The sequence below is a fragment of the Butyricimonas sp. Marseille-P3923 genome (assembly GCF_900184685.1).
Classification (GTDB): domain Bacteria; phylum Bacteroidota; class Bacteroidia; order Bacteroidales; family Marinifilaceae; genus Butyricimonas; species Butyricimonas muris.
Genome location: NZ_FXXL01000004.1, coordinates 115,343 through 173,013 on the forward strand (window position 1 = coordinate 115,343; position 57,671 = coordinate 173,013).

The 57,671-nt window shown below is 45.2% G+C and carries 39 protein-coding genes (2 of these 39 running past the window's edge); 22 read left to right on the plus strand and 17 right to left on the minus strand.

What is annotated here, in order from left to right; all coding sequences use genetic code 11:
- The 5 genes from CS948_RS02230 to CS948_RS02250 form a co-directional block, all read right to left on the minus strand.
- Positions 1 to 396, minus strand: the start of a protein-coding gene (locus CS948_RS02230) for a glycoside hydrolase family 10 protein (RefSeq protein WP_099290394.1). It extends 1,086 nt beyond the left edge of the window; only the first 396 of its 1,482 coding nucleotides appear in the window; the start codon lies at positions 394 to 396; its stop codon lies off the left edge, out of view.
- Between the two features lie 145 nt (positions 397 to 541).
- Positions 542 to 2,389 carry a hypothetical protein gene (locus CS948_RS02235; RefSeq protein WP_099290129.1) on the minus strand — a complete coding sequence of 616 codons (1,848 nt, stop codon included), beginning with the start codon at positions 2,387 to 2,389 and terminating at the stop codon, positions 542 to 544.
- The gene (locus tag CS948_RS02240) at positions 2,390 to 2,950 is read right to left on the minus strand and encodes a peroxiredoxin (RefSeq protein ID WP_099290130.1); all 561 of its coding nucleotides are present in this window, start codon (positions 2,948 to 2,950) and stop codon (positions 2,390 to 2,392) included.
- Positions 2,937 to 3,983 (minus strand): BF3164 family lipoprotein, encoded by a 1,047-nt coding sequence (locus CS948_RS02245; RefSeq protein ID WP_176554872.1) that lies wholly within the window; start codon positions 3,981 to 3,983, stop codon positions 2,937 to 2,939. The genes CS948_RS02240 and CS948_RS02245 overlap by 14 nt, the downstream gene beginning before the upstream one ends.
- An 11-nt stretch (positions 3,984 to 3,994) precedes the next feature.
- Positions 3,995 to 4,441 carry an NVEALA domain-containing protein gene (locus tag CS948_RS02250; protein ID WP_099290132.1) on the minus strand — a complete coding sequence of 149 codons (447 nt, stop codon included), beginning with the start codon at positions 4,439 to 4,441 and terminating at the stop codon, positions 3,995 to 3,997.
- A 313-nt stretch (positions 4,442 to 4,754) separates the two neighbouring features.
- Between CS948_RS02250 and CS948_RS02255 the strand changes: the two genes are divergently transcribed.
- The 3 genes from CS948_RS02255 (at position 4,755) to CS948_RS02265 (ending at position 8,118) form a co-directional block, all read left to right on the plus strand.
- Entirely contained in the window at positions 4,755 to 5,768 is a 1,014-nt protein-coding gene (locus CS948_RS02255) for a sensor histidine kinase KdpD (protein ID WP_176554873.1), read from the plus strand.
- A gap of 18 nt (positions 5,769 to 5,786) precedes the next feature.
- The gene (locus tag CS948_RS02260) at positions 5,787 to 6,473 is read left to right on the plus strand and encodes a response regulator transcription factor (protein ID WP_099290134.1); all 687 of its coding nucleotides are present in this window, start codon (positions 5,787 to 5,789) and stop codon (positions 6,471 to 6,473) included.
- An 88-nt stretch (positions 6,474 to 6,561) separates the two neighbouring features.
- Positions 6,562 to 8,118 (plus strand): ATP-binding protein, encoded by a 1,557-nt coding sequence (locus CS948_RS02265; RefSeq protein ID WP_099290135.1) that lies wholly within the window; start codon positions 6,562 to 6,564, stop codon positions 8,116 to 8,118.
- Positions 8,119 to 8,151: 33 nt separating this feature from the next.
- Here the strand turns inward: CS948_RS02265 and CS948_RS02270 are convergent, their stop codons facing one another.
- Positions 8,152 to 9,123 carry an N-acetylmuramoyl-L-alanine amidase gene (locus tag CS948_RS02270; RefSeq protein ID WP_099290136.1) on the minus strand — a complete coding sequence of 324 codons (972 nt, stop codon included), beginning with the start codon at positions 9,121 to 9,123 and terminating at the stop codon, positions 8,152 to 8,154.
- A gap of 155 nt (positions 9,124 to 9,278) precedes the next feature.
- Between CS948_RS02270 and CS948_RS02275 the strand changes: the two genes are divergently transcribed.
- Positions 9,279 to 10,145, plus strand: coding sequence for a NigD-like C-terminal domain-containing protein (locus tag CS948_RS02275; protein ID WP_176554874.1), 867 nt, complete (start codon positions 9,279 to 9,281; stop codon positions 10,143 to 10,145).
- Positions 10,146 to 10,209: 64 nt separating this feature from the next.
- Here CS948_RS02275 and CS948_RS02280 read toward each other — a convergent pair whose 3' ends face one another.
- The 4 genes from CS948_RS02280 to CS948_RS02295 all read right to left on the minus strand — a co-directional run bounded on the left by CS948_RS02280 (position 10,210) and on the right by CS948_RS02295 (position 20,126).
- Entirely contained in the window at positions 10,210 to 11,340 is a 1,131-nt protein-coding gene (locus tag CS948_RS02280; protein ID WP_099290138.1) for an ATP-binding protein, read from the minus strand.
- 192 nt (positions 11,341 to 11,532) lie between these two features.
- Positions 11,533 to 13,839: a TonB-dependent receptor gene (locus CS948_RS02285; protein WP_099290139.1), complete on the minus strand. Its 2,307-nt coding sequence runs from the start codon at positions 13,837 to 13,839 to the stop codon at positions 11,533 to 11,535.
- A gap of 164 nt (positions 13,840 to 14,003) precedes the next feature.
- On the minus strand, positions 14,004 to 14,366 hold the full coding sequence (locus CS948_RS02290) for a hypothetical protein (RefSeq protein WP_099290140.1): 363 nt from the start codon (positions 14,364 to 14,366) through the stop codon (positions 14,004 to 14,006).
- 288 nt (positions 14,367 to 14,654) lie between these two features.
- Complete coding sequence (locus CS948_RS02295) at positions 14,655 to 20,126, minus strand: alpha-2-macroglobulin (RefSeq protein WP_099290141.1); 5,472 nt, start codon at positions 20,124 to 20,126, stop codon at positions 14,655 to 14,657.
- Positions 20,127 to 20,250: 124 nt separating this feature from the next.
- On the opposite strand from CS948_RS02295, the gene CS948_RS02300 reads away from it, so the two are divergent.
- Together CS948_RS02300 and CS948_RS02305 are read left to right on the plus strand one after the other, a co-directional pair.
- Positions 20,251 to 21,573 carry a UDP-glucose/GDP-mannose dehydrogenase family protein gene (locus tag CS948_RS02300; protein WP_099290142.1) on the plus strand — a complete coding sequence of 441 codons (1,323 nt, stop codon included), beginning with the start codon at positions 20,251 to 20,253 and terminating at the stop codon, positions 21,571 to 21,573.
- Between the two features lie 91 nt (positions 21,574 to 21,664).
- Positions 21,665 to 22,573 (plus strand): diacylglycerol kinase family protein, encoded by a 909-nt coding sequence (locus CS948_RS02305; protein ID WP_099290143.1) that lies wholly within the window; start codon positions 21,665 to 21,667, stop codon positions 22,571 to 22,573.
- 30 nt (positions 22,574 to 22,603) lie between these two features.
- Here CS948_RS02305 and CS948_RS02310 read toward each other — a convergent pair whose 3' ends face one another.
- Both CS948_RS02310 and CS948_RS02315 read right to left on the minus strand, forming a co-directional pair.
- Positions 22,604 to 23,080, minus strand: a complete 477-nt coding sequence (locus CS948_RS02310) for an Lrp/AsnC family transcriptional regulator (protein ID WP_099290144.1) — start codon at positions 23,078 to 23,080, stop codon at positions 22,604 to 22,606.
- Between the two features lie 11 nt (positions 23,081 to 23,091).
- On the minus strand, positions 23,092 to 23,715 hold the full coding sequence (locus CS948_RS02315; RefSeq protein WP_099290145.1) for a hypothetical protein: 624 nt from the start codon (positions 23,713 to 23,715) through the stop codon (positions 23,092 to 23,094).
- Between the two features lie 134 nt (positions 23,716 to 23,849).
- Between CS948_RS02315 and CS948_RS02320 the strand changes: the two genes are divergently transcribed.
- The gene (locus CS948_RS02320) at positions 23,850 to 25,436 is read left to right on the plus strand and encodes an alkaline phosphatase family protein (RefSeq protein ID WP_099290146.1); all 1,587 of its coding nucleotides are present in this window, start codon (positions 23,850 to 23,852) and stop codon (positions 25,434 to 25,436) included.
- Positions 25,437 to 25,533: 97 nt separating this feature from the next.
- Here CS948_RS02320 and gldE read toward each other — a convergent pair whose 3' ends face one another.
- From gldE to CS948_RS02335, 3 genes are all read right to left on the minus strand, one after another.
- Positions 25,534 to 26,829: a gliding motility-associated protein GldE gene (gldE, locus tag CS948_RS02325; RefSeq protein WP_099290147.1), complete on the minus strand. Its 1,296-nt coding sequence runs from the start codon at positions 26,827 to 26,829 to the stop codon at positions 25,534 to 25,536.
- Between the two features lie 50 nt (positions 26,830 to 26,879).
- A complete protein-coding gene (locus CS948_RS02330) occupies positions 26,880 to 27,296 on the minus strand; it encodes a single-stranded DNA-binding protein (protein ID WP_099290148.1) in 417 nt (138 codons plus the stop codon).
- A gap of 330 nt (positions 27,297 to 27,626) precedes the next feature.
- Complete coding sequence (locus CS948_RS02335; RefSeq protein WP_141560863.1) at positions 27,627 to 28,340, minus strand: hypothetical protein; 714 nt, start codon at positions 28,338 to 28,340, stop codon at positions 27,627 to 27,629.
- A 239-nt stretch (positions 28,341 to 28,579) separates the two neighbouring features.
- On the opposite strand from CS948_RS02335, the gene CS948_RS02340 reads away from it, so the two are divergent.
- From CS948_RS02340 to CS948_RS02350, 3 genes are all read left to right on the plus strand, one after another.
- Positions 28,580 to 28,888: an HU family DNA-binding protein gene (locus CS948_RS02340; protein ID WP_176554875.1), complete on the plus strand. Its 309-nt coding sequence runs from the start codon at positions 28,580 to 28,582 to the stop codon at positions 28,886 to 28,888.
- Between the two features lie 189 nt (positions 28,889 to 29,077).
- The gene (locus CS948_RS02345) at positions 29,078 to 30,625 is read left to right on the plus strand and encodes an Rne/Rng family ribonuclease (RefSeq protein WP_099290151.1); all 1,548 of its coding nucleotides are present in this window, start codon (positions 29,078 to 29,080) and stop codon (positions 30,623 to 30,625) included.
- Between the two features lie 160 nt (positions 30,626 to 30,785).
- Entirely contained in the window at positions 30,786 to 32,807 is a 2,022-nt protein-coding gene (locus CS948_RS02350; protein ID WP_099290152.1) for a thioredoxin family protein, read from the plus strand.
- Between the two features lie 60 nt (positions 32,808 to 32,867).
- On the opposite strand, the gene CS948_RS02355 is transcribed toward CS948_RS02350, so the two are convergent.
- Entirely contained in the window at positions 32,868 to 34,103 is a 1,236-nt protein-coding gene (locus CS948_RS02355; RefSeq protein ID WP_099290153.1) for an MFS transporter, read from the minus strand.
- A 340-nt stretch (positions 34,104 to 34,443) separates the two neighbouring features.
- On the opposite strand from CS948_RS02355, the gene CS948_RS02360 reads away from it, so the two are divergent.
- Complete coding sequence (locus CS948_RS02360; protein ID WP_099290154.1) at positions 34,444 to 36,564, plus strand: HRDC domain-containing protein; 2,121 nt, start codon at positions 34,444 to 34,446, stop codon at positions 36,562 to 36,564.
- A 48-nt stretch (positions 36,565 to 36,612) separates the two neighbouring features.
- Here the strand turns inward: CS948_RS02360 and CS948_RS02365 are convergent, their stop codons facing one another.
- On the minus strand, positions 36,613 to 39,432 hold the full coding sequence (locus tag CS948_RS02365; RefSeq protein WP_099290155.1) for a pitrilysin family protein: 2,820 nt from the start codon (positions 39,430 to 39,432) through the stop codon (positions 36,613 to 36,615).
- 265 nt (positions 39,433 to 39,697) lie between these two features.
- Between CS948_RS02365 and CS948_RS02370 the strand changes: the two genes are divergently transcribed.
- From CS948_RS02370 to CS948_RS02415, 11 genes are all read left to right on the plus strand, one after another.
- Positions 39,698 to 40,921, plus strand: coding sequence for a mechanosensitive ion channel family protein (locus CS948_RS02370; RefSeq protein ID WP_099290156.1), 1,224 nt, complete (start codon positions 39,698 to 39,700; stop codon positions 40,919 to 40,921).
- Positions 40,922 to 41,507: 586 nt separating this feature from the next.
- Positions 41,508 to 45,368: a hypothetical protein gene (locus tag CS948_RS02375; protein WP_141560864.1), complete on the plus strand. Its 3,861-nt coding sequence runs from the start codon at positions 41,508 to 41,510 to the stop codon at positions 45,366 to 45,368.
- 20 nt (positions 45,369 to 45,388) lie between these two features.
- Positions 45,389 to 49,993 (plus strand): RHS repeat domain-containing protein, encoded by a 4,605-nt coding sequence (locus tag CS948_RS02380; protein WP_255301832.1) that lies wholly within the window; start codon positions 45,389 to 45,391, stop codon positions 49,991 to 49,993.
- Positions 49,977 to 50,681 carry a hypothetical protein gene (locus tag CS948_RS02385; RefSeq protein WP_099290159.1) on the plus strand — a complete coding sequence of 235 codons (705 nt, stop codon included), beginning with the start codon at positions 49,977 to 49,979 and terminating at the stop codon, positions 50,679 to 50,681. Before CS948_RS02380 ends, CS948_RS02385 begins: the two co-directional genes overlap by 17 nt.
- Before the next feature lie 346 nt (positions 50,682 to 51,027).
- Positions 51,028 to 51,204, plus strand: coding sequence for a hypothetical protein (locus CS948_RS21540; RefSeq protein ID WP_176554876.1), 177 nt, complete (start codon positions 51,028 to 51,030; stop codon positions 51,202 to 51,204).
- A 132-nt stretch (positions 51,205 to 51,336) separates the two neighbouring features.
- Positions 51,337 to 51,588 carry a hypothetical protein gene (locus CS948_RS02390; RefSeq protein ID WP_099290160.1) on the plus strand — a complete coding sequence of 84 codons (252 nt, stop codon included), beginning with the start codon at positions 51,337 to 51,339 and terminating at the stop codon, positions 51,586 to 51,588.
- Positions 51,589 to 51,683: 95 nt separating this feature from the next.
- Positions 51,684 to 52,550 (plus strand): M23 family metallopeptidase, encoded by an 867-nt coding sequence (locus tag CS948_RS02395; RefSeq protein ID WP_099290395.1) that lies wholly within the window; start codon positions 51,684 to 51,686, stop codon positions 52,548 to 52,550.
- Between the two features lie 25 nt (positions 52,551 to 52,575).
- Positions 52,576 to 53,748, plus strand: a complete 1,173-nt coding sequence (locus tag CS948_RS02400; protein ID WP_099290161.1) for a 1-deoxy-D-xylulose-5-phosphate reductoisomerase — start codon at positions 52,576 to 52,578, stop codon at positions 53,746 to 53,748.
- A gap of 94 nt (positions 53,749 to 53,842) precedes the next feature.
- Positions 53,843 to 55,183: an RIP metalloprotease RseP gene (rseP, locus tag CS948_RS02405; protein WP_099290162.1), complete on the plus strand. Its 1,341-nt coding sequence runs from the start codon at positions 53,843 to 53,845 to the stop codon at positions 55,181 to 55,183.
- A 7-nt stretch (positions 55,184 to 55,190) separates the two neighbouring features.
- Positions 55,191 to 55,544 carry a carboxymuconolactone decarboxylase family protein gene (locus CS948_RS02410; protein WP_099290163.1) on the plus strand — a complete coding sequence of 118 codons (354 nt, stop codon included), beginning with the start codon at positions 55,191 to 55,193 and terminating at the stop codon, positions 55,542 to 55,544.
- Positions 55,545 to 55,662: 118 nt separating this feature from the next.
- Positions 55,663 to 57,671 carry the 5' portion of an ATP-binding protein gene (locus CS948_RS02415; RefSeq protein WP_099290164.1) on the plus strand. 1,096 nt of this gene lie beyond the right edge of the window, so 2,009 of the gene's 3,105 nt are visible here — the first part of the coding sequence; the start codon lies at positions 55,663 to 55,665; its stop codon lies off the right edge, out of view.

Consider the following 57,671-nt stretch of genomic DNA (forward strand, 5'->3'; position numbering starts at 1 on the left):
CGACGTGCATGCCCGGAAGGGATTCAGCCAAGCGTGAAATTCCATGTTCCGTCGGTGGCATTCTTTGATGAGAAATGCCATCGGATCGAAGAACGGCTCCGGCGCTACACCTTGTTTGCCAGTGCAGAAACGGCTCCACGGTTCAATCTCGGAGTGATACCACGCGTCGGCTTCCGGTCGTACTTGAAAGACAATGGCGTTGATTCCGCATTCTTGCAGGTAATTCAGCTTGCGGATAAAGTCGACTTTCATCTCGTCCGGCGACATTTTGGCGTATTCACTCTGGAACACGGTTTGTATCCATGCCCCGCGAAATTCGCGCTTCGGGTAATCCTGCGCGGAGAGGAGCGTGATGCCGAGAATCGTGGTGAAAAGGAACGATAATATATATTTCATAGTTTGTGTCATTGATTTAGAATGTCGCGAATATACGGATTTATGGGTATAAAAAAGAAAGGGAGACTTAGAATGTCTCCCCAAAGTGATGGATTTAGATGTACTATGGTGTGAAATGGACCAGAACGGTCCGAGGATGGCTCTTTTAATGGATACTCTTGATGAGCGATTCCATTTGTGCTTTCATTTCTTGTGTTTCTTTTGATTCCTTTTTGGGTTTTTGAGTGATTACTTGTCGGGCGCATTGCAAGGTCTTGTCATGTAATCCCATTTCGTGGTAAAGATTTGCCAGCAAATAATTGGGATACACGAGGCTGGGTGTCATGTAATGGGCCTTCCGGAAGTTCTGTTCGGCGAGCTTGTACTCTCCCATGGCTTGATAGTTTTTCCCGATGATATTGTATATTACCGGAGCGGATACAGATTGTAATACTTCTCGGAGAACAGCAATGCTGTCTTCGTATCGGTCTGTTTGGGAGAGTGCTTGCCCGTATTCGATAAGAAATCCGGGATGTCTTAGATTCTTTGCCAACGGGGCGTATATATTAACCGCCGTCGCGTATATCTTCACGTTGTAATATAGTTTTCCTTCTGCCCATGCGCGATAGGAGTTGTATTTTCTCATTTCGGGGAAGGCGGTGAAAAACACCAAGCCTGCCAACGCGAGATAAATTACTTTGAAACTCAGTCCGGCTTTTTCTTGACGGGCTTCCCGGGGGGCGCACAAGGCGAGCAAGAGCATCAGGATGATGGCTAACGGTAATGATCTGATAGGGGAGGACATCAGCCCTGCCATAGAGAGCGAAATTAATGCACCTAGGGTAGCTAACTTCTCCGGGTATCGTTTTAAACTTCGGATACTTTTTATAAGAATCGTGGCGACAAACCCGAGGATAAGTAATAATCCCAGCAATCCGGTTTCCGCCGTGATACGGACAATATCACTGACCGGGTAACACGGCGTGTTGGCCAATGCCAGTTCTCTTTCTGTCCGGTTGCCGTGTTCGAAATAGTAAGACTGGGCATCCCCGTATGCTTTTTGGAAGTTCCCGATACCAATGCCGAATAACGGGTTTTCCGTCAGCACGTTCATGGATATTTTCCATGCCAGAAGGTTTTCGTCCACTGGATCTTTCCGGAATTTGTAATAGCCGCCCACGATACCGGTGCTGATAATCAGCACACTGAGCAAGAGGGTTATTCTTTGTTTTTGTGTCTGTAAGCGTTTGATGAAAGCGTGCATGTTGAATTTGAAATACAGAACAACACAGCATCCGCACGCCGCGGTGAGCCACGCGATGGCTTCCCCTGTAAAAGGCATGATAGATAGTATGCCCAACAAGGAAAGGGCTGATAGCACGAACAACATGATCTCGTCGATGATTTCCGGCTTTGCTTGCTCGGTATAAGACGGTGTCGAGAATTTGGCACTTAATCTTTGATATAGTGTGATTGTCCAGTAAAGCGCAATCGGGGTAATCGTGGCCAAGTATACGGCATAAGCGTATCGGGTGTTGAAGGACCCGGATAATTGAAATTTTGTTTGCATTTCCGGGATATAAGCGTACAATTGGCAGTATCCCCAAATGACTTCAAATAAAGCGAGCGCGATCAGAACGAATTGAAATGTCTTGATCGATTTTTTATTGTAAGAAAGATAGATATCGAAGAAAAAATAGGAAATGACTATTAGCAGAAATACTTCCGCGTTCATCATTTCCTGATTGGAGTTACGGGATATGCCAATAATCACTACAGTCAAAATCCCTATTATGATAGTTTTGATTTCATCGACTCTCGTGGTCGATTTCCTGTAAAAAGCCAGAATGATTGAAATGACTCCGGTTATACACATGAAAGTGTAGAACCAAAAACGTTTGGCAACAACGATCCCGTTCATGCTTTCCGAATCGATAACCAGCATCGTGGCAATCAATAGAAGGAAGCTCATGAAGGACAGGAAATTCACTGTGTTGTTAATCCATTGTGTCATTTAATTCTTTATACTAATTTGTTGTTTGTACAGTTTCCACAGCGAGTTGTTTCTCGCCGGGCTACCGATTAACACGACCTTTTGTTCCCGGTCGAGTAGGAATGTTTGAAATTCGGGGTCGTGCGGCAGGTTCGGATTCGCCTTCCACAGGGCATTGTCCGTGTCGTAAAATATCAAGTGATTGAATTTGTTCTTCACGGCAAATGCCGATACGGCCTCGAAATTCTTGGCGTGGACGATAAAGATAAAATTCACTTTATCTTGTTGTCCGGCTATATCTTTCATGCGTAAGTGCCAGTCATGTAATTTCATGTTACATTCCGTGCACCCGGTAGAATCAAAAAAAGTAAGAACGCTGTATTCTTTATCCAATAGTTCCGTGAGCGTGACGGTTGTATCTCTCCCGAGGATTTTAGCCGCCGGGGAGGTGGGAAACGTGATTGTTTTCCCGTACCATTCTTCAATTACTTTTCGGGCTTTGTAATCCTTGGAATGGCATCCCCCGAGGAGGATGAACATCCCAAGGTACAAAACTCTCACACGGAAATTAATCCAATGCATATTTAATCAACACTGAATTCGGATGGTTTGTCAAGCCATAAATGGCGTTTTCTTCTTTACAAAAGGAAATAGAGGTGAACGGATTCCCTAGTAAATAGGTGTGAACGTGATTGCCCTCCCAGTCGAACACTACAATCCGTTCACCATAGCCTATCTTCTCTTTGTATTTATTGTAACTTCTCCCAGAATAGAGGGCAAATATGTATTCATCAGATACTTCAATATCAACAAACCCGAAGAGATTGTCTGTGGAATACGCGACGGGCTTTCTCCTGGTACTCTTGACCGTGGCTTTTGGAGAATAGAGATTTTGCTCGGTGATGCGAGTGATGGTGTTGCAAGGTATGAGAGAGCATAAATCTATGATACCGCTTTGCATATTCGCACAGACAAATTTCGTTCCATCAGGTTTTATCTTTATGATATTACTTGCAAATAAGATGCTTTTCTGGGAATTGTCGGCGTTCCGGTAATTCGGGTAGGGAAGGAAGAAATTTTCTTGCCCGTTTTCCAGTAAAGCGTAACGCTGGTCGAACATACCCGTTGCCACGATTGTGGAACCCCATTTGGCAGCGCACAAGTGTTTCTTGTCCGTGGGCACGGGGGTAAAGGTAGGACCGAATCCGGCTTGTCCCAGTTGATTCATGTCGAACTCGACCATTCGGTTGTTCCCGAAGTCATAGGCTGATAAGATTCCTTTCTCGTCAAGATGCATCGTTAAGATGTACAAACCTTGGTTGCCGCCTAAGCCTGTCGGGAGGTAATTTCCCAACAATGTTCCGTCTTGTTTGTATATGGAAATCTTGTTCAACCCTTCCCGGTCAAGTACGATAAGTATAGAATCTTTCTTGATTACTTTTGTCGGGTTTATAATACCCAACTTTTGTAGATTGATTTTTGTATCCAATCTGTCTAGTGAGACAGCACGACTCATGCTAAACAAAGGATTCTGCTCTTTCGGCACAGTCCGAACTTCATCAGAACAACTGTAGGCGAAAGCAACGGCTAATAGTATAAATAATGCCTTTTTCATGTTCATGTTATTTATTCGAGAGCTAGTCCGGGGTAGAATACGGGATTAAAATCATCATCGTAAAACATACAGATATATCCTGAAACTTTACAAGGATTGTCTTCTCCACTTTCATCAGCGGCTAACGCTTCAATATTTTGAATTTTTATATCTATATTCGTGGCATCTTTCCTTAGAGTGATATTTATTAATGTTATTCCAAGGATTATAGATATAAACAATATACTAATAATAAATTTTTTCATATATTGAGAGTTTTGATGTGCTACAAAAATATAAGGAAGTTTTGAGATAAATTGTTCCTCATTTGTTCCTATTTTTCTTAATTTATTCTTAAAATTGTAGAGTGTTGGAAGTATATATAATAAGGTAATAATTTCAGTATTTTGATGGTCTAATAAAATAGAGTCTATGAATAGAAGAATCCATATAGCGTGGGGCGTTTCGATGTTTGCCATATTTTGTTTGTTGATTTTTCAAACATTTTGGTTGATACGTATGTTTCATTATAAAAAGGTAGAGTATCTGAATACAGCGAATAATGTTTTAGCAACAGCAATGGAAACTGGTTTTGAAGAGCATTTATTACAGAATCAGATTTTTAAAGATAGCCCTCCACGAATTAGTGTGGATAGAGAAAATGCTACGCTGAAGTTTGTGTGGAAAGGTGATACAACGTCGATTGCTTTTGAAGAAAAAGAAGGGTACTTAACTTTATTACGTAAAACTTTTTATGACTTCGTTAATCAGCGATCAACAGAAAATATTGTCATGTTGGATAGTATTTGTAAATCATATTTTGTTCGTAATGGTATAACGGGGAAATATATATTGGAATTAGTGGATACTGAAACTGGAAGGATTATAGCTACAACGGAGAATGGGTCTTCTAGGGTAAGTAAGAATATTGTTTCAAACATGATTGATTTAGGATTAACGAGTCATCATGGTCTAATTGCTTATTTTGACATGCCTTACAAGGTCTTCTTTTCTCAATTGACAGGAGTACTCATTAGTTCGTTCCTTTTAGTGATCTTCTTGGGTGTTTGTTTTATATATCAATGGAAGACAATTTCTTTCCAACGAAACGTGGCAAAAGTCCGAGAGGAATTTATGAGCAGTATGGTGCATGAATTGAAGTTCCCGCTGTCGATAATTAAGAAAAAGCTCCTTGCGCTAAAACAGGAGGGGGTTGATAATTTGAATGAAAGGCAATTGGATGCATTGAATGGAGGGTTTGATAGAGTGCTGCATTTGAATAATTTCGTGTTTAAATTATTAAATGCATGGAAACAAGGGTTCAAGGTTACGTGGGAAAAGTTATCTTTGCAGGATTCAATTGATGAACTTGTTCGACAGTTCAATTCCGTGTTCGAGAAAAGAGATGTTTCGATTAAAGTGGATTATCAATTGAGTAGGAACGTGATTGAAGCCGATCCGATTCACTTTCCGAACGCCATCAGTAACTTGATCGAGAACGCTATCAAGTATTCGGGTAGTTCGCCGAAAGTCGAGATATCGTGCAAGGACGAGGGGAATATGCTGATTATATCGGTAAAAGACCACGGATTTGGTATTCCGGAGAAACTGAGGGAGAAGATTTTCGAGCGTTATTTCAGGGTTGCTCGCGGTCGTTCTGCCGATGTACACGGTTTCGGAATCGGGTTGAGTTACGTGAAACAGGTAATAGAGGCTCATGGCGGAGTGATTCGGGTGGACAGTACCGAGGGCGTTGGAACCACGTTCACGGTCATGGTGCCTTTGGTAACAGACGAAAACGATTAATATTTTACAAACGGGAAAATGGCTAAGATTTTGTACGCTGAGGATTCGGCGGAGTATTACGAGGATTTCATAACTTACTTGAAAAAGAATGGGCACACGGTTTACCACGTTACCGACGGGGAGGAGGCGCTTGAGGTTTACCGTCAGAAGAAACCGGACTTGGCGTTGCTCGACGTGATGATGCCGAAAATGACAGGTTTGGAGGTCGCTAGAGTGATTCGGAAAGATGATTCTGTCATTCCTATTTTGTTTATCAGTAGTATTGGCAGTTCATCCGCCGCGGTAGCCGGATTTAAGAGCGGGGCAAATGATTATATCCGCAAGGATATGGATGAAGCTGAATTTAAAGCCCGTATCGAAGCCGCTTTAAGACAAATCGGATTTCGTGAGCGTAGCGAGAAAACGATAGATATTAGCGACGGGGTGTATCTTGACCTTGTGAACCGTGAACTTGTCGTGGACGGGGAAGTGATATTATTCAGTCCGTTGGAAATGAAGGTAATGAAAGTGTTGTGTGAGAACAAGAATTGCTACGTGACAAAAGATATTCTGGTGCAGGCGGGTTGGAGCAACACGTTTAAAGAATCGTATCGTTACTTGGATAAATGTCTTGTCGGGTTGAGAAAAATGTTACCGAAAGACGGCTCGATATCTATCGCTACCAAATGGGGTAAGGCGTTGGGATTAATGGTGAAAGAAAAATAGAGAAAGCCCTTGGGGAATAATCAAACGGAGATTTGATATTGTAAGCTTTATAGATTATCTTTGCTTATAGATTAAAAACGAGAGCATCATGGAAACGAGGAAACTTCCGATAGGCATACAGACATTTGAAAAAATACGTGTTGGCAACTATGTATACGTTGACAAAACGGCTTTCGTGTGGAAGCTGGTTTCCTCCAGTGCACCTTATTTTCTTAGTCGTCCAAGACGTTTTGGCAAGAGTTTGTTGCTCTCGACTTTCGAGTCTTATTTCGAGGGACGTAAGGATTTATTCGAGGGATTGACTATCGGGCAGTTGGAGAAAGAGTGGAACGTGCATCCCGTGTTACATCTTGATTTGAACGCCGAGAAGTATGATTCTCCCGAGGGATTGTACGCTATCCTCGACAGGTATTTGAAGATGTGGGAAGATCGTTGGGGACGGGGTGACGGCGAAAGTACCCCGGCAGGTCGTTTTTTTGATGTCATTCGTCGTGCTTGCGAGCAGACCGGATGCGGGGTCGTAGTGCTCGTGGACGAGTATGATAAACCGCTTCTGCAAGCATTGGGAAAGGATAACGCCTTACTCGAAGACTTCCGCGATACCTTGAAGGCTTTTTACGGGGTACTCAAGAGTGCCGACCGTTATTTGCGTTTCGTGTTTTTGACTGGGGTTACTAAATTTGCTCAAGTTAGTGTATTTAGTGATCTCAACCAGTTGAGTGACATTAGTATGTGGCCGGATTACGCTACTATCTGCGGGATAACGTTGGAAGAATTAAAGGATAATTTTCAACCGGAGATTGAACAATTGGCGGCAACTAACGCTATGGACGTCGGCGAAGTCGTGAAAAAGATGACGACACTTTACGATGGCTATCATTTTTATCAAAATGCCCCGGGGGTATTTAACCCGTTTAGCGTGTTGAGCGTATTCACGTCTAAAGTATTTGGTCGTTACTGGTTTCAGACGGGAACCCCGACTTTTCTTGTAGAGTTATTGAAACAGAGTGATTACGACCTTCGGGAATTACTTGACGGGGTAGAAGCTCCTGCTTCTTCTTTCACCGAGTACCGGGTAAATGTTGATAACCCGATTCCTTTGATTTATCAAAGTGGTTATCTGACGATTAAGGAATACGACAAGGAGTTCCAGAATTATCTGCTTGCTTTTCCGAATGATGAGGTAAGATATGGTTTTATGGATTTTTTAGTACCTTTTTATACCTCTTTGGCAGAAGATGAGCGAGGATTTTATATTGGAAAATTCGTACAGGAACTTCGTGTGGGGGATGTTGATGCCTTTATGAAGCGGTTACGAGCGTTTTTCGCGGACTTCCCTTACGAATTGAATACCCGGACGGAACGTCATTACCAAGTTGTATTTTATCTCGTGTTCAAGTTAATGGGACAATTTACGGGAGCTGAGGTACGTAGTGCCAAGGGAAGGGCTGATGCCGTGGTGAAAACACCGAAATACATTTATGTCTTCGAGTTTAAACTAGATGGTACAGCCGAGCAAGCTTTAAAGCAAATTGATGATAAGGGATATCTTTTGCCTTATTCGGTTGATAACAGAGAAGTGGTAAAGATTGGGGTGGAATTTGATGCTAATGAACGTAATATCGGGAAGTGGATCGTGGAATAATTTGATGATTATCTTTCTTTTTGGTAAACCGCTTTATTTTGAATAGTGGCGGAAGTCCTGTGTCAAGCCTTCGCAAATCCAATTAGCTAAAGCTTGGCGGTTGTCGTTTAGCAGGAAACGTTGTTGGTCACGGCTGTTTTGGATGTTACCCAATTCTAGGAAAACGGCCACGGGGAGCGTTTGTTTAATGACGTATAGGTCACGGGTGTTTACCGTTCCGGAGAATCCCCTGTTAGGTTGATGTTTGTCGTATTTCTTGTTAAACACGTCTTGTAGCGTGTTGGCGAGATGTTTGCCCTTGGCGCTACCCTCGTAATGGTAAAAGAAAACGTCAATCTGTTTGCTCTCGCTCCGGCTGTCAAGGTGGATAAAGATAGCCCGTCGATAGGCTTCCTTGTCTTTGCGGAATAGCGTGTTGATTTTGTCACAACGTTGTTTGAGGCGTTGTACTTGATTCAAAGGGATGGGATCGCCCATGCAGGTTTCCCTATCGCCGGTGGCAAGGAATTTATCATCCCGGATACCGTCCGCGGCGTCTTGGATGATGATGTGAACTTTGGCTCCTTTCGACATCAAGGTGCGTGCCAACCGGAGCATGATGTCGTAAGCGTATTCGTCCTCGTGCAGTTGGTGTCCCTGTAACACCCCGATAGCCCCGGGATCGGGACCGCCATGACCGGAAACCAGATAAAAGCAGGCACCCTTGAGTTCGTCGGACTCTATCGTGTATTTCGCCAGTTTCTCCCCGAATAGAGGTTCATTACCTTCCCGGTTCATTGGCGGTAAAGTGTATTTCACGCCTAACCGCAGGCCGTTATTTTTGTCCAGCTTACTCTTGTTGAGTTCCATGAATTGCGTGTAATGTTCCGGCTTCGTGCGTTCGAAGCGTTTCAGAAATTGGAGTATGCCTTCTCCTTTTCCCGGTGTTCCGGTTTCTTGCGTGAAGCCGTGGATGGGCAAAAAGATGAACAAAATGCTCGTGTATATGATGAATATATATTTCATGGTTTCAAAAATTCATCACAAATATAGTTCTTTTTGTTTGTCCTCGAAAATAATAAATTTAGACAAACGAAAATTAAAAAATACAATAATTCAAGCGTTTGACGCAACGGATGAGCTTTGTTGACATCTTATATATAAACGTTAAAAAAACAGCTATGAAAAAGAGAACATGGAAAATTGCATTAATGTTGTCATTATTTATTGCCGTATTCGCGGCGTGTGATGACGATGACGAGTATTATTACGTGGGAGGTGGAAGTTCGTGGATCAGTTACGGTAACCTCGAGAAGATAGATAACGGTACTCGTTCCAAGTATGCCATCCGTCGGGATGACGGTAGTCGTTTGATCGTGACCGAGGGATACGGGATAAATTCTTCGGATGCCGAGGAAGGATTGCGGGTATTCGCCAACTACTCGATTCTGGGAAGCGAGAGAGATGGAACCGGGTTGGAAGGTAGAATGAATTATTATATTCGTTTGTATCGTATTACTGACGTGTTGACAAAGGACCCGGTGAAACTTTCTTTCATCAAGGAAAACGAGGAAGTGCGACAGGATAGTATCGGTAACGATCCGATTAACGTGTCCGAAGCATGGTTCGGTGGCAAGTATCTGAACGTGGAGTTCAGAATACCCGTGAAATCCGGTTCTTCAACCAAGCATTTTATCAATCTGGTGGAAGATGATGTGGTGGCGCATAATGACACGGTATACGTGACTTTACGCCATAACGCTTACGGGGAAGCTCCTAAGGACGGGGATCGTGCAAATCACGTGTGGAGTCGCGGTATGGTATCTTTCGACCTGACTTCTATCGTGCCGGAAGGAAAACAATCCGTACCTGTTAAATTGCTTTGGACAGAATACAAGAATGGTTCAATCGAAACTGTTACCCGTGAAGATAGCGGAACTTACACGCTTTCCGGCAGTAATGAGGAAGAAGCAGACAGCGGACTGAACCAGAGTAATAACGAACGCAAACTGGTGAGCAGCGAAGATGTAGTCGGAGAAGTTAATTAAAGACATTTGATTCAAGTAATAAAACTCTAAGGGAAATGAAGACTGACCGGACGGTCAGTCTTTTTTATTTAATGTATTCCTTCTTGAACCAATATTCGAAAACAGGATCAAGAAAGAGAAAGCCTTGAGGTGTATTATCCAGAATATCTTTTTGTTGCAGTATCACTTTATTTTTCGTCACGTTCTGTGGCGTTCCCAGTTTGTATTTAGTCATAACCTTTGCCCCTGTAAGCGTTTGTTCATTATTCGCGATAGCGATCAGGATATTGAGCTGTGAAATAGATAAGGCTTCGCATTCTGCAACGTATAGGGGAAGATTGGTATCTACGATTTGTTGGAAAGCTTTGTCTATGATTTCAAGTGTTACCGTTTCTTTTGTAATGCTCCAGACAAAATGAGATAATTGTTGTACATACCACGAGTGAGAACTTACTTTCTCCACGATAATTCCCGCAAGTTCTTCCGTGATGTTTTTGCCCGTGTATTTGAAGGCGCTGACGATAAATGACACCCATTCCTGCTTGTCTATTTTTTCCAGAAACATGATTTGTCCGAACCTGTAAAAAGGTTTTGAGGATGAGTTAAATATCTCTATCATCATGTGGCGTTTACTCCCGTAAAGGCAATAGCTGACATGCTGGTGGTGCTGCCATGTGCTACGCATTTTGCCTTCCAAATGTTCATAGTCTTTTAATCCTGCCAGATTTTGAAATTCGTCTATGCAAACAATAATTTTTATTCCTTTTGCAACGGCAATTTTCTCCGGTAAATTCAAAAGTTCATGTTCATTTTCTTTAATTTGATGAATTTCAAAACCTATTGAAAAATCGGTCATCGGATCTGTCCCGATGGTAATTTTTGGAGAAAGAGCTTTCAAAAATTCTTTCGTATGGGTAATCCAAGTTTCCCAATTATTACTGGTGGCTTTAATTACAGCTTGTGCGAAAGTCTGGTAAAATTCCGCCTCGCTTCTTATCGTGAATACGTCTAAAAAGCATACTTTTACATCGTGGTGCTCTGCCATGAGTTCATGCATGGCTTCTTTGACGAGTGATGATTTGCCCCAACGACGAGGAGAAATCAACATCGTGTTAATACCCGAGTACAAGTTATTTTTGAGTATTTGTTTTTCGTGAACTCTATTCACGAAGGTTGCGCCCATGGCTAATTTCCCGTATTGAAAAGGTGAATCCATATCTTCTTTGTTTTCAACAAATGTATGATTTATTCAAGACATTTCCAATTATTGGTAAAAATATTTTATACCTTTTGGTATAAAATATTTTCTACTAAACGGTATTATACCTTTTGGTATAAAATGAGAATCCCGCGGAGTTCAGAACGGACTCCACGGGATATTTAAGGAAGGTAATCTTGATGTTTCTTGTTAGAATATACCGAATTTGATTCCAGCAAAATAGGTTCTCGGAAGACCGGGACCGTAGATGTAACCGGAATCACGGAACTCACCTTTGTCGAAGTCATTCTGGTAACTGTTGAACACGTTTTGCACGCCACCGTTGATTTGTACCGTGTATCCGCTACCGATTTTGATGTCATAAGCCAGTTTTACGGTACCGTCGAAGAAGGACTTGGTTTTCTTCAGCACGTCTTTCTCGATGTACCCGGCGAAGTGTCCCACGTACATGGGACCCGTGTAGGTTCCCGATAGGGCGGTGGAGAAGTTCTTGAACGGGAGTAAGTTCAGCGTGACATACCCGTATTGATCCGGGGAGCGGAGCAGCTTCCGGCAGGGGGCAACATCGGGGTCATTGCTCCATGCCACGGGAGCGGCGTATTTACTGCTTTGGAAAGTTGCGCCGAATTGTAGTTGAGTGGATTTATGCGGGGCAATTCTTCCCTCTATGTTGATTCCTTTTACTTTGGCATCCGAACCGTTGCGGCGTTCCAGTATTTTATTTTCTTCATCACCGGTGTCGACCTCTTCCAGCACGAAAGGATTTTTCAAGCGGGTGTAGAAGCCTTCCACGAGCAGGTTGATTTGCACGGTTCCCAGCGTGGTGTAGTAATCAACGGATGCACTGTAACTGCGTGATTTTTCTGTCTTCAGGTCTTCCGCGACTTGAATAAGAGTTACTTCTCCGCCCACGGCTGCCACGTGCAGGTCTTCGTCGTAGGTCTGTGGAGCCCGGAATCCTTCCGAGTAACTTGCCCGGAAACTGAGATCGGTGATAGGGTTGTAGCGGATATTCAACCGGGGACTGAATATGGGATCGTCTACATGGCTGTTTTTATCCAGACGCCCGCCCAGCAAGAAGCTGAAACGTGCCGTTTTCCATTCATTTTGCAGGTAGACGCTGTAAACGTTTACTTCTTGATTGATTTCCCGGTTGTAGCCGAGCATTTTGTCATTCAGTTTATTGTGCGAGAATTCTACCCCGGCGGTCAACATGGAGGGCATGAACAGGAACTTGTCGAAGTCATAGGAATATTGTGCCCCGCCCACGACGGTAAAGTCCTTGGTCTGCCCGTAGGCGTTCGTGTCGCGACCGGCACCGTAATAGGATTCCCGTGCGATGTTTTGTAACGAGGTGTAGGCGTTAAAACGGTGTTTGTAATCCTTGGATGAAAGGGTGTAGTTCAGCCCGCCGCCGTGTATGTTGTGGTCTGCTTGCTCTGCCACGTCAGCCTCGTGAGGGGGACGGTGAAGATTGTCGCCTCCCCGGCGAAATTCTTTGATATGGTGGTATTCCATGGATAACTTGCTGAAATGCGTGGGCTTGTAATAGGTACGGAAGCCCAGCGTGGTACTGTTGATCTCCCCTAGCTCGGAGAACCCGTCACCGTCATGGTCATAAGGCTGGCGGTCGCGCACCATCCCGAACAGGTGGATTCCGGTATTCCGTTGCTCGTTGACGATAGCCCCGTTGAAAGAGGTCACGTTGTCGAAACTCTCGCCGTCGATAGCGGAGAGGGTATGTCCTACTTGAAAATAGTTGTGTAACGGTTCTTTGGTGATGATGTTGATTGTCCCGGCGATAGCGTTGGCTCCGAACAATGCTGAGCCGCCACCCCGAAGAACTTCTACTCGGTCGATCATGTTAGCGGGGATTTGTTCCAGACCGTAAACTCCGGCAAGGGAACTGCACATGGGACGACTGTCAATCAGTATTTGAGAGTAAGGCCCGTCCAGCCCGTTGATACGTACTTGTTGGAAACCGCAGTTCTGGCAGTTGTTTTCCACTCGTAGTCCCGGTTGGAAGTTCAATCCTTGCGACAGGCATACCGAGTTGGTGTTTTCGAATATTTTGGGTGACAGGACATTGACGATAACGGGGGCTTCCCGGCGGTCGGTTTCGTTCCGGTTGGCGGTGACCACGGCTCCTTCAAGCATCACGACGTCATCCTCGATGACGAAATTGATCTCTTGCGTTTTGCCTTTCACGATCTCGATTTCTTTTTCTACGGTTTTATAGCCTACTCCTTGCACGCGCAGGGTGTATTTTCCCAAGGGGAGGTTTTTCATGAAATAGTGTCCGCTCTCGTCAGTAGCGGTTCCGATGTTCGTGCCTTTCAGTAATATCGTGAGGAACGGCAGGTGTTCTCCCGTTTCTTTATGGATAATGTGTCCGTTGACATTCGCGTCTGTCGTTTTTTTGACGCTTCCTTTCTCGTCTGCACGACAGAAAAGACCGAGAAGAAGGAATATAATAAGTGTAAGTAAGTTTTTCATAACCAATATTTTTCACGAGCGTGTCCGTATGGTATTGACACGACCTCGCGTCTTGTTTCAAAATAGAAATATCATTAATAGGTGAAAGCCTCGTGAAATAGCAGGGGTATTGCTTTATTACACGAGATTCTTACCGGAACTGTTGTTTCGGCAGAACAAACTATTTACACTGTAAAGGGGGGAGCCCGAAGGGGGCTTAAGGTGAATGTTTGTTTATCAGGTTCTTCCTCCTGTTTATGAATATAGTAATGTATTTTGTGGCTCAGGTGAGGAACACTAACGACAAGGGCAACGCTGACCAGTGTGATGAAATTGCTCAAATGGGCGATTAAGGTAAGCTCTTTTGCCGAGTGGGTGTGATTTGCACCGCCGTCCGAGCCGGTATCACCGTGGAAAAAGTGCGAGTGTACGATTGTTACCCCGTTGACCACGTGATAATGCGAGAAAAACGTGATACTCCCGTAATAGCTCAAAAATAGAGCTAACAAGAATAAATGAATGAATTTATTTACGTTTTTACTACGCATACCTTTTTGCTTTGCTTTGCAAATGTAGATTATTTCTAAATAATAAACATGAATCTCTGTCTTAAAAATATATTAAATTAACGAGTATATAGAGGTGTGTCAAAACACACCTCCAGTCTATAAAGTTCATAAAGTCGAGCCTTCGGCTCCTAAGGTTTATAAAGTATGTGATGCAGTATTGTATTGATATTCAGTGTGATTGTGTGCGTATTTGACCTTGTGGACTTTTTGACTTCATGGACGAGAGGGCGTGTTTTGACACGCCCTCATTATGTGCCGGGGAGAGAGTTATTCTCCCCGGGTGATCGTGATTTTGTTACCCGGTAGGGTTGCCGTGATGGAGTTATCGTACATCGCCGCGCAAGTGACTGCCGGAAGCAGGTAATTACCGGGGTAAGCTGCGTTAAAGCGTAGCTTGAAGGTTTTCGAATCGCCTTGCTGGAGCGAGAAGTAGAGATACACCCGATCGTCGCGGATGTCCGCGTTGTCGGCTCCCTTGAACGGGTTCTCGTTCGTGGTAAGGCGTTCGTTCAGAAATTCGAAGCCGGAGGGGAACATGAAAGTAAGTGCCAGTTCCTCGTATAACCCGATGTTTCCTGTGTTTTGTATCGTGATTTCAGCCACGATGTCTTCGCCTTGGCGATAATCCGTCCGGTTGTTGAGCACGCCGTTACGATAGTAGTTGACGGTCATTTTCAGCCCGGACATTTCGCTTTCGGTGATCACTCCCAATGGGGTTGAGCTATTGATCGTGCGCACGTGGAGTGTGCCGGAAGTGTTATTTTTCAAGGTTACTTCCGAACGGTTGTCTTTGACTGCCAATTCTTTTTGCAGTACGGTCTTCGTGGTTTTGAAGTTCTCTTTTCCGATTTGCACGTCAATGCCGTTGCCGTCCTTGAAGTAGCGTCCCGCGTAGTTGCCGATAGCGCAAAGCCCGAAGGCACTTTCCTGCGTGCTCAGCCATTCGTTGGAAGCAAATTTGCGAGCCATTTTCTGCAACAGTTTGTAGGCGTCGTCTTTCATGTTCATGTCTACCATGCTTTGCATGATAATCGCGTTATCCCGTAGATCGGAGCCGTAACACCTGCCCAGTTGGCGATAGAGTTTGGCTTCTGCCGGAAGGTTGGCTACCAGCGATTGGGCAATTTTGTCGTGTTTGCCGAGGGCATAGGCTCCCGCCAGTTGCCAACGGGCAATCGGGTTGTTGTAATTATCCTCTTTCATCCGGTTCATGGCCGCCATGTTGGGTTTACCTGCCAGTGCCAGCACGTAAAGACGGTAGGATTGTTCCAACTCGGAATAATAATCGTCCCGGCGCCAGCTATTCGCTTGTTTCGACAGGTAATCAAGAGCCGAAGCCTTCATGGATGCCGGGATGCGGTAACCGAGTTTCTCTGCCTGCGTCAGGAAGTCGGTGATATAGGTGGATACCCAGTCGGATACATAGTTGGAGTTCGTCCAGTAGCTGAATCCCCCGTTGCTTAACTGGTAGTTTCTCAGGCGATTGATAACGTCTTTCACGTGCAGTTCCACGGTTACTTTTTGTGCTTCGCTGAGATCCATCAGCCTGTCAAGCATCAGTTGCGGGAATACGGCAGAAGTGATTTGCTCGCCGCACCCGTGCGGGTAACGGATCAGGTATTGGATGCGTTCCTCCAGATTAAGGGGCGGGATAGAAGTGATTTCAAGGAACGAGGTCGGTTCCAGCCCTTCCATCGTGTTGTTGAAGGTGATAGACTCGCCGCTTGCCACTTCGCGGGCATCCACGCGGGTAATTCTCGGGTTCGGAATCCGGATGTCTACATCACAACTGAAATAAGCTTTCTCCGATCCGCTTTGAGCGGTGAAGGTAAGCGTGGATTTACCGGTATTTTCTTTAATCTTCGCTTTCAAGAACACGATCTGTTCACCCGTGCCGGAGAATTTGATTTCTTGGCTTGCCGGGGCGATAACTTCTATCTTGTCGTCCGTCTTGAGGTTCACGGTAACATCTTTGATATTGTCTTTCATGGCAAATACCGTGACCGGAATTTCGATGATGTCGCCCGGTGTGAACAAACGAGGCATGGTGACGTTGAGCATCAGCGGTTTGTTGACTTTCGTGTTACGGGATGCCGAACCGTAGCGACCGTTATCTTCGGCAACCACCATGGTACGGACTTCACCGATATACTCGGGCATGTTGAATGAATGGGTTTTCTTCTCTCCTTTCTTGATGGTGAAAGGACCTTTGAATATCACCACGGGGGTAAAACGGTCGCTCTTGCGGGTTTCTTCCGGGTCGAGGGCTTCGTCACCACCGACGGCAAAGGCTTTTTCCAAGCGTCCGCCAAAGGCTCCTACCACGTCGTCGTAGAAGTCCCATGTTTTCACGCCGAGGGCTTCCCGGGCGTAGAAAGCGGGGAAGGGGTTCGGCGTTTTGAACGAGGTAATGGCTAACAGTCCTTCATCGACAATAGCGATAGAGTAGGTCATCGGTTTGCCGTTGTTTTCACTTACCGTGACGGTGAAATTCTGTGACGGGCGAAGCTCTTCCGGCATGTCGATTTTTGGAGTGAGTCGTAATTCCGGGTCGTCGATGTCAATATTCAAAACCCCGTACAGGCGTATCGGTTTATCGTTGTTCCGGTTTTTATGAGGTTGTATGAGTGACACGTTGACATAGATATTGGGGCACATCTCGCTCGTGGCGGGAATCTCGAAAGAAGTCGTCCCTTCAGTTGTCGGAACCCGGAAAATGTCTTTCACGGTCTTTCCGTTCTCGACGCTCACGAGAGCCACGCTACCTGCCGAGGAGGGGAATGTAATCTTGATTTTTTCTCCGGCACGGTAGGATTTCTTGTCGCTGGTGAGCGTGAGCAGGGTTGCCATGCCGGGGATATTCATGTCGTTGCGCCAAGAACTGATGTAGAACGTGGAACCGGTGGAATGACCGGATTCTTTATCCCGTGCGATCACGTAGTAACGTCCCCACTGGTCGCAGGTCACGTCCACGTTGAATTTGCCGTTCTGGCTCTTGACCGTTTTGTTGAACACGGGGCGACGGTATGAGCGGTTGACGTATGAACCGATATAGTCATTCTCCGAATCCCACCACCAACGCCATTCCAAGGTGTAGACTTCCACCTCGATATCTCTGTTGTTGACAGGTTTGCCCTCGGGGGTAAGTACGGCACCGCTGATAGTCATCGGTTTGCCCGCCTTGTACCAATTATCGTCCGATTCCGGTAGTTTGATACCCACGTATTCCTTGTAGGGGGAGTATTTGAACCCGGAAGTGACGATACTGAAGTCTCCGCCCGGTTCGAACACCCGCATCGTGAGCAGGGCGTTGAGCATACCGGGTGCGTTCTCCGAGGTGATGTTGTTTGCCGACAGGTTAAAGTTTCCGTCAGAGTCCGTCGTGCCGTCGAAGAATGTTTCGGTTGTCGTGTTGAAATAACGGGAACGGTCGTCGAAGTTATACCCGTTGTACCCGGGGAAGGTGGTATTGCCTTTCGAGAGCCGTAGTTCGGTGATAACTTTCAAGTTACTGGTTTTCGCCCCGTGCATCCATCGGGTTTGAACGGGTATCGTGTTTTTCGTCACGCCTTCCCCGAGCACGTTGCCCGGCAAGTTGGCGATGATATTCAAACGATTCGGTTTGATGCTCTCGATACGGACGGTTTTTCTGAAAGAAACACCCCCGACACGTACAACAGCCTGCCAGTATCCGGTCACGGCCTGCTCGTCGGTGCTGAACGTGAAACAATACAAACCGTGTTCATCGCGTCCCGCTTTGCGGGTTTGAGTCACGTTACCGTTCGGGTCATAGAGTTCCGCTATAATGGGATGTCCGACGGGAATCACGTTCTCCTTGTCTTCCAGCATGAAAGAGAGATGAATGTCATTTCCCGGACGCCATACGCCCCGTTCGCCATAGATGAAGCCCTTGAGTCCTTGCTGCACGACTTCACCGCTCACGTCGAAATTACTGAGCGAGAGGGACGAGGCGTCGTTGACTTTCAAATAGGTTTTATCATTGCCCTTGGTCGCCACGATAACGAAAGGTTTGCCGGGAACCCGTAATGTCGCTATTCCAGTCGAATTGGTGACGGTAGAGTCTATTTTTTGGTTCTGGAAGTTATAAAAGAATATCCTGCAATTTTCCACGGGTGCCGCCGTGAGCAAGTCATTCACGGCAACCACGTATTTGCCGTCGGAACCCGCTTTGGCAATGACACCCAGAGATGTTACGATGAGATTCTTTTTCGGGAACCGGTCACTCACGTAATAGTAGGAATTGGAACAGGGATTGTCCCGCTCTTCCCACGAGTAATCGGAGGGATAGCTGTAATAATAGTCGTCATCGTCATAATAGTCATACTCGGAAGACGTTTCATCCCAGTTTTCTTCAGAGATAGCGTCTTGGGCTTCCTTGGCGCAATCGAGGGTAGTGTACGACTTTTGGAATCGGAGTTGTACCCGGTAAATCACGCCTTTTTCCAGTTGGATATGGTCTGCCAGATTGATTGTATAGTCCTGCCACTTGTTGTTGTCTTGTGGTACTCCCGGTTTCTCCAGCGAGATTTTCTTGTCGAGAATGATGCGTCCCACGCGGCGTAGCTGGTAGTCACTGCTATAGTTGTAATTTCCTTCCTGAAGGTAGAAGTTCATATTCTGGTTGAATACTTTTATTACCCGTAATTGCACGGCTTTCAAGGCGACCGCGGAGAAAGGAATAAGCACGTTGCCTTCTGCCGGGGTGAAAGTGCCTTCGCCGATGAATGTCACGGCGGGCTTGGCTGACTGGAAACTCACGTTGAAAGTGGCATCCGATTGGAGTTTTTCGCCCGTGGTATTTTTGATTCCCTTGAATATATTAACTTGAACCACGCCTTGCATCTTGTCCCGTTCGTTGGAATATACCCGGATGATGTTGCCTCGCGTGTTGAAGTTCAAGGTGCCGACCCCGTCGATCGTGATTAGCCCTTGAAAGTCCTGACTGATGTCCACGTTGTCGGACATCGTGATGTCAATCGTGCGGGAATTTTCTTCGCTCGCTTTTACTTCCAGCACGGAGAAGACTTTATTGCCGGGTATTTCAACGATTAGGTCGTTACCGTTCTTTATTTTTTTGTCGAAACTCAATTCAAGGGATTGGCTGTCGTTCGCGCGGGTGATGCCGGCTATCGTGAAATAATGAATATAAGGGGTGTGTTCCCATTCGAGTGTCTGGTTTTGCCCGTTGATTTTTGCTTTCACGAGTTGCTCCACCTCGTTGGGGGTAACGGCGTCCGAGTTGGTGACGGAGGCTCGATACGAGAATTTGTCGTTGTCCTTGGGGTCGACACTGAGGCTACCTTCTTGGAAAGCGTAAACGAGGGGCAGCACTTTCACGTTGAAGCGGAAAGTCGACAGGTCGGACGGCACGTTGCATATTTTGTCCAATGCCAGCGAAATCTCGTAGGTCTGCCCGTTCTTCATTGGAGTCGTCGGGGTAAATTCTATGGTATTACCGTCCCGGATAGTGACACTTCCCTCCACTTTCGGGCTGATTTTCATTAATTTTTCCGGTTGCACGAGAACGTCGTCGCCTGTTTTCATCGCTTTTCCTTCCAACCGGATGTAGATAGGGTCGGTGGATTTTATCATTCCTTGCGTGAAGCCTGAAATGTATTTGCTGTACTCCAGTTTACTTTGTTCCTTCGTTTTCTCTTTACACGAGAAGAAATTGATTGTCAGGAGCAAAATAGAAATGAGAAAAATAACCTTTTTCATGTTTACCAAATATTTGAATCTTATGTATTGTATTTACAAATATAGCACAAAAAAAGCGGTGTTGTTCATTTTTAATTCATATTTTTGCGAACAAGTAAAACAAGGCAAATAAAGAAAAAAATATATGAGAATAGCTGTTGTTGGAACCGGTTACGTGGGACTTGTGTCCGGGACATGTTTGGCAGAAACAGGAGTGACTGTTACTTGCGTCGATGTGAATAGTACGAAAATTGATTTATTGAACGACGGGGGTATGCCGATATACGAGCCGGGACTGGCGGAGTTAGTCGTCCGGAACCGGGAAGACGGGCGTCTTTTTTTCACCACTTCATTACGGGAGGGGTTGAAGGATGCGGATGCCGTGTTTATTGCCGTGGGTACGCCGCCCGACGAGGACGGGAGTGCCGATTTGCATTACGTGTTGGATGTTGCCCGGGAGGTAGGGGAGATTATCAACGATTATATCGTGGTGGTGACTAAATCTACCGTGCCTGTCGGAACGAATTATAAAGTGAAAGCCACGATTAAGGCGGCTTTGGAGAAACGGGGGGCGGATATCCCGTTTGATGTGGCTTCCAATCCCGAGTTCCTGAAAGAGGGGGACGCCGTGAATGACTTCATTTCCCCGGATAGGGTAGTGATAGGGGTGGAAAGCGATAGAGCCAAACACGTTATGGAGCGTTTGTATCACGCCTTCATATTGAACAATACGCCTATTCTTTTTATGGATATTCTGTCGGCGGAGATGACGAAATATGCAGCCAATTCGATGTTGGCAACCCGTATTTCTTTTATGAATGATATCGCTAACCTGTGCGAAATCGTGGGTGCGGACGTGGAGTCCGTGAAGAAAGGAATCGGCAGCGATACCCGTATCGGGAAGAAATTCCTGAATGCCGGTTGCGGTTACGGAGGTTCTTGTTTCCCGAAAGACGTGAAGGCGTTGATTCGCACGGGTGACGACCACGGGCATAGTCTTGAATTATTGAAGGCCGTGGAACGTGTGAACGAGAACCAGAAGAGCGTGTTGTTCCGGAAAATAACCTTGCGTTTTGGAAAAGAGCTGAAGGGAAGACGTTTCGCCATGTGGGGACTCGCTTTTAAACCCGGAACGGATGATATGCGGGAAGCTCCCTCGCTGGTGTTGATAGAGAAATTGCTGGAAGCGGGTGCAGTGGTACGTGCCTTCGATCCTGTTGCGGTCGAAGAGTGCAAGCGGCGGATTGGCAACCGGATAGAGTATGCAGATAATATGTACGATGCCTTGGAGGGTGCTGACGCCTTGATTGTCGTGACGGAATGGGCAGAATTCAAGATACCGAAGTTTACCTTTATCGAGAAAGCCTTGAAACACAAGATTATCTTTGACGGAAGAAACATCTACAACCCGGAACAGATGCAGGAATTTGGGTATGAGTATTACGGGATTGGAAGAAAAACGAAGTAATTTACGATTTATGATTTTGGATTTATGATTGCGTGCTAGTTGTTCGTGTTTTAAATCTTAAATCATAAATCTTAAATCATAAATTGAAAAGATGGATAAATATCGAATATTGTTTATCGTGAACCCGATTTCGGGATTTGGCTTGGGGTGGGAGATTCCATACCGTATCCGGCATATTGCCGCCTACAAGCATATCGAGTATAATATTCGATTCACGGAGTATGCCGGGCACGCGAAAGAGATCGTGGAGCAGGCGAAAAGTCAGAATTATACGCATATCGTGGCAGCAGGCGGGGACGGAACGGTGAACGAGATCGGTACGGCACTCATGGGGACGGGCATCGCTTTCGGGGTAATTTCCCTTGGAAGCGGTAACGGGTTTGCCCGCCACTTGGGTTTCTCCCAGATGATGACAAAAGCGCTGAAACAGATATTGAAGAGCGAAACGACGAATATAGACGTGATTGAAATTAACGGGCTCTACTCTTTGAACGTGAGCGGCTTCGGGTTTGATGCCGAGGTGGCTCATTTCTTCAGTACCATGAAAATAAGGGGAATATTCTCGTATATTTATTCAATCGTGCGGATGTGGTTCCGCTATCCCGGTAAACGTTATCGTTTTCACGTGAACGGCAAGACGTGGGAGGAGGAGTGCTTCGTGTTGAGCGTGGCGAATAGTTCGCAGTACGGCAATAACGCTTCTATCGCCCCGAAGGCTTCCTTGCGTGACGGGTTGGTGGATATATGTATATTGAAGCGTCCCAAGTATTACCAGATTCCCCGTTTCCTGTACTGTTTCATGAATTCAAAGATTGCCCGCTTGCCTTATTTCAGCGAGATTCAATGCACGGACGCGTTTATCGAAGGGGATTTGGCAAAAGCCCATATTGACGGAGATCCTTACACGTTGGAGCCGCCCGTTACCGTGAAAGTCCACCCGGGAGTGTTGAAAGTAATCGCCCCGAAATTGTCCCATAAAAAGGATGGCGGAAAGGTCTGATGGAGTTGCCTGCAACTCGCCGCAGGCGAACTATTGTTCGCTCGCGGTTAACATGATTTGCCGGTCAATCAGTTCATCCAATGAAATAAAAGTTTCCGTTTTGGCTATGCCCGGGATGTTTTGAAGGGTGTTGATTAAAATATCCATCAGGTGCTGGTGGTCATTGCATCTTAATTTCAACAGGAAGGTGAATCCTCCCGTGATGAAGTGGCATTCCATGACTTCCGGGATACTTTCTATTTCTTTCACGACGGTTTTGTACGTGTGGGCGTGATCGAGGACTACCCCGATGAAAGCGCACACACCAAACCCGAGGGCATCGGGTTTCACTATAAAACGTGAGCCTTCAATAATCCCCGCGTCTTCCATTTTTTTCACCCGCTGGTGTATCGCTGCCCCGGATATACCGCACTCCCGTGCTATCTCGAGAAAAGGAACCCTTGCATTCTCCGCCAAGTGGGACAAGATTTTCCGATCTATATCGTCTATTTGATATTTTACGCTCATGTTTTTTTATTTTACCTGTTAAAACTCAACACGCTGTACAGCTGTTTTCTTTGCTTGTAATATTGCCACCCCTCCTCGTTCGTGATCGTGCGGATCACGCCATCGATCAGGTTATTGAAAATCGTTCCGAAGTCAAATACTTCCGGGGGATATATCTCCCGGTTGTGAATGTCGTTGAGTTTGGCGATATACATGCGAGCGACCATTTCGCTGGATACATCATCTTTGTACATTCCCTGTTGCATCCCCTTCTCTATATTTATTTTTATCTTCTCGTAAATAAAATCGGAACGCCGTTGTTTATGGCTTTCAAAAATACCCGGGAATGTCTCGGCCAACTTGAACGAAACGGACGGTGACACGTTAAAGAAACGATCGTGAATTTCATTTCCTACCAGTAATAAAATATCTATTGCGTTCCAACCGTCAAAATCGTATTCTTCAAATATCTTCTCGAACGCTACGCGTTCCTGTTCGAAAATGCTGTTAGCTATATCCTCCATTCCCGAGAAGTTCTCGTTGATCTCTTCCAGGGAAGTTCCCATTTCTTTTAGTTTATCGTCCGAGAGTTCCGTTCCGTGACGATAAACGTAATTCCTCAATTTGTCCGTTAATAGACACTTCTTCTCAGTCATAATGGATGTGGTTGTTTATAGTTTCTTGGCGTAAAGATACGAAACAATTAAGAATTGAAAGAATTTTAGGTTGTAAATTATCATATTCTGATTATTTTTGCACGAATACTGAGAATCTGAAACTTCTGAATATTATGAGAATATTAGTCGTGAGAAAATTGATTTTGCTCGGTTTAGCGTTTCTAGCCGTGCAAAACGTGTTTGCCGAGGGAAATAAACCGAAATTGGTCGTGGGAATCGTGGTAAGCCATTTTTACCCGGAATGGTTGGATATGTACGGTGACAAGTTGTCCGAAAACGGGTTGAAACGATTGGTACAACAGGGCTTGCGGGTGAATGCCAATTACAATTACATGTACACGCAGACGGGGGTGGACCATGCTTCGATATACACGGGGATGCTCCCCGCGGAACACGGTATCGTGTCGAGAGCGTGGTATGATCGTTTGCGCCGGAAACGGCAGTTTGCAACAAATTCAGATCGTTACACGGAAATAGGTGAGCAACAAGCGGATAGTATCAAAAGTCTGGCACCGGATTATTTGCAGACGATGAGTCTGGGAAGCGCGATGAAGATGAATAATCCGATGTCCCGGGTGTACAGTGTGGCTATGAATGGCGATGAAGCCGTGTTGAGCGGCGGGTCTAGTGCGGATATGGCTATCTGGTTTAGCGAGAAGACCGGGAAGTGGGTATCGTCTACTTATTATCAACCGGTGTTACCCGATTGGTTAAGGGCTTATAACACGTGGGTGGAGAGCGACCATTTCGTGAACAAGGGATGGATGATGCTTTCCGATGAGGATAAATCGGCGGCACGTATCCGGTTGCGCAATCATTTCTATTACGATATAGCCCGGGCGAAAAGGGAATACAATACTTACCGGGTATTGAAGGCCACCCCTTACGGGAATACTCTTGTGCGAGTCTTGGCGGAAAAGTTGATTGACGCGGAACGTTTGGGGGAGGATAACGATCCCGATCTTCTGGCGGTGAATTTCTCCTGTCTGGATTACATGTATCGTGATTTTGCCATTGATTCGGAGGAAGAGAAAGATATGTTGATTCGTTTGGATATGGATGTTGCCGAACTGTTGAGAAAGTTGGATGCCAAGGTCGGGAAAGGAAACTACATGGTATTCATGACTTTTTCGGAAATGCGGGAATTGATGCCGGAGGATTTGCGGAAGATAAAAGTCAATTCCGATTATTTCAGTATTTTCCGGGCGGTGGCGTTACTGAAATCTTATCTGGCATTAATATACGGTCCCGGTGATTGGATAGCCGATTACGATCAGGGACAAATTTACTTGAACCGGGGGCTGATAGAAGAACGAAAGCTGGAAGTGAAGGAGGTACAGGACAAGGTGGCCGATTTCATGATCGAGTTCGAGGGCGTGGCGAAAGTGATGACCGCTTATTCATTGATTCATACCTCTTTCCCCGATGGTATGAACCGGTTGGTGCAAAATTCATTCTCGCACAAACGTAGCGGTGACGTGCTTTTCTGTATTCACCCGACGTGGGTTTCCGAGTTGAAGGAAATGGAGGATACTTATTCCCGTCACAGCAAACGTTCTATCGTGCCGCTATACCTGTACGGGGCGGGCGTGAAACCGGGGATAAAAGAAGATGCCATGATGTCCGATCTTTTACCCACGCTGTGTAAAATATTGGGCATACGTACCCCGTACACGGCGCACGGGAAATCGATGCAGTGAAGGAAGTTTATAAAGTTTGTAAAGTTATAAGGTTCATAAAGTTTTTAGTCCCCGCTGGTGCTTGGTTACCTTATGAACTTTATAAACTTTATGAACCTTATAAACTAGAATATTGTATTTTCTTGATGCGGCGGTTGTCAACTTCAAGGACTTTGAATTGATGTTCCTTGTAAGTGATTATTTCATTTTTTTGAGGTAATTCGCCTTTCAATTCAAGAATCAATCCGGCGAGCGTGTCCGCATCGCCTTCCACTTCCCGGAACGTGTCTTCATCAATATCCGTGATTTTGTAGAAGTCGTTCAAGAGGGTCGAAGCCTCGAACACGTAAGCCCCGTTTTTGTCCCGGGTATAGGCAATCTCTTGCTCGTCGTACTCGTCGTTGATATCGCCGACAATCTCTTCGATGATGTCTTCCATGGAAACAATACCGGAAGTACCGCCGTATTCATCCACGACGATAGCCAGATGGACTTTCTTTACTTGGAATTCTTCCAGCAAATCGTTGATTTTTTTGGTTTCGGGCACGAAGTATGCCGGACGTATCAACGTCTGCCATTTGAACTCGTCGGTTTCATCCAAGTGTTGCAATAAATCTTTGACGTAGAGGATACCGATGATATTATCCAGATTTTCCTCGTAAACAGGCATACGGGAGTAGCCGTGTTCCGATATGATTTCTTTCACTTGCCTGTATGTGGATTGCGAGTCGATGGCAATCACGTTGATGCGGGGACAGATGATATCTATCGCGTCAATATTGCCGAAACGGACAATTCCCTCGAGAATGTCCTTTTCCTCATTGATTGAAGTATCTTGTGTTAACTCGAGAGCCTTGGAAAGCTGGTCGATAGAGATTCCGTCTTTTTTATCCATGCGTTTCCGGATAATAGAGGTCGAACCTATCAACAAGGTGGATAGGGGACGGAACACGTGGGACAGGAATGTCAGCGGGCCTGCCATGAAAATGACCATGTTGAGGTGCGAACGGTTGGCGTATAGTTTCGGGATGATTTCCCCGACCAGCAAAATCACGAAGGTGACCACGATGACTTGAATGACGAAACCAAGTACCGGGTATGCCGAGAAGTCAAACAAGGAATTGACCAGATAGGTGGAAATCACCACGATAGCTACGTTGACGAAATTGTTGGATATTAATATCGTCGCGAGCAGTCTGTCCGCTTTCTCGTGCAATTTGAGTGCTTTGTGGTAGCCCTTGTCTTCCAGATATTTTAATTGCGAGGGGGAGAGCGAAAAGAACGCCACTTCCGACCCGGAAACCAGCGCGGAGCACAATAATAAGAACAATAATAAGATGCAAAAAACTAAATCAATAAGGGTGAAGGCACCCGTGAAAACCTGTCCCGCGAGGGGAATATAATCTGCGTCCAAAATTAGAATAATTGGTTAAACTTAAATCGCCGAAAGAATAGGCGTAAAAACTAAAACGGTAGATCGTCACTATCGTCACTTCCCGCGCTCAAATCCGGTGCCGGTGGCATGGGGGTGTCTTGCGAACGGTCGTTGCCGTCTTGCTTGCGAGATAACATCTGGAAGTTGTCACCGTAGATTTCCGTCGTGTAACGCTTCACGCCGTTCTGGTCGTCCCATGAACGGGTTCTGATGCGTCCCTCGATGTATAGCATCATGCCTTTTTTCACGTATTGTTCCGCGGTTTGGGCAAGTCTACGCCAAAGAACGATATTGTGCCATTCGGTTTGCGTCACGCGTTCCCCGTTTTTGTTATTGTACACCTCCGATGTGGCAAGGCTGAAACGAGCCACGGCGACACCTCCGTCAAGGTATCTTACTTCGGGATCTCCCCCGACATTTCCGATTAGAATGACTTTGTTTACCATATATCAATAAGTATGGGTTAAAATTCGTCACAAATTACGGAATATTTTCGGAGAAACAAAAATATATTTTGTAAATTATCTCTTGTGTCTTGCTTGCCCCTTTGTTAATGCTTGCATTACCGATGCTCGCCACCATGGACGTAGCATCTTCGAAGCATGGACGTAGCATGAACGTAAATCACCGTTGATGGTGTGTTTATGATTTAATTCTACTGTGTTTATGGAGGTGGGGAAAGGCTAAGTGGGGGTAGGGAAACGGTTCGAGAAAGGAATATCGTAATAAAAAGGTAAGGTTGATTTTTACCTTACCTTTTTCAAATTCGGTTGTATCTATTTTTCCAGATTCAACCCTATTTCCAGTTTCGTGGTTTTTTGCAAAACGGAGGGGATGCCTTGAAGCAATCCTTTGATCATTCCGCCCATGTTTCCCATCGTGGCGGGATCAACGTTATTGAGTCCGGCGAGAATGAGGGGGAATATTTTTTCAATGAAAGGTTTGTCGATAAATAATTTCGCCGTGTTGCCTTCCAGCTTGTAGTTTACCGGGATGCCGTTCTTTACCATTTCAACGGCCTCGTTCAGCGTGGCGTTGTTTCTCAAGCTGTCTGCCGGCAAGGAAGCCAGAAGATTGTCAACATTCGGGAAAAAGAGGATTTGATCGTCTTTTACCTTGTATGTAACCATTCCCGGTTTGGATTTTTCCCATTGGGGTTCTGTTCCCTCTTGGTTTGGAACCGCATAGGTCACAACAACATTACCGTCTTTCTGGAACGTGATGTCTTTTAATTGTTGAGCCAGCTTGCTGCTTCCCATGGGAACGACCATCGTGGGGATGCCTGTAACTTTGAAGAAGCCCAGCACGGCATCGTTGGATGCTTCCCATGTCATGAATAGAGGTCCGGACACGAACTTCGGTTTCCCTCCCGGGACTTCTTCCGTTTTGATTTGACTAAGTTTCCATGTTCTGACAATCCCGTCGTTGCAGGAAGAGAATAAATGTAATGCACAAAGCATCATGAACACGCATACAATAGATTTTCTCATACTTCTTTTAATTAAATTGTAAATTATACTATAAAAACGACGAGTTAGCTGTTATCGGGTACAAATATAGGAAAAAAGATGAGAAAATTGTTTTATTACGGGTACGATTATAGGGTTTATCCTTTGCTTGAATAACATAGACATCAAAAAATATTGACAAAAATGGCGAAGTTTGTTTCATTGTTTGTGGAAAAGATATATATTTGCAGACTGAAATCTAGGATAAATGAAATATATTATTGAATATTAAATACTTAAAGAAAATGACAAAGGCGGACATTGTGAATGAAATTTCCAGAACCACTGGTATTGAAAAAGTTGCAGTACAAACGACTGTTGAAGCTTTCATGGAAGCGATTAAAGGTTCTGTAATTGATGGAAAGAATGTGTATTTAAGAGGTTTTGGTAGCTTCGTCGTGAAGCAGAGAGCAGAGAAAACCGCTCGTAACATTTCCAAAAATGTAACAATCAAGATCCCGGCTCACAATATACCTTCGTTCAAGCCTTCGAAGAGTTTCGTGAATCAGGTTAAAGATCAAGTAAAATAAAGAAAGGAGTGAAATTATGCCAAGCGGAAAAAAGAGAAAAAGACATAAGATGGCCACTCACAAACGGAAGAAGAGACTTAGAAAGAATAGACATAAGAAGAAATAGTCATCGTTTGTGAGTAGAAAATATAAACCTAAGGGCTACAGTGCCTTTAGGTTTATTTTGATTAATAGATTAATTATCGGGTAGTGAATACTGAGTTAGTCATAGATGTAAAAGCGGAAGAAATTGTGATCGCTTTGTTAAAAGACAAGCGATTGGTAGAGTTGACGACGGAGAAGACTAGCGTAAAGTTTGCAGTAGGGGATATCTACTACGGGAAAGTCAAGAAGATTATGCCCGGGTTGAATGCTGCTTTCGTTAATGTGGGCTACGAGAAAGACGCCTTTTTACATTACCTTGATCTCAGTCCCCAGTTTTATTCTTTAGACAGTTATATCAAACAGTGTATCGCTCGGAAAGGGATGCCTGTCGCTAAATTGAAGCTGGAGCCGGAAATCAACAAGAATGGGAAAATCGGGGAAGTGCTTTCCGTGGGACAATACGTTGCCGTGCAGGTGGCGAAAGAACCTATATCTACGAAAGGACCGCGTTTGACGTCTGAGTTAAGTATCGCCGGTCGTCACCTTGTGTTGATGCCTTTTTCTGAAAAGGTATCGGTGTCACAAAAAATTAAGTCGGTCGAGGAACGGAAGCGTTTGAAGCGACTGATTGAAAGTATACGCCCCAAGAATTACGGGGTGATCGTCAGAACTGTCGCCGAGGGGAAGAATGCGGAGTTGTTTGACAGTGAATTAACAGAGCTTGTGGAGCGTTTTGAAATGGCTTTCAAGCATATTCGGGATATCGAACCTCCCAAATTGATACTGGGGGAGATAGACCGGACCAGTGTCATTCTCCGGGATATTTTGAATCCCTCGTTCGAGAATATATATGTCAATGATTTAGCCGTGAGTAAAGAAATTAAACGCTATATCAGTACAATAGCCCCGGAGAAAGAAGATATCGTGAAATATATATCTACCGATGTGCCGATTTTCGACCATTTTGGGGTAGATAAACAGATCAAGTCTTCGCTGGGACGTACCGTTTCGTTCAAGAACGGTGCTTATCTTATTATCGAGCATACCGAGGCTTTCCACGTGATCGACGTGAACAGCGGGAACCGCGTGAAGCTGGGAGATGATCAGGAATCCAACGCGTTGGAAGTGAATTTGGCTGCTGCCGACGAGGTTGCCCGCCAATTGCAACTGCGTGACATGGGAGGGATTATCGTGATCGACTTTATAGATATGCAGAGTGCGGAGAACCGCCAAAAATTGTTCGAGAAAATGCGCTCGGCGATGGAACTCGACCGTGCTAAACACACCATACTTCCTTTAAGTAAATTCGGATTGATGCAGATCACCCGCCAGCGGGTGCGTCCGGAAATGACCGTGACGACGACGGAAACTTGCCCCGTTTGTCACGGGAGCGGGAAAGCGGATGCCGCTATTCTGGTGATCGACAAGATTGAAGACCAACTGGAATACCTCGTGGAAGAGAAGAAAATTAAATATCTGGTGTTGAAGGTACATCCGTTTATCGAGGCGTATCTTAAAAAAGGTTTCTGGTCACTACGCAGGAAGTGGGCTTTTAAGCATCGTATACATTTGAAAGTGGTCGGGGTGCCTTCTTTTTATATTTACGAGTATAAGTTTTTTAATCGTTTTAATAGAGAAATAGAATCAGAATAGGTAGTTTTACTTACAATTTTGTTTTCTCGTATTAAATCGATGTTAAAATAGTACCATGGATTTGCGCTACTGCAAATTAATGGTACTTTTGTGTCCGCTGTGTGATAATGCATACGATTTCGAGAAGCATGCAATTTGATGTTTTATTAAATAATTTTTTATGAAAAAAAGACTATTGACGTTGATCTTTACGTTGTTCATGGGTGCCTTCTCGGCTTTTGCCCAGATCTCCGACCCGACCAGTTGGACGTTCTCGCAGGAGAAAACCGGGGATAACGAGTACACTTTGACCTTTAAAGCAACAATCCAACCCGGGTGGACGGTTTATTCAATCAATACCCCGGAAGGAGGACCGATGCCAACATCAATCTCGATCGAGGAAGTTGGTAAAGGTGTAGAATTGGTTGGGGCTCCGGTAGAGAGTGAACCGCACAAAAAACACGATGATGTCTTTAAGGTAGATGTGCTGTATTTCGCGGACACGTATACCGTAAAGCAAAAGATCAAGGTTACCGATCCGGGAGTAACTGCCGTGACCGGTAGTGTTGAATTTCAGGCTTGCCAAGAGGGTGCTTGCGTGCCGGGTTCAAAAGATTTTACCATTAAGTTAGAGGACAAAGGTGGTGCTAAAGCTACTGTTGCTGAGGCTTCCGCGGAGAAGGATGCAGAGCAGGACGATAACCTGTGGATATTCTTCTGGGTAGCATTCGGTAGTGGTTTGCTTGCTGTCGTGATGCCTTGCGTGTTCCCGATGATCCCGATGACGGTATCATTCTTTATGCACGGGGATGCCAATAAGGCTAAGGCAAAAGCTAAAGCTATATTCTTCGCTTTATCCATCGTCGGTATTTACACGGCGTTGGGATTGATTATCTCTTTCCTGTTAGGACCGGGATTTATCAACTGGTTGAGCACGAACTGGCTGCCTAATATTTGCTTCTTTATCATATTCATGGTTTTTGCCGCTTCCTTCTTCGGGGCGTTCGAAATCGTGTTGCCGGCTTGGTTGGTGAACAAATCAGATAAACAAGCGGATAAGGGCGGATATGTAGGTGCTTTCTTCATGGCATTCACGCTGGTACTGGTATCATTCTCTTGTACCGCACCGATCGTGGGAACCGTGTTGGTTGAGGCCGCTCGCGGATCCGTGTTACGTCCGATTATCGGTATGTTAGGATTCTCTATCGCCGTGGCTTTGCCTTTCGGGTTCTTCTCGTTCTTCCCCTCGAAATTGAGCAATCTTCCGAAGTCCGGAGGTTGGTTGAACGCCGTGAAAGTGGTATTAGGATTTATAGAGATCGCTTTAGGTCTTAAATTCTTGATGGTAGCCGACCAGACTTATCACTGGGGATTGTTAGACCGTGAGGTTTACATCGCTATCTGGGTAGCTGTATTCACTTTGCAGGCATTGTACTTGATGGGTAAAATCAAATTCGCTCACGATAGTGAATTAACTCATATAGGTGTTCCTCGTTTGGTGATGATTATTATCACGATGTCATTCGTGATCTATTTGATACCGGGTATGTTCGGTGCGCCGTTAAAAGCTCTTGCCGGATACTTCCCGCCACAAGAAACGATAGACTTCGATATTAACCGTATCGTTCGCGATAACGCCAAGGAGATCATGAAAAGTGGTGTCCGGGTGGGGAATCAATCTTCCAACGGTGTTTCCGATGAGCCGGTGAAATATTCCGACTTCTTGCACTTGCCTCATGGATTGGATGGATATTTCGATTACAATCAGGCTCTGAAAGCCGCACAGGCGCAAGATAAGCCCTTGTTTATCGATTTCACGGGTCACGGTTGCGTGAATTGCCGAGAGATGGAGCAGAGTGTATGGTCTGATCCTCGCGTGATGGAGATGTTGAAAAACGACTATGTTGTTGTGGCTCTCTACGTGGACGATAAGACCAAATTACCGGCAGAGGAAGTATATGTTTCCGACTATGATGGTAAGAAGAAAAACACGCTTGGAAAGAAAAACACTGATTTCCAGATCAAAATGTTTGAATCCAACGCTCAACCGAACTATATATTGCTGGATAGCCGTCATGGAAGTGACAAAGAGCTGAAACCACATGTATTGCAACCTGCCAGAGGTCATAATAAAGACCGGGATGCATTCGTGAAGTTTTTGCAAGACGGTTTGAAAGAGTATAAAGCTCGTGCCAACAAATAAGATTTGATTAATAATAAGAGAGAAGAGGGGTTTCCATTGCGGAAGCCCCTCTTTGCTTGCTCAAATATTTCGAGTCTTTCCTTCGATAGTTAATCGTCCAACCGCAAACAGGGAGGGGATAAAGAAGGAGATAATACCGATGGCACAGATCACGAGTCCGCCGATGGCGAAGGTGTTCGAGATGCCGATATTGTCGGCGATATATCCGGTTCCCATTAGCCCGATCATGGAGGGGAACATGCTGATGCTCATGAATATGGAAAATACACGACCGAGGACGGCGGGATTGACCTTTGTTTGTACCACGGCCATGAATGAGGCGTAGTAAACGGAGCCTGATACGCCCTCTATGGCTGTCAGTATCACGAACCACACGAATGCCGTGGGCGGTAAAAGCCCGGAGAACAGGAATGATATACCCAGCAGGATATACATTGAATTAATCAGCACTATTTTATTGACCTTGTATTGACGGAGGCTTAACACGAGTCCGCCCGCAAGGGAACCGACGCTCCATATTGCCTCTACCAGACTCATCTGGTAAGCACTTCCGGAGAAATGATTGAGAGTCATCAACGGGAACAATACGCTGATAGGCATGATAAAAAGAGTTGCCAGTATGGAAAGCAGGAAAAGGAGTGTCATTCCTTTATGGCTCGTGACTTCCCTTTGCGCCTCCTGTAAATCTTGCCATAGGTTCAATTTCGTTTTCGTTTCACCGGGTTTCGGGTTGGGAATGGTGACAAACAATAACGAGGTACAAGCGAGTAACGCACCTGCCACGTCAAGCATAAGAACGTAAGTCATATCGAGCATCGTGATGGCTAATGCCCCTAAAGCGGGCCCTGCGATGTTACAGACGGATTGTATGATCTGGTTGATTCCCGCGACGCGTAAAAGCTGGGATTCCGGTGCCAACAAGGGGATGGACGCTTGCATGGAGGGCATGTGGAAGGCCGATCCGACAGAACGTAATGCCAGTAACGTGTATATTGCCCATACCTCTGCCTGCCCGAAGTAAAACAGTACGGCAAGAATGAAGGTGCAGAAGGCAATAAAACTGTCCGATAGTATCATAATCCATTTCCGGCTCCAGCGATCGATGAGGATACCGGAGAATAGACCTAACACGGCTTGCGGGAGTAAGGCTGATATCGTGGCAAATGCCAGTGTTTCAGCTGATTTGGTTTCGAATGTCAGCCATAATATGATAGCGAAATTAACAAGTGAACTGGTCAGAATGGAGAAAAACTGTCCTGTCCATATAATAGCGAATACTTTTTTCCAATTATTCATGGTTGTTTTGTATGAATTTTAAACGTTTAAACGCATCTCACCCCGGGATGTGTCGTTTCTTTTTTAAATAATAAATGCGAAAATAGAATCTTTCCCGTGAATGGAAAGTTTCTCAAGATAGCCGGAAAAACAAGTCCTGGACTTCGTTAGCCTCTCACCCTGTAATTTCTTGCCATAAAGAAATGATAAATCTTCATAGATGGTATTTCATGTAAATTTCCACGAAAATAGATATATAATACGAATGATCCTAATAAAATGTGTAGATTTTCCATATCTTTGCATAGTAGGGCGTCTGTAATGACCTGAATATGTAATAATTCACGAAAAGTGTTGATTCATGGAAAGTAATCCACAATTAGAGTTGGCGTTTAATTTCTTGGAATATACTGGGGTGAACGTGTTCCTGACGGGAAAGGCGGGAACGGGAAAGACCACGTTTCTGAGGAACTTGAAAGAGCGTTCCCCGAAGCGGATGATCGTGGTGGCTCCGACGGGTGTGGCGGCGATTAATGCGGGTGGAGTGACCATTCACTCGTTTTTCCAGTTGCCTTTCGGGCCGTATATACCGGGTGTCACGGATGTGATAACGCATGACGGGAAGGCTCGTTTCACGAATAAGTTCAGTCGGGAAAAAATAAATATTATCAAGACGATCGACTTGCTGGTGATCGACGAGGTGAGTATGGTGAGGGCGGATTTGCTGGACGCGGTGGACGACGTGTTGCGTCGTTACCGGAACCGTAACGAGGCTTTCGGCGGGGTGCAGTTGTTGTTGATCGGGGACTTGCAACAGTTGGCTCCCGTGGTGAAGGATGACGAATGGATGTTGTTGAAACAACATTACGAGTCGGCTTATTTTTTCCATAGCAAGGCGTTGGCGGCAACCCGTTACGTGCCGATAGAGCTGAAGCAGGTGTACCGTCAGCAGGATGGTATCTTTTTGGATCTGTTGAACCGGATAAGGGAAAAACAGATTGATGCCTCCGTGTTGAATACTTTGAATCAACGATGTATACCGGGATTTACCCCTTCGGATGAGGACGGGTATATCACGCTGACCACGCATAATCATCAAGCGCAGCGGATTAATGATCTGAAAATGGCGGCATTGAATACTCAAGCCTACACGTTCAGGGCGGAGATAAAAGATAATTTCCCGGCGTACTCGTACCCCACGGATGAATTACTCGTGTTGAAGAAAGGGGCACAGGTGATGTTCGTGAAGAATGATTCCTCCCCGGAGAAACGTTATTATAACGGGAAAATAGGCAAGATCACGGCGATTAATAATAACACGATCGAAGTCGTGGGGAAAGAGGACGGAATGCGGATTCTGGTAAACCGGGAGGAGTGGACGAACACGAAATACACGTTGGACGAAGAAACGAAGGAGATCGTCGAGATGGTGGAAGGGCGGTTCAGCCAGTACCCGTTGAAGACGGCGTGGGCGATCACGATACACAAAAGTCAGGGATTGACGTTCGAGCGGGCAATCGTGGACGCGAACGCGGCTTTCGCTCACGGGCAAGTGTACGTGGCGTTGAGCCGTTGCAAGACTTTCGAGGGATTGGTGTTGAGTTCTCCCGTGACGCCCCGTTCACTGATCAATGATAATGCTATCGATCAGTTCGTGAGTGAGGTGGAGCAACATGAACCCGGCACGGAGGAGCTGCATCAGGCACGGCAATCGTACTTCCGGGAGTTGTTGCTGGAACAATTTGATTACGAGTCTATACGTTGGCGGTTGCATTATTTGTACCGGATACTGGACGAGCAATTGCGTCGCTTGTATCCCGAATGGGTGGAGCGTTACCGCGTGGCGGGAGCCCGTTGCGCGGAGGAGCTGTTGATGGTATCGGAGCGATTTCAAAACCAGTTGGAGGGCTTGATGCCGGAAAACGGGGTTTACGAGAACAATCCGGTGATCGCGGAACGGGTACGTAAAGGTGCGGCTTATTTTCGTGAACACACGAAGACAATTTTCGGGGACTTTCTGGAGGAAGCGATACCGGAAATTGACAACAAGGAAGTAAGGAAGTCCGTCGAACAAGCCATGGAACGTTTCCGGGCTGAAATAACCTTGAAAATGGAGACTTTGAAGACGATAGGGAATGGTTTCTCCGTGACCGCTTATTTACGGGCGAAGGCAAAAGCCTTGATTGATGCCCCGAAAGTGAAAATCAAGGCAAAGAAAGCGGGTACGGTAAAGGCGGAAGTGTCCTCCGACATATTGCACCCGAAATTATATACCACGCTTCGGACATGGCGGAATAAAGAAGCCGAACGTTTGAAACTGCCCGTGTACACGGTGTTGCAGCAAAAAGCTTTGCTGGGCATCAGTAATCTGCTACCGACAAACACGAAAGAATTGCTTGCCGTTCCGGGAATCGGAAAAAAGATAGTGGAGCGCTACGGTGCTTTGATTTTGAGTATGGTAGATGAATATAGAGGGTTTTAAAAAAAAAAGACCGCTTTTGAGCGGTCTTTTTTCTATATCAAATAATAATTATTTTGCTTCCGGAATGAACATCATGTCAACCACGTCGGCACCCTTGAATAATTTCTTGGTGAATTTCTGTACATCCTTCGGGGTGATCTTGTCGATGATATTATCGAAGTTTTTCGGGTCGGTAATATCGATACCGCGGAGGTAGTAAGTTTGGATAGCACTCATCCAATAGTTATTGTGAGGTTTGGATTGTTCACGGTTTTTCTTCATGGTCGTGATAACCTTGCTGATCTCTTCCTGTGTAGGAGCTTCTTTCATTAACAAGTCGATTTCGGCATAGATTAATGATTTCAAGTGGTCAGCCTTATCCGGGTCGCAATCGAACATCATGCTCATGCTATAACTTTCGTACGGTTCTCTGGATGATCCGGCTTGAACGCTTACTCCATAGGTACCGCCTTCTTTTTCACGGATATTTGTCAGGTATCTTTGATCGAGTACTCCTTTCAAGATGTTTTGGCAGATATTGTCGTGAATACTGGTTTTCATATCTTTAGAGAAGCTCGTGATAACGGTAGCTTTCGGGTCCTGCAACGGAAGTTCGATCACCTTCACGGTTTTTCCTTTCGGGCCTCTTACCTTGTTGTCAACCCACTTCTCTTTGCGGTTGAAGGACTGCACGGAACCCAAGTATTTTTCAACCAACGGTTTCACGGTTTCAGCGTCAATGTTACCCACGATAAAGAACGTGAAGTCGCTGATATCTTTGATACGGTCACGATAAATTTCCTCGATTTGCTCTATACTGATCTTATCCAAGAATTCTTTCCCAAACAAAAGGGTTCTCGGGCTGTAATTGCTCATGATCATGTTAATAGAGTCCTGCATGATTTTTTTCGGGTTGTTGTCCATGTTCGCGATAGCCGCGTAGTTACGTTGCATGATCGCGTTGTGGACTTCTTTGTCGAAACGAGGTTCCTCGAATTTCAGATAGATTAATTGCATCAAGGTTTCGAAATCCCCGGGAGTTGAAGCACCACCGACAGATTCTGACAATCCGCTGATACCGATACCGACGTTTGCTTGTTTACCTGTCAACAATTTTTTCAAGGTAATAGCATCGTAGTCGCCTAATCCGTAAGCTCCAACGAAATCAGCGACAACTTGCGCGGAAGCTAATTTGTCAACACCGTATAGAGAGGTCCCCCCCTTGCTGTAAGAAGCCACGGCTACTTGGTCTTTCTCGAAATCTGCTTTGCGGAATACAATTTTTGCGCCGTTCTCCAAAGTCCACTCTTCTGCTTCGAATTGCGGTAATTTCTTGGTAGCGATGATTTTTGAGCCTTTCAACTCTTTGTTGATCAGTTTGGCTTCGGCAGATTCGTCCTGATAGGGTTCAAGTTGAGAATCTTCAACTTTTTTCAACGTGGCGAGAGCCTCTGCTTCCGTGATGTGTTTCACACCTTCTGCCGGTCCTTGCACGATGATTACCATGTTGGTCGGAACGATATATTGTTTTGCCAATGCGGAAACTTCGTCAACGGTGATTGTCGGGATAACCGCTTTCGCGAACTCGTAATAGTAATCGAAGTCAACGATAGGATCTCCTTCAAGGAAGTTTTCTTTTATTTCATCGATATAGTCTTCGGAAGTGGTTTTGTCTTTTTGCTTGTTAGCCGATTCCAAACCTACCAACATGTTTGTTTTTGCTCTTTCGAGTTCTCCTTGCGTGAAGCCGAATCTTTTTACTCTTTCATTTTCACGGTAGATGGCTTCCAATGCTTCAGCTTCCTCGTTCGGTTTTGCTGTTGCCCCGAAGTAATAAGCGTTGACGCCTCTCACGATACCACCGGCGAAGCCTGCGCTTCCGTTGATGAAGGGAGGATTACCTTTTTGGAGTAATTCGTTGATGCGTTGAGCCAACATCGTGTTGTAGAATGATTGAACAAGTCCTTTCTTCAAGGCTTCGTTCAGTCCTTTTTCTTCTTTCGTGGGAGCCGGGTATTTGATGTAAACGGCGATGGAAGAATTAGTTACTTCCTTATCCGTGGCGCACACGAACTTGATTCCGTCGTGGGGAAGGACTTCGAAAGTTTCTCTCACGGCAGGATTTACCGGAGTCGGGATCTTGGAGAATAATTCCTTTACCTTTTGCTCCATTTTTTCAGCGTCGAAATCTCCGACAACTGCAATCGCTTGCAAATCGGGACGGTACCATTTGTGATAGTAATCACGGAGAGTCTGGTATTTGAAGTTTTTGATGATGTCCAAATCACCGATTACATCTCTTTTCGCGTACTTGGAATCGTTCAAAAGAACCGGCATGGTTACAGCTCTCATGCGGAATCCCGCGTCTCTTCTGGTTCTCCACTCTTCGGAAATAACGCCTCTTTCACCGTCGATTTCTTCGTCAACGAGCAGAAGGTAGTGCGACCAATCGTGAAGCACGAGCAGACAAGTGTCTAAAAGTCCTTCGTTCGTGGTGGGAACATCACTGATATTGTACACGGTTTCGTCTTGCGCGGTGTAGGCGTTCACGTTTCTACCGAATTCAACCCCGTGTTTTTCCAACATATTGGTGATACCTTTTCTTCCGGGGAAGTGTTTGGTACCGTTGAATGCCATGTGCTCCAAGAAGTGAGCCAATCCGTTCTGGTCATCGTTTTCGAGGATCGCTCCCACGTTCTGGATGATGTAGAAACTTGCTCTGTCCTTGGGTTCCGCGTTGTGGCGAATGTAGTAAGTCAAGCCGTTAGCTAATTTTCCCGTTCTGACATTCGGGTCTTTGGGAAGTGGTGCTTTCATGTCATATTGGGCGAACAGGCTAGAGCTGAGCAGCGCCAATAAAGCACACACGGTTAATAGTCTTTTTGTCATACGAATTATTTTAATGTTTTAATGTTTGTGTCTGCAAATATAGTAAAGTGTAAGCAAATTTATCCTGTCGCTTAAAATCTTTAACGTTAATTTATGGCGGAATTGTAAAAATAGAGAAAAATGAAGGCTTCCCGAGGTAGTCGGAAAGATTATATGTTAATATGATTTTAACTTATCAGGTGTTTTGGAATCAGAAAAATCTGTAATTCTTAACTTTTTCCTGTTCAATTCTCGTATAGGGCATATAAAAAAGGAGAGGAATAGTATGATTTGGAAGATAAATATAAGTAAGTGGTTTTCTTGGCTTAACTTGGGAATTAAAGATCCCGAAACGGCTTCACTCGTGGAGGTGATGTTACAGATTGCGGTTATTTGTCTGATTGCTTTTTTGTTCACTCTTTTTCTCCGTAAAGGGGTGATGAGGTTGCTTGCCAAAGTGGTCAAGCGTACCAAGACCAAGTGGGATGACGTGTTTTTGGATGAACATGTTTTCCAGAGAATTTTTAACTTGATACCCCCGCTGTTTATTGATTTTGCCTTTAAGATTGTTTACGGGAAGTGGGAGCATATTGAGCTTTTCCACCGTTTTATCGTGGCGTGGATTCTGGTGGTGGCGGGATACGTGATTGTCACGGTACTGGATGCCATTAACCGGATTTACGAGTCCTACCCGGTAGCGCGCGACAGACCTATCAAGGTGTTCGTGCAGGTAATCAAAATATTCGTGGTGTCGGCGGTCGTTATCACGATCGTGAGCGTGTTTATCGGGGAGTCGCCCCGTAATCTGTTGGTCGGATTGGGTGCTTTCGCGGCGGTATTGATGTTGGTTTTCAAAGACGCGATTCTGGGGTTTGTCGCGGGTGTGCAGTTGTTGTCCAATCAGATGGTGCGTATCGGGGACTGGATCGTGATGCCGAGTAATAATGCGAACGGGACGGTGCTGGAAATCAATTTGTACACGGTGAAGGTGCAAAATTGGGATATGACGATCACGACAGTGCCTACTTACCAGTTGGTTTCCAATTCTTTCACGAACTGGCGGGGAATGCAGGAATCGGCGGGACGGCGGATTATGCGCTCTATTAATATAGATATGAATTCGGTGCATTTCCTGTCGGACGAGGAGATCGCCATGTTGAGAAAATCTGACGTTCTGAAGGGATATATTGAGGATATACTTCCCGTGCTGACAGAACAGAACAAGGGGAAAGGGGATGTGTTGGACGAGAGGCGACTGACGAATTTGGGGATTTTCCGTCAATATGCCGTTCGGAAACTGGAAGCAAACCCGAATCTGAATATGGATATGACGTATATGGTGAGGCAATTGCAACCGTCTGCCACGGGAATCCCGTTGGAAATCTATTGTTTTTCACGCATTCAGGAGTGGGTGGCTTACGAGAAAGTGCAATCTGATATTTTCGATCATTTGCTTGCCGTGATGCCTTATTTTCATTTGCGTATCTACCAGTACCCGTCAAAATTGTAAACGAGGGGGGAAGATTATGAAGGGAAATACAGGTTTATTGTGTAAAATAAGCAAAAAGATACACATGTAAGATGTATATTATTTATATTTCATATGTATCAATTCCTATTTATTTCCTATTTATCTCCTATTTATAGCCTATTATAATAGGAATAAATATGTTTTTTATTGGGAATTATATACATGTTTTTACATTTTTGATACGAGATATATTAGTTAAAGATTTAAATTTGTTATAGGACTTCATCGTGATCTGGGGCGCTCGAAGTGAGAAATTATGAGGTCGGGGATGATTTTTTCTTTTTTTTAGTTTGAATATTCGTATTTTTTTGTATATTTACATGTCGGCTTTACAAGTATAAGTCAATGAACAGGTATTTTTTGAATAGTACATGCTTCGTTATGGTTCTGGTTACAAGCATATCAATAAAGAAATTCAGTTTTTCTCGTTACTGGCGATAGCTCCTGTTGTGAAAACAGGAGCAGTGCCGATGATTTAGTTTCCCTCTAAACCGAGAGGAAAATTTTCCTTCTTACACGTGTCGAAGTTTGAAATTTGAAAGCTAATTACTAATAACAGATGATTATGAAACGGACTATGTTATTGTTTTGCTGTATCCTTTTCACGGGAGGAACAGTGGGCGCACAGGACTTTGAACCGAGCAAGCAGGCTCAAGGTTACCTGGATGCCAAGAATGTCACGGTGGAGCACTCGACCGGAATTTTTCATTACAAGGTTCCATTATTCAGTCTCGGGGTGGGTGATTTTCAGTTGCCTATCAGTCTTGATTATGCGGCTAGAGGGGTAAGGGAAGAGGACGCGAGCGGGATCGTGGGGTATAACTGGTTGCTGAACACGGGAGGCGTTGTTACTCGAACGATACGGGGAGGGATTGCTGACGAAACTCCATATCATGGATATTTATGGGAAGCCAGGAGACGTGATGCGCTTCCTTTGCCAGAGGATGTTACCAGGGTGAACAAGCGGGAACGTGACGGGGAATGCGATATTTTTACTGTGGTTTTTAATGGACGATCCGTGAATTTTATAATCAAGATGGACGAGAACTGCCGAATACACGCGGACCCTTTGGAGCGAACAAATGTCCGTATAGAGTGTGAATCGAACCGAGGGCAGGAAATCAACGGTTGGATTGTGACGGATGAAAGCGGGAACCGGTATATTTACAGGCAAAAAGAGTATTCCGTTGATATCATGAAGGAAGATGCCATCAGTTTTAACGGGGTTCGAGATAAAACTTATGTCTCGTCGTGGTACTTGAACCGGATAGAACCATGTAATCAAAGGCCTATCGAGTTTACTTACCTGGCGGAAGTGCGACTTTACGACAATTCGCAAGAAGATATTAACACGACAAGGTTTTATTCCTCTTATAAATCCCAGTATTCTTACGGGAGTAAAATGCGGGAACGGGTGTTTGATTTCGGGAAATATAAAGACGAATTTGACCAAGATATTCGTCAGGCTAAAAATTACTTGAACAGTTTCTCCCTTGAAATGCAGTTGAATAACGAGTTGTACAAGTACATGGGAAACGGACAATGGGTGCGTAACCCGAATTTTGAAGCCGGACAAGCGGCTATAAACGCTAATTTCAGGATCATGGGGCAAGTGGCGAATTTCACTAGCATAACGAATGCCTCCAATGCGTTGATTCAAACACTAAACCAGTTAATCGGCACGTACGAGAATTCATCGTCCCATAACGCCAGAATGGCTGCCTCGTTTTTCAGGGCGGCTAAAAGTTGCGTCACGCGGAGTTTGGACGAGGTGGATTATAATGTTTCTTTGCGGGAGTGTTCGAGTGGGACGGCGTTCACCGTAAAATCTCCCGTCTTAACCCATATCTCGGGTGACGGGCAATTTATCGAGTTTAAGTATTCGGGCGGGTGGGGAAACTTCCGTCTTGAACAAATTTTGTCGAGAGACGTGTTGGGAGGGGTGATCTCGAGTGTTAGACTAAATGGTTACAACACGTTAAACCGATTGTGTATTTTGGACAAGAACGGGCAAGAGGTTCAGGGGATTAAATTTGATTATTACACGAGTCCCTCGCCCGGGGAAGAGATCGTGGACGCGTGGGGATATTACAGGCGCAAGTCAGGGAATAACGATAAAGGGTATAGTCAGTTCGTGGATGCGGATTACGCTAAAATAGGGTCTCTTGAAAGAATCACGACAACGATGGGAGGAAAAATGATTGTTGATTATGAAAGCAATACCCTGATAACTTTCACTTCAGATCTTTTCGGGGGAATCCGAATAAAATCATTGCAAGTGGATGATGACAAGAGCAACACGCATGACACGATTCATTACCGGTATCCCATGCGAGGTTTTCCCGTTTTCTCGCGTGTATCGAATCACGAGAACATCGAGTATGCCGGTTTTCGTGATAACGTCACGCACTCGAGGATGAAATACACGAATATGTCTTGCGTGAACACGGGCAATAACGGGATTTATTACCCGTACGTGCTGGAAACTACCCGTGGAAAAGGAACAAAAGCTTATTTGTTCTATGGTACTCCTGTCGTTTCCCCGTTAGAACCACACGCTTTCTGGTTAGCGAGTTTGCCACTTGGCGAAGCGATTTATGATAGTAACGGTGGGCTCAAGGAGCTCGTGAAATTCAAATATGCTACCGATTTGTATTATGTGTCTGGAAACGGGTATTTCGTACCTGCGGACACGACAGATAGTTACAAGCGTGCTATCACGCAAGTTAAAGCCTATGAGTACTATATGGACGAAGAATTCCTGGAAGATTATTATCGAAGACAAGGGGACATTTTTTTATACCAGGATGGTAGTTTGCTGCATTATATTAATCCGTATAAGGAGTATTATTTGTATAATATCAAGCCTCGCGTGAGTGTGCGATTGCCGGAACAAGTCTATTGTATTAAATACGGGGGAAAAACACGGTTGAAAGAGAAAGCCGTGTACCGGTTTGAATCTCAAGTCACGAGCGAGCCTTTGATGTCTGATTTTTCCAGTAAAGCGACCGGGACACCTTATCAAAAGATAGAATATTTTTATGATAATGTTGTGAACTCGAGTTATCCCACGCGTGTTTCGACAACAGATGCCAAGGGAATAATGAGCACTACGGTCACGAAACGGGTGACGGAGATGGGAAACGCCTCCAACCCGGTTTTCGAGATGATGAAACAAAAGAATATTCTGACCCCGGTTGTCAAGGAGAGCCAGTTGAAAGGTGACACGATAAAAAAAGAGTGCGTTTTCGTGCATGAGATGCTGCAGGAGGATAGTTGTTGTTACTGGGGGGTGGCACAGGTATACGCTTTTTATCCGAGTACCACGAACACGCTGGCATTTTCTTCGCTTGCGTCACCCGATGTGAATTTGTTCACGCTGGGGCAAACTAATTATTTGCAGGAACAGGATGTCGTTTACCGGAAAAGCAGTCAACGATACTTGCCCGTAACCATCAAAACGAGCACGGGAGAAGTTGCCCGATGTTACGACTCCAATCAGGGGTACATGATATTGAAAGCGGAACATGCATCAGCATGCGGTGTGGCGGCGATAGACTTGAAGAAATACGATGAATCGTCGCAGACGATTCGTGAAATGCAAATGTTACAGAAGGCTTATTCTGTTTGCTCGAGATTCTGGCAGATACTCGAGGGAATAGATGAAAGCTTGGAATCGGAAGAGTTTCGATATTATGTCTGGAGCCGAGAACATGATATTATGAAAGAGGTGATCCTCGTGGTTGCAGCCCGGCAAACTATGGCACTTGAAAAATTTTACGCTTTACTGGATAGTGTCAGCGCAAATAATTATCGGTATCTTCACGCATTCCGGGAACGATATTGGCAATTTGCTGACGAACACCCCGAGTTGACCGATTTGCGCTACCTGGTCTATAACATCTGTGAGTTTATACAGAGAGGTATAATACGGGAATTTAATGTTTTGAAATATAATTATTTGCCGGGTATGGAAGATTACTGGAACTGTAACGATCTTCTTGAAATAACGGTACTCCCGGAAACCAAGCGTGTGAGGTTGTTCGTTATTGTGAAAGATCGTGCCGGTTATATAAATTACACGGTGGAGCATTCCGGGGGAAGGGCATCGGGTGAATTCGAGTTATCCAATTCATCGGGATATTCTTTGCAGTGTTTCGATTTAGATCTCGGTAGTCACGAGAATGTAACTTCAGTGAAAATAAGCCGACCCTCTAACGGGGTAGCATACTGTGCTTTAGTTCCCGATAACGTGGCATTCGAGGCGACCTCCTACAATTTGGACGGTACTGTTTTTTGCAAGTTCAATCAAAACGGTCAACTGGAGTTGAACGAGTATGACGCGGCGGGACGTCTGGTTCGAGTGAAGGACGAGCGTGGAAACGTGATTCGAGAATGCCTGTATAACGTGGTGAAATTGAATTGATAACCCTAAACCTGAAAGCTATGAAACGATTACAATTGTTAGCCTGCATGTTGTTCTTGTCCTTGTTGACGATGGGGCAAGCTTATCCCAGCCTGGATTTATCGGCAAACCCGGACACGATCAAGGTAGACGGTACTCAAGGTTATTTCACGCTACAATATAGCGCGAGAGAGGCTTTAGATAAACAAACGATGATCACGTGGATGAATGATTTTTTACAGCAGCAATCCTGGACGTGGTTGCGGGTTGTTGACGTGGTCCCGTCAAGTTCTCCCTTGACGGGAGTGATCTTGGTACAAGTGCAGGCGAATGACACGGGAGAACCCAGGTGGTGCGTGTTCCCCTCGCTCCTGACAGGCAGACCACATTTTGTCTATCAATACGGTCCGGGGGTGATACCTAAAACGTTCACGGTTGGCGGTAACGCCACGATATATCCCGGGAAAAAAACACCCGTGACGTTAACGGGTTCGGAACAAGGTGTGACTTATGACTTGTACCTGGGAACGACCTTGAAAGCTTCCTTGCCGGGCACGGGGAAGTCGTTGAGTTTTTTTGTTACCGGGACAGGTAATTACACGATAAAGGCCACTCGCGGTAATATAACGCAAAGTATGAACGGCTACGCTCAAATTTCTTGTTACGGCGTGTTACAAGGGAAAATAACCGTGTCTGCCCCACCGCGGGTAGCGCTATCCAAGGATGGTGAAAGCAAGATGATTCCTTTCACTATTGATTCGGAATATTCCCAAGGAAGAGCGGAACTTGAAGAGATCATGCATTCAGTTCTGGAGGGAGAATGCACCACGTGGGATTCGACATTTGCCTTGGTGTTTGTTTTTCCCACGCCGACAACCGGGCAAATGGTGGTAGCCCGGGGACCCAATTGCGGCGACACGACGAAACGTTCTTCTCTTGTTTTGAATCTAGTGAACAGGATATTCCTGGAGGCATCTCAACCGCCCGGGGGTACCTTGAACGTGTACGATTTGAGCGGCGGGGGAGAAATCGCTGAAGGCAGTCACGGGACGGTCAAGATGAGCGGTCAACAGATACTGGTCGATTACAAGTTATATTGCAATGACGAGCTAGTTGATAAACCTTATTTCTCGAGCCAACAATTTTCACTTTTGCGAACGCACGGGCGATATCGAGTGAAAGCGGTGCAGGACGGGCGGGAAGTCTGGATGAACGGCAACGTGGGTATCTGGCCGAAGATCACGAGGGAGAGTGTTTCCGGTGGGGGTACCATATACAATAATCACCCGGTGGAGATAACGTTGCCCGCTTCCCAGTCAACACTCACCTACCGTTTGCTGAAAGAGGGTAACGTGGTGGCGTCGCGGCAAGGTACCGGGGGTGCCCTCTCTTTTAACGCTAGCGAGCCGGGTACTTACACGATAGAGGCCGGTTTACAGGATTATTTCGTGCCGATGACGGGTAGCGTGACTGTTGACCGGGATAACGGCGTTCATTACACGTCGACGGCGAACTATGTCGTGGAGACCGTTTACCTTGACCCTACATCGCCGGGAACGACTGCCAGGACGGTAAGTAACGTGACTTACCTTGACGGTTTCGGTCGCCCGCTGCAAGAGATCCAGGTGAACGGTAGTCCCGGTGGCGGTGGCGATATCGTGACGGTTCACCGGCGTGGAGTTTTCGGTCGGGTGGAGCGGGAGTACGTGCCCTATGCCGTGGAAGGTAATGGCGGCGGTCTGGTGCCGGACGCCTTTTCGCCTTCGAGGTGGTCGATGTTCGGTGGTGGCGACGCTGGTTACATGTACACGTTGACGGAACACGACGGTAGCCCTCTTGACCGGGTGGTTAAGCGAACGGGTCCCGGTAAGAACTGGCACGAGGCGGCAAAGGGGGTGGCGACAAGCTATCACTTGAACGGGGCGGATGAGGTTCGCTTGTACCGGGTGAAGGAGACCGGGGAGCTGGTGCAGGCAGGATACTATAGTGCGGGGAGTTTACAGAAGGTGGTGACCGTGGACGAGGACGGGAAACGCGTGGAAACGTACACGGATAACATGGATCGGACGGTACTGGCGGTGAACGTGGAGAGCGAGGGTAATCGATTGGAAACTTACAGCGTTCACGATGACCGTGGTCTGTTGAGGTACGTTTTGTCGCCGGAGGCGAGTGCCCGGGTGGGGACGACGGCTACCCGGGCAACGGAAGCGATACGGCAATTCGGGTATTACTATGAACATGACCGTTTCGGTAGGTTAACCCTGAAACAGTTGCCGGGTTGTGACCCCGTGTACATGGTTTATGACAAGCGTGACAGGCTGGTGATGAGCCAGGACGGTAAGCAACGTGTGGAGAACGCCGACAAGTGGAGTTACTCGCTGTATGACAGTCAGAACCGGGTGGTTGAAACGGGGGAGGTGGTGCTCGCGGGAACGGTGAAGAGTCACGCCGCGCTGCAAGAGGCGGCGACGAGTAGTGATAATTACCTCCCGGCGGGGAATCGCACCCCGCTACAATATACCCTGTACGATACTTACAGGGGTACTGCTGACGTGCCGGTTCTTCCCTTCCAGTCGACGGAAGGGTACGCCACGGGGTACCATACCCTGGTTGCCGGGCTAGTGACGAGCGTGAGGACGAAAGTGCTGGGGGTAACTCCCGAGAAATGGTTGACCACGACAACTTATCATGATAACAAGTGCCGGGTAATCCAGACTGTTAGCGATAACCTTCAAGGCGGTTTGAGCCGTGTTGACTTGCAGTACGATTTCGTGGGTAACGTGGTGCGACTGCGTGAAAGCCACCAAACGGGCGGGGGCAAAACGGACGTCCTGGAAACCGTGAACTCGTACGATGACCGCGGGCGTTTGCTGTCGAGCGAGACGAGGTTGAACGGTGGTAGCCCGGCGACGGTGAGTTACACGTACGACGCCGTGGGTCGGCTGGTGTCACGTGCTCTTGGCGGGTTGACGGAAACGCTGGCGTATAACGCGAGGGGATGGTTGACGGGTAAAGAGAGTGCACCTTTCAAGATGAAGTTGCGTTACGAGAGTCCCTCCGGTGGAAGCGTGGGTTGCTGGAACGGTAACATTAGCGAGTGGGAGTGGCAGCAGGGAACGGGTGCGGCTTTGATGTACGGTTTCACGTACGACGGAGTGAATCGCTTGACGGGGACCGTGCAGAAACAGAAGAGCGGGTCGACGTGGTCTACGTTGGCAGGTAGTTATCTTGAAAAGGGGATCACGTATGACCGTAACGGGAATATCAAGACTTTGCAGAGGACGGCTAACGGGACCGTGGTGGATAATCTCGTTTACGCCTACACGGGTAACCAGTTGACGGGTTTGACTGAAAATGTTCGAACCTCTCCTGGCGGTGATGTTTACTTGCCGGGAAGTGCCGCTGCCGGTAGTTACGCTTATGACTTTAACGGTAACATGATAAATGATAGCCGTCGTGCTTTGAATTTATCTTATAATGTATTAAATTTGTTGGGCGAGGTTAAGACCGGGAGCACCGTGAAGGCGAGTTACAGTTACCTCGCTGACGGCACGAAGTTGCGGGTGAAAGATGGCGGGGATGCTAACGGTTTTGATTACTTGGGTTCTTTGACATATAAAAAGAGTAGCGCGGGCATGCAGCTAGAGTCAGCGAGTTTCGGGGATGGAGTTATCCGGACAACGGGTACGAGTGGTGGTCAACAAGAGGTGAATTACTTCTTGACGGATCACCTGGGTAGCGTTCGGGTCATAGTTGATGGTAACGGTGTGGTGAAGGAGCGGAATGATTACTATCCTTTCGGAGCCAGACACGTGAGATCGGACTACCCTCAATTGGCGGCTAACAGGTTCAAGTTTAACGGGAAGGAGGAGCAGGTGACGGGAGGTTTAGGTTATCTTGACTATGGAATAAGAATGGGGAATTTAGCGTTGGGTAAGTGGTTCGTTTTTGATCCCTTGCAAGAAAATTATTTATCTCAAAGTCCTTATCATTTTAGTGGTAATAATCCTATTATTTTGCGGGATAAAGATGGACAGCTATATGATTGGTATTTTAACGAGAAAAATGAACTTACTTATGACGCATCTATTCATTCCCAAAAAGATTTAGATAGAAGGAAAATTAAAGGAAAGTATGTAGGGCAAACCTACATACAAGGTAATGTTTATTACAGTTTATTTGGTGATATTATGAATCTTACAACATGGGAAGGAAAATTGTTTAAAAAAATAGATGAATTATTTATCAATTATTTTAAGTATAGAAAAGCAATAGATAAATTTGACTCTTGGATGCAAGATGAACCTATAGAAAAATCCGTCAATTTTGATATCGGATTAAAATTTGAGAGAGATAAGTTTGGATTGGCTGATGGTAACATGTATCCATTCAAATTTCAAGGTAGTAATGCTTTCTATTTTGTTAGTGAAGATAGAACTAAAATGAATGGAATCTTTGAGCTAGGAGATAACAAAAGGAAATTGAATGCTACAATTAGTTCAACAAGCATAGGTGCTGGATATAACATGTATATTAATATAAAAGGTTCGTCAAGGTCTAAAATAATAATATTTGTATTTCCGACTCTAGAAAGTAAAAATAAATTTCACAAAAAAATGCGAGCTGAATATGAAAAATATCAATAAATTGCATGGAATATTAATATGCTTGATTATGTTATTAATAAGTTGTAAAATTAATATAACATCAAAAACTAAAGAATTAAAATATCCATTTTTGGAGTTATTATTAACGGGATATCAAAATACATATTTTCAAGATCCTGAAAATATTCTTGATATGTTAAGATATTTTCAATTTGAAGGAGCAGAAGATATTTATCAAGAACAAACAATACGAGAAATCACAAGGAATCAATCGGATATGAGTATTAGGTTTAGAAAAGGTTATGTGGAATTATTATCAGGGAAATTAATACTTGCTGCTATACCATCCTACTCCTTTAAACAGGCATCGTTACTTTCTATATCCCCTTATCTTGTTGGTGTTCATGCTTTTGATATAGATGAAAATCCTGTTCATGAGAAAGTTAATTATATGATTTCTTGCGAATTAACTAAGATTCGACAACATTACTCGAAATCTAAACTTCTTTTTACATCCAAAAAGGATGAAGGAGATCTTGTTATTGCAGAATATATTGTGAAAGCGGATAAACTTGTTGTAAAAAATGAAGGTAAGCACGAGCAATTACTAGAGTATCCCTACTTTAAAGAGGTGTTAGATTATTTCAGAATTACTTGTAAAAGATTGAATCTTTCTAGAATCATATTCACGACTCGCTTGTATTTTAATGATTATGTAGATTTATAGATAAAATTTATAAAAATAATCGAGGGGGAATATTTATTGTTCTCCTCGACATCTATCTTATAGATATCTAATAGATTAAATAAGTAAAGATTGAAAATAAAGCTCTAGGATGTTTACTCGCCGGGAAGTTTCGCCTTGTATTACCCTGAAAAAAGTTTACTCGCAGAAGTAATTTGTATTGTATATGGAGATTTAGGAAATTGAGGAGGGGAAACAGTATCCTCCTCGATTTTTATTTTGACAGTACAAGAAAGTCTTGTGTTGATATACTCTTTCTTTTATTATAGGTAGAATAATTTGGTAGGCACGATTCAAAAAAGAGAAAAGTGAAACTTCATGGGTAGCTTTGACGAGTAGTTATCTTGAAAAGGGGATCACGTATGACCGTAACGGGAATATCAAGACATTGCAGCGTACGGCTAACGGGACCGTGGTGGATAATCTCGTTTACGCCTACACGGGTAACCAGTTGACGGGTTTGACGGAGTGTATTACCCTGAAACAAGTTTACTCGCATAAGTAACTTGTGTTGTATATAGAGATTTAGGAAATTGAGGAGGGAGAACAGTTCTCTCCTTGATTTTTATTTTGACAGTACAAGAAAGTCTTGTGTTGATATACTCTTTTTTATTATGTGTAGAACAATTTGATAGGCATGATTCAAAAAGAGAAGAGTGAAACTTCATGGGTAGTTTTGGCGGGTAGTTATCTTGAAAAGGGAATCACATATGACCGTAACGGGAATATCAAGACTTTGCAGAGGACGGCTAACGTGACCGTGGAGGATAACTTCGTTTACGATTATGCGGGTAACCAATTGACGGTTTTGACCAAGAGTATTCAGACTATCCCGACGGTGATGTTTACTCGCCAGGAAGTTCTGTCGCAGGGGGAATCATGTTTATGACACGAACGTGAATATGATGAATTATGAAACTTTCTAAACCTTCAGGATGGGAAAATTGGATTTTTGTACTATTTTTGGAGGCTAAAAATATTCGGATGAAGAGTAAGAAACGGAAATACTGGAATAAATTAAAGAATCGCTACAAGTTGACCATTTTTAATGAGTCTACCTACGAGGAGGTGATGCATCTTCGTCTATCCCCCTTGCAGGTGCTGACGGCTTTAAGCTCGTTGGCGGTGGTGTTGATTATTTTGACAATCATGTTAATTGCTTTCACGAATTTGAGAGAATTTATTCCCGGTTACCCTAGTCAACAGTTGAGAAGACAGCTTACCCAGAATGCCTTACGGGTAGATTCTTTATTGAACGAGGTGGAGAAGAAAGATCGTTTCCTGCGTTCCATCCAGATGATTTTGAGGGACGAGGTGTTGGATACGACTCATTACATGGCTTCAAGCGAGAACGTAAAAATTAATTATGACACGACGATGTTGGGCGTGTCGCAAGAAGAAGCGGGTTTCCGGGAGGTGATGGAGAGAGAGGAGCGGTATAATTTGGCGTTGGGACAAGTCAGTTTTTCGGATGATGATTTCTATCATTTCTTTTCACCGTTGGACGGTATCGTGACGAATCATTTTGACGAGGGAACCCGTCATTACGGTGTCGATTTGGTCGCGAAGCAAAATTCTAACGTGTTGTCCGTGCTGGATGGTGTGGTGATCTTTACCGACTGGACGATCAAGACGGGATACGTTATTCAAGTGCAGCATCAAGGGAATCTGGTTTCAATATACAAGCATAATTCGGTGTTGTTGAAAAAGCAGGGAGATTTTGTACGAGCGGGAGAGGCTATTGCCGTGGTGGGAAATACCGGGGAGGAAACAACGGGACCGCATTTGCATTTTGAATTGTGGCAAGGGGGGAAAGCATTGAACCCGGAGACGTTTATTAAATTTAAGTGAATGGAGTTTTTACGATTAGAAATTAATGAAAAATATAGCAATATTAGGATCGACCGGGTCTATCGGGACACAGACATTACAGGTAATCGAGGCTAACCCGGAACGGTTTCGCGTGGAAGTTCTCACGGCAAATAATCAGGTGGAGTTGTTGGCGCAACAGGCGAAACAATTTAAACCTAATATGGTGGTGATCGGGAACGAGGAGAAGTTGGGGGAGTTGCGGGATTTGTTGCGGGATGAAGATATAAAAGTATACGGGGGAAGTGACGCTATCGCTCAAGTCGTGCAAACGTCTACTATTGACGTGGTGGTAACGGCAATGGTCGGGTATAGCGGTTTGCTCCCGACGATCAACGCGATAAAAGCGGGAAAGACGATCGCATTGGCAAATAAAGAGACGCTGGTTGTCGCCGGGGATTTGATCAATCGTCTGGTCGAGGAGTACAAGGTGGCGATATTGCCCGTGGATTCGGAACATTCGGCAATTTTCCAGTGTTTGGTGGGAGAGCATAATAACCCGATAGAGAAGATATTGTTGACAGCTTCCGGGGGACCTTTCCGGGGGAAAGATCACGAGTATTTAAGGACGGTAACTGCCGCTCAAGCTCTGAAGCACCCGAATTGGCACATGGGCGCCAAGGTGACCATTGATTCCGCTTCGATGATGAACAAGGGATTCGAGGCTATCGAGGCGAAGTGGTTGTTCGGGGTGGAGCCTTCGCGGATTGAAGTGCTGGTGCATCCCCAATCCGTGGTACATTCGATGGTACAGTTTCAAGACGGGAACGTGAAAGCCCAACTGGGTGTACCTGATATGCGTTTGCCTATACAATACGCGTTGACTTACCCGGAACGGGTACATTCCGATATTCCCCGTCTGGATTTTAGCGTGTGTTCTAACTTGACGTTCGAGAAACCGGATATAAAGACATTCCGCAACTTGGGACTTGCTTACGAGGCGATGAATCGCGGTGGTAATGCCCCCTGCGTGTTGAATGCCGCGAACGAGGTGATGGTGGCTGCCTTCTTGCGAGGGGAAATCTCTTTCACGGCGATGTCTGACGTGATAGAGGAAACGATGGATAAAGTCAGCTTTATCGGGCAGCCGACGTTGGAGGATTATATAGCGACCGACCGGGAGGGACGGAGAATAGCAGAACAATTGAAAATTGAAAATGCAAAATTGAAAATGAAGTAATTACAAGATCGGGAATTATTAAATCACTTCACGGGCGGGAGGGATTGTGTGGTCGGAATCTAAAATCTAAAATCAAGAAATCTAAAATCAGAACATGGATGTATTAGTGAAGATATTACAGTTTTTGTTGAGTTTGTCGATTCTCGTGATGTTGCACGAGATGGGACATTTCTTCATGGCAAAACTTTTCAAGGTACGGGTGGAGAAGTTTTTTATTTTCTTCAACCCGTGGTTTTCGATTTTCCGTTTTAAAAAGGGGGAAACCGAGTACGGGATGGGGTGGTTGCCTTTGGGGGGGTACGTGAAGATCTCCGGGATGATTGACGAGTCGATGGATCTGGAGCAGATGAAAGAGCCGCCAAAACCTTATGAATTTCGTTCCAAACCGGCATGGCAAAGGTTGTTGATCATGATTGGCGGGGTGTTGGTGAATTTCCTGCTGGCATTCTTTATATATATTATGGTGCTTTATACTTGGGGCGAGGAGTATCTACCGGCGGAAAACGTGAAATACGGTGTCGTGTGTGACAGTATTATGTTGGATGCGGGGGTGCGTAACGGGGATATCGTTTTGTCTTTCGATAACAAGAAAGTAGAGCGTTTCAGCGATATTATGCTTCATCTTTTGCTGGATGAGCCGAAGACTATGCAAGTGTTGCGAGGTGAACGGGTCGTGAGCCTCGATATACCCCCTACTTTGGTCAAGAAGATACTGGCTTATTCCTCCAATGGTTTTGACCAGAAGGCTTTGTTGGCACCTCGTTACAAGTATAACGGTGAGATTGTGGCTTTCGCTCAAGACGCACCGGCAAGGAATGCAGGGATGTTGGCGACCGACACGATTATCGAGGTAGACGGACGGGGATTTACTTATTATGACGAGTTCCAGTCACTGGTGATGAATCATCGGGATAGCGTGATGAACGTGAGAGTGTTGCGAGGGCAGGATACATTAACTCTCTATCTCGATATGGGCGACTCCAAGCTCATGGGGATACAGCCGAGGATTATAGCCGATTTCGAATTTGCCGTGAAAAAATATTCATTCTTGGAGTCCGTGCCCGCGGGTATCAACATGGGAGTGGATAAGGTAAAATCTTATTTGAAGCAATTCAAGCTGTTTAAAAACCCGGAAGCGATCAAATCTCTGGGAGGTTTCGTGTCTATCGGAAATGTCTTCCCGAGTGTATGGGATTGGCATGCGTTCTGGGATTTGACGGCTTTCCTGTCATTGATTCTGGGTGTGATGAACCTGTTGCCTATACCGGCTTTGGACGGGGGGCACGTGGTATTCCTGTTGTACGAGGTGATTACCCGTCGCAAACCGAACGAGAAGTTTATGGAGAATGCCCAGATAGGCGGAATGTTCTTTTTGATATTCTTGCTGCTATTCGCGAATATAAATGATATTTTGAAGTTGATCGGAATTTATTGAAAGAGTTATGAGTGAAATGGTTGAACAGTTCCGGGCGTACCGGGCTAAAATGAACGAAAAGATTCTTGCCGCTGATAATAAGGTAATGAAACGTATTTATAATTTGGATACGAATACATATATGGATGGCGCTTTGCCCGCCAAGGTGAAAGAGATGTTGGGATTGGCAACTTCCATGGTCTTGCGTTGTGACGATTGTATCAAGTATCATCTGGAAAAGTGTCATCAACTCGGGGTGACCACGGAGGAGTTGTTCGAGATATTCTCGGTAGCCAATCTTGTCGGAGGGACTATCGTGATTCCCCACACGAGGCGGGCGTTGGAGTATTGGGAGGAACTGGGGAAATATTCGGAGATTTAGTGATTGCCGATTCCGTGATTTGCGAAGTGCGGGCAAGATAGGGAAATTAATTCATTTTCCGGTTGTTAGTTCAAGCTATATTTGTACCTTTGTACTCGTTTATAAAGGTAAATGTGGCATGTGCTTAAAGAATATTTTACGGAGCGGTTTTTTATTTATTTTTGTTCTGTTTGAGTTTTCGGTCTCGTGGGCTCGTGATCGGGATAATGTCTTGGTTATTAATTCGTACACGGATGTTACCGTGTGGTCGAATTACGTGATTGACAGCCTTCGGAAAGATCCTTCGATCAAGGAGGATATTCTTGTCGAGTCCCTCAATATGCTTTTGGTCGAGGAGGATTCCATCGCGCGGCAAAGGAAACGTTTAATAATAGAAAAACATTCGGCTCCTTTACCCCGTTGTATCGTGGTGCTTGGGGCTCCCGCGTGGTGTTTGTTTGAAGATGCTTTTAACGGGGTGTGGAAAGATGTTCCGATAATCTTTTGCGTGCAGGAAGATTATGTGACATCATGGGCTTCCGTGCTGAAAAAAAAAGAGATTGTTCCGGGAGAGATAAAATCTGTTCGGGAACTGACAAAAGGATATAATGCCACGGTTGTCGAATGCCCCATTCACGTGAGGGGCACGATTGATGAAATGAAATTGTTGCTTCCCGGAATGGAAAAGGTAGTCCTTATTTCCGATCATCGTTATGTTAGTGCGCAGGTAAGATACGAGATGCGGGAAGTTTGTCAGAAGTATTTTCCGGACCTTCAAGTAAGTTATTTCACGGAGGGGGAGATGACTATGGATGATATGCTGGATTCGATATCTTCTTTTGATATAAACAAGGTCGGGTTGTTGTATTTCTCTTGGTTTCAACGCGAGGGTATGGTTGGCAATAAATATATTTCATGCAATAACCATAAGACGATAAGTACTTTCGATCATCATCCCGTGTTTATATTGGAAGATATCGGGATTGAGGATGGAGAGCTGGCGGGAGGATATTTTTATTCGGGACAGGAGTTCGGGCATACGGTCGCCCGGACATTACGGGAGATCATGGCGGGAAAGAGTCCCAAGGATGTTGCTTGGCAACAAGTTGAACCGGATTATTATTTGTGTTATAATGTCTTGCAGAAAGCCGGTATTCCCGCGTCAATATATCCTGATAACGCACATTACTTTTTTGTTCCGGAGAGTTTCTGGTCCAAGAACCGGTACATGATATTTGTTGTTGTCGTTTTATTATTCTCGCTTTATTTGATGTGGGAGAGGATACGTTTGATGAGGAAGGAGCGGTCGTTGCACGAGAAGGAATTGTCTTTTTTGAAAAAATACGAGGCGTTATTTAAAAATATGCCCATCGCGTACACGAAGCATAAATTGATATACAATAATCGGGGGGAACTGGAGGATTATGTCGTGCAAGTTATTAATCCTATGTTTTGCAAGTATTTTAAAGGTGGTGAGAATATTGTCGGCAAGAGAGGGAGTGATATTCTGAATAGTAATTATAAAGAGTATTTGGTCTTGTACAAGACGATGCTTGCCGAAAAGAAGTCTTTCACGATAGAGTATTACCATAAGTCGATAGAGAAATATTTCGAAGTGTTGCTTGTTGCTTCAGAGGAAATCGGGATGATCGATGTGTTTTGTGTGGATATTACCGATTTACGGAACACGAGAGCGCTATTGGAGTCAGTGAATTATAAGTTGGCAATGGCATTGGATGTTGCCAATATTATCCCGTGGCGTTGGAATTTGGAGGACGGGACTATGTTGTGTGACGTGAATCGCCCGATAGAGTTGCAACATTACCAAGGGGGTGAAGATACTTTGTCTGTACCTCAAGAGCAATACTTCTCCAAGATTCACAAGGATGATAGGGAACGTGTACGTGCGGCTTATTCTGCCTTGATTGAGGGAAAGGTGGAAAAGATAAAAGAGGAGTACCGGGTTCTGGACAGGAATAATCACCATTATTCATTCGAGTGGGTGGAAGCGCAGGCTGCCGTGGAGAAAAAGGATAAGAACGGAAAGGCTTTATCATTGGTCGGTTCTTCTTTGGTTATCACGGGACGTAAGAAGATGGAACTGGATTTGCGGGAGGCGAAGGAACATGCCGAAGAATCCAATCGTCT

Coding starts and splice junctions, on each gene's coding strand:
- CS948_RS02235 (WP_099290129.1), bottom strand. CDS start 2,389: ATGACACAATGGATTAACAACACAGTGAATTTCCTGTCCTTCATGAGC.
- CS948_RS02240 (WP_099290130.1), bottom strand. CDS start 2,950: ATGCATTGGATTAATTTCCGTGTGAGAGTTTTGTACCTTGGGATGTTC.
- CS948_RS02245 (WP_176554872.1), bottom strand. CDS start 3,983: ATGAAAAAGGCATTATTTATACTATTAGCCGTTGCTTTCGCCTACAGT.
- CS948_RS02250 (WP_099290132.1), bottom strand. CDS start 4,441: ATGGCAAACATCGAAACGCCCCACGCTATATGGATTCTTCTATTCATA.
- CS948_RS02255 (WP_176554873.1), top strand. CDS start 4,755: ATGTTGGATAGTATTTGTAAATCATATTTTGTTCGTAATGGTATAACG.
- CS948_RS02260 (WP_099290134.1), top strand. CDS start 5,787: ATGGCTAAGATTTTGTACGCTGAGGATTCGGCGGAGTATTACGAGGAT.
- CS948_RS02265 (WP_099290135.1), top strand. CDS start 6,562: ATGGAAACGAGGAAACTTCCGATAGGCATACAGACATTTGAAAAAATA.
- CS948_RS02270 (WP_099290136.1), bottom strand. CDS start 9,123: ATGAAATATATATTCATCATATACACGAGCATTTTGTTCATCTTTTTG.
- CS948_RS02275 (WP_176554874.1), top strand. CDS start 9,279: ATGAAAAAGAGAACATGGAAAATTGCATTAATGTTGTCATTATTTATT.
- CS948_RS02280 (WP_099290138.1), bottom strand. CDS start 11,340: ATGGATTCACCTTTTCAATACGGGAAATTAGCCATGGGCGCAACCTTC.
- CS948_RS02285 (WP_099290139.1), bottom strand. CDS start 13,839: ATGAAAAACTTACTTACACTTATTATATTCCTTCTTCTCGGTCTTTTC.
- CS948_RS02290 (WP_099290140.1), bottom strand. CDS start 14,366: ATGCGTAGTAAAAACGTAAATAAATTCATTCATTTATTCTTGTTAGCT.
- CS948_RS02295 (WP_099290141.1), bottom strand. CDS start 20,126: ATGAAAAAGGTTATTTTTCTCATTTCTATTTTGCTCCTGACAATCAAT.
- CS948_RS02300 (WP_099290142.1), top strand. CDS start 20,251: ATGAGAATAGCTGTTGTTGGAACCGGTTACGTGGGACTTGTGTCCGGG.
- CS948_RS02305 (WP_099290143.1), top strand. CDS start 21,665: ATGGATAAATATCGAATATTGTTTATCGTGAACCCGATTTCGGGATTT.
- CS948_RS02310 (WP_099290144.1), bottom strand. CDS start 23,080: ATGAGCGTAAAATATCAAATAGACGATATAGATCGGAAAATCTTGTCC.
- CS948_RS02315 (WP_099290145.1), bottom strand. CDS start 23,715: ATGACTGAGAAGAAGTGTCTATTAACGGACAAATTGAGGAATTACGTT.
- CS948_RS02320 (WP_099290146.1), top strand. CDS start 23,850: ATGAGAATATTAGTCGTGAGAAAATTGATTTTGCTCGGTTTAGCGTTT.
- CS948_RS02330 (WP_099290148.1), bottom strand. CDS start 27,296: ATGGTAAACAAAGTCATTCTAATCGGAAATGTCGGGGGAGATCCCGAA.
- CS948_RS02335 (WP_141560863.1), bottom strand. CDS start 28,340: ATGAGAAAATCTATTGTATGCGTGTTCATGATGCTTTGTGCATTACAT.
- CS948_RS02350 (WP_099290152.1), top strand. CDS start 30,786: ATGAAAAAAAGACTATTGACGTTGATCTTTACGTTGTTCATGGGTGCC.
- CS948_RS02355 (WP_099290153.1), bottom strand. CDS start 34,103: ATGAATAATTGGAAAAAAGTATTCGCTATTATATGGACAGGACAGTTT.
- CS948_RS02360 (WP_099290154.1), top strand. CDS start 34,444: ATGGAAAGTAATCCACAATTAGAGTTGGCGTTTAATTTCTTGGAATAT.
- CS948_RS02365 (WP_099290155.1), bottom strand. CDS start 39,432: ATGACAAAAAGACTATTAACCGTGTGTGCTTTATTGGCGCTGCTCAGC.
- CS948_RS02370 (WP_099290156.1), top strand. CDS start 39,698: ATGATTTGGAAGATAAATATAAGTAAGTGGTTTTCTTGGCTTAACTTG.
- CS948_RS02375 (WP_141560864.1), top strand. CDS start 41,508: ATGAAACGGACTATGTTATTGTTTTGCTGTATCCTTTTCACGGGAGGA.
- CS948_RS02380 (WP_255301832.1), top strand. CDS start 45,389: ATGAAACGATTACAATTGTTAGCCTGCATGTTGTTCTTGTCCTTGTTG.
- CS948_RS02385 (WP_099290159.1), top strand. CDS start 49,977: ATGAAAAATATCAATAAATTGCATGGAATATTAATATGCTTGATTATG.
- CS948_RS02390 (WP_099290160.1), top strand. CDS start 51,337: ATGATTCAAAAAGAGAAGAGTGAAACTTCATGGGTAGTTTTGGCGGGT.
- CS948_RS02395 (WP_099290395.1), top strand. CDS start 51,684: ATGAAGAGTAAGAAACGGAAATACTGGAATAAATTAAAGAATCGCTAC.
- CS948_RS02400 (WP_099290161.1), top strand. CDS start 52,576: ATGAAAAATATAGCAATATTAGGATCGACCGGGTCTATCGGGACACAG.
- rseP (WP_099290162.1), top strand. CDS start 53,843: ATGGATGTATTAGTGAAGATATTACAGTTTTTGTTGAGTTTGTCGATT.
- CS948_RS02410 (WP_099290163.1), top strand. CDS start 55,191: ATGAGTGAAATGGTTGAACAGTTCCGGGCGTACCGGGCTAAAATGAAC.